The 44,443-nt window shown below is 39.0% G+C and carries 42 protein-coding genes; 17 read left to right on the top strand and 25 right to left on the bottom strand.

Annotated elements, in window-relative coordinates; translation table 11 throughout:
* Window positions 1–71: 71 nt before the first annotated feature.
* The 10 genes from U1E44_RS12245 to U1E44_RS12200 form a co-directional block, all read right to left on the bottom strand.
* Entirely contained in the window at window positions 72–608 is a 537-nt protein-coding gene (locus U1E44_RS12245; RefSeq protein ID WP_322931379.1) for a hypothetical protein, read from the bottom strand.
* Window positions 609–646: 38 nt separating this feature from the next.
* Window positions 647–1,657 carry a type I glyceraldehyde-3-phosphate dehydrogenase gene (gene gap, locus U1E44_RS12240; protein ID WP_322931378.1) on the bottom strand — a complete coding sequence of 337 codons (1,011 nt, stop codon included), beginning with the start codon at window positions 1,655–1,657 and terminating at the stop codon, window positions 647–649.
* A gap of 43 nt (window positions 1,658–1,700) precedes the next feature.
* Window positions 1,701–2,579: a lipoyl synthase gene (gene lipA / locus U1E44_RS12235; protein WP_322931377.1), complete on the bottom strand. Its 879-nt coding sequence runs from the start codon at window positions 2,577–2,579 to the stop codon at window positions 1,701–1,703.
* Between the two features lie 70 nt (window positions 2,580–2,649).
* Window positions 2,650–3,222 (bottom strand): RNA polymerase sigma factor, encoded by a 573-nt coding sequence (locus U1E44_RS12230; protein WP_322931376.1) that lies wholly within the window; start codon window positions 3,220–3,222, stop codon window positions 2,650–2,652.
* A 43-nt stretch (window positions 3,223–3,265) separates the two neighbouring features.
* Window positions 3,266–3,466 carry a hypothetical protein gene (locus U1E44_RS12225; RefSeq protein ID WP_322931375.1) on the bottom strand — a complete coding sequence of 67 codons (201 nt, stop codon included), beginning with the start codon at window positions 3,464–3,466 and terminating at the stop codon, window positions 3,266–3,268.
* An 83-nt stretch (window positions 3,467–3,549) separates the two neighbouring features.
* Window positions 3,550–4,308, bottom strand: coding sequence for an anti-sigma factor (locus tag U1E44_RS12220; protein ID WP_322931374.1), 759 nt, complete (start codon window positions 4,306–4,308; stop codon window positions 3,550–3,552).
* Window positions 4,309–4,547: 239 nt separating this feature from the next.
* Window positions 4,548–5,114, bottom strand: coding sequence for an RNA polymerase sigma factor (locus U1E44_RS12215; protein ID WP_322931373.1), 567 nt, complete (start codon window positions 5,112–5,114; stop codon window positions 4,548–4,550).
* 205 nt (window positions 5,115–5,319) lie between these two features.
* A complete protein-coding gene (murB, locus tag U1E44_RS12210) occupies window positions 5,320–6,336 on the bottom strand; it encodes a UDP-N-acetylmuramate dehydrogenase (protein ID WP_322931372.1) in 1,017 nt (338 codons plus the stop codon).
* A complete protein-coding gene (locus U1E44_RS12205) occupies window positions 6,336–7,526 on the bottom strand; it encodes a pyridoxal phosphate-dependent aminotransferase (protein ID WP_322931371.1) in 1,191 nt (396 codons plus the stop codon). Before U1E44_RS12205 ends, murB begins: the two co-directional genes overlap by 1 nt.
* Before the next feature lie 527 nt (window positions 7,527–8,053).
* On the bottom strand, window positions 8,054–8,440 hold the full coding sequence (locus tag U1E44_RS12200; RefSeq protein WP_322931370.1) for a DUF1573 domain-containing protein: 387 nt from the start codon (window positions 8,438–8,440) through the stop codon (window positions 8,054–8,056).
* Window positions 8,441–8,640: 200 nt separating this feature from the next.
* Here U1E44_RS12200 and U1E44_RS12195 point away from each other — a divergent pair, with 200 nt between their 5' ends.
* The 7 genes from U1E44_RS12195 (at window position 8,641) to U1E44_RS12165 (ending at window position 18,912) form a co-directional block, all read left to right on the top strand.
* Window positions 8,641–11,289 carry a valine--tRNA ligase gene (locus U1E44_RS12195; protein WP_322931369.1) on the top strand — a complete coding sequence of 883 codons (2,649 nt, stop codon included), beginning with the start codon at window positions 8,641–8,643 and terminating at the stop codon, window positions 11,287–11,289.
* A 33-nt stretch (window positions 11,290–11,322) separates the two neighbouring features.
* On the top strand, window positions 11,323–12,906 hold the full coding sequence (locus U1E44_RS12190; RefSeq protein ID WP_322931368.1) for an SDR family oxidoreductase: 1,584 nt from the start codon (window positions 11,323–11,325) through the stop codon (window positions 12,904–12,906).
* A 211-nt stretch (window positions 12,907–13,117) separates the two neighbouring features.
* Complete coding sequence (locus tag U1E44_RS12185; protein WP_322931367.1) at window positions 13,118–14,389, top strand: sensor histidine kinase; 1,272 nt, start codon at window positions 13,118–13,120, stop codon at window positions 14,387–14,389.
* Complete coding sequence (locus tag U1E44_RS12180; protein ID WP_322931366.1) at window positions 14,386–15,087, top strand: response regulator transcription factor; 702 nt, start codon at window positions 14,386–14,388, stop codon at window positions 15,085–15,087. The genes U1E44_RS12185 and U1E44_RS12180 overlap by 4 nt, the downstream gene beginning before the upstream one ends.
* A gap of 119 nt (window positions 15,088–15,206) precedes the next feature.
* Window positions 15,207–16,475 carry a sterol desaturase family protein gene (locus tag U1E44_RS12175; protein ID WP_322931365.1) on the top strand — a complete coding sequence of 423 codons (1,269 nt, stop codon included), beginning with the start codon at window positions 15,207–15,209 and terminating at the stop codon, window positions 16,473–16,475.
* A 285-nt stretch (window positions 16,476–16,760) separates the two neighbouring features.
* Window positions 16,761–17,837, top strand: a complete 1,077-nt coding sequence (locus U1E44_RS12170) for a PDDEXK nuclease domain-containing protein (protein ID WP_322931364.1) — start codon at window positions 16,761–16,763, stop codon at window positions 17,835–17,837.
* A 313-nt stretch (window positions 17,838–18,150) separates the two neighbouring features.
* Window positions 18,151–18,912: a creatininase family protein gene (locus tag U1E44_RS12165; RefSeq protein WP_322931363.1), complete on the top strand. Its 762-nt coding sequence runs from the start codon at window positions 18,151–18,153 to the stop codon at window positions 18,910–18,912.
* A 12-nt stretch (window positions 18,913–18,924) separates the two neighbouring features.
* Here the strand turns inward: U1E44_RS12165 and U1E44_RS12160 are convergent, their stop codons facing one another.
* From U1E44_RS12160 to rsfS, 6 genes are read right to left on the bottom strand one after another with little or no spacing between them, the layout of a single operon-like run.
* Window positions 18,925–19,197 carry an acyl-CoA-binding protein gene (locus U1E44_RS12160; RefSeq protein WP_322931362.1) on the bottom strand — a complete coding sequence of 91 codons (273 nt, stop codon included), beginning with the start codon at window positions 19,195–19,197 and terminating at the stop codon, window positions 18,925–18,927.
* The gene (locus U1E44_RS12155; RefSeq protein ID WP_322931361.1) at window positions 19,184–19,855 is read right to left on the bottom strand and encodes a phosphatidylserine decarboxylase family protein; all 672 of its coding nucleotides are present in this window, start codon (window positions 19,853–19,855) and stop codon (window positions 19,184–19,186) included. The genes U1E44_RS12160 and U1E44_RS12155 overlap by 14 nt, the downstream gene beginning before the upstream one ends.
* Window positions 19,845–20,648, bottom strand: a complete 804-nt coding sequence (locus U1E44_RS12150) for a phosphatidate cytidylyltransferase (protein WP_322931360.1) — start codon at window positions 20,646–20,648, stop codon at window positions 19,845–19,847. Before U1E44_RS12150 ends, U1E44_RS12155 begins: the two co-directional genes overlap by 11 nt.
* Before the next feature lies 1 nt (window position 20,649).
* Window positions 20,650–21,261 (bottom strand): LUD domain-containing protein, encoded by a 612-nt coding sequence (locus tag U1E44_RS12145; RefSeq protein WP_322931359.1) that lies wholly within the window; start codon window positions 21,259–21,261, stop codon window positions 20,650–20,652.
* 60 nt (window positions 21,262–21,321) lie between these two features.
* The gene (gene ftsH, locus U1E44_RS12140; RefSeq protein ID WP_322931358.1) at window positions 21,322–23,364 is read right to left on the bottom strand and encodes an ATP-dependent zinc metalloprotease FtsH; all 2,043 of its coding nucleotides are present in this window, start codon (window positions 23,362–23,364) and stop codon (window positions 21,322–21,324) included.
* Between the two features lie 8 nt (window positions 23,365–23,372).
* The gene (rsfS, locus tag U1E44_RS12135; RefSeq protein ID WP_322931357.1) at window positions 23,373–23,750 is read right to left on the bottom strand and encodes a ribosome silencing factor; all 378 of its coding nucleotides are present in this window, start codon (window positions 23,748–23,750) and stop codon (window positions 23,373–23,375) included.
* A 93-nt stretch (window positions 23,751–23,843) separates the two neighbouring features.
* Here rsfS and U1E44_RS12130 point away from each other — a divergent pair, with 93 nt between their 5' ends.
* Window positions 23,844–24,575, top strand: coding sequence for a biotin--[acetyl-CoA-carboxylase] ligase (locus U1E44_RS12130; protein ID WP_322931356.1), 732 nt, complete (start codon window positions 23,844–23,846; stop codon window positions 24,573–24,575).
* Window positions 24,576–24,657: 82 nt separating this feature from the next.
* Here the strand turns inward: U1E44_RS12130 and U1E44_RS12125 are convergent, their stop codons facing one another.
* Window positions 24,658–25,050, bottom strand: coding sequence for an SRPBCC family protein (locus tag U1E44_RS12125; protein ID WP_323673896.1), 393 nt, complete (start codon window positions 25,048–25,050; stop codon window positions 24,658–24,660).
* Window positions 25,051–25,054: 4 nt separating this feature from the next.
* A complete protein-coding gene (gene pyrE / locus U1E44_RS12120) occupies window positions 25,055–25,696 on the bottom strand; it encodes an orotate phosphoribosyltransferase (protein WP_322931354.1) in 642 nt (213 codons plus the stop codon).
* A 7-nt stretch (window positions 25,697–25,703) separates the two neighbouring features.
* Between pyrE and U1E44_RS12115 the strand changes: the two genes are divergently transcribed.
* On the top strand, window positions 25,704–26,288 hold the full coding sequence (locus tag U1E44_RS12115) for an NUDIX hydrolase (protein ID WP_322931353.1): 585 nt from the start codon (window positions 25,704–25,706) through the stop codon (window positions 26,286–26,288).
* A gap of 1 nt (window position 26,289) precedes the next feature.
* Here the strand turns inward: U1E44_RS12115 and U1E44_RS12110 are convergent, their stop codons facing one another.
* The 5 genes from U1E44_RS12110 to U1E44_RS12090 all read right to left on the bottom strand — a co-directional run bounded on the left by U1E44_RS12110 (window position 26,290) and on the right by U1E44_RS12090 (window position 32,325).
* Window positions 26,290–28,053 carry a M14 family metallopeptidase gene (locus tag U1E44_RS12110; protein WP_322931352.1) on the bottom strand — a complete coding sequence of 588 codons (1,764 nt, stop codon included), beginning with the start codon at window positions 28,051–28,053 and terminating at the stop codon, window positions 26,290–26,292.
* A 289-nt stretch (window positions 28,054–28,342) separates the two neighbouring features.
* On the bottom strand, window positions 28,343–28,747 hold the full coding sequence (locus tag U1E44_RS12105) for a response regulator (protein ID WP_322931351.1): 405 nt from the start codon (window positions 28,745–28,747) through the stop codon (window positions 28,343–28,345).
* Entirely contained in the window at window positions 28,734–30,584 is a 1,851-nt protein-coding gene (locus U1E44_RS12100) for a PAS domain-containing protein (RefSeq protein ID WP_322931350.1), read from the bottom strand. Before U1E44_RS12100 ends, U1E44_RS12105 begins: the two co-directional genes overlap by 14 nt.
* Before the next feature lie 258 nt (window positions 30,585–30,842).
* Window positions 30,843–31,301, bottom strand: a complete 459-nt coding sequence (gene coaD / locus U1E44_RS12095; RefSeq protein WP_322931349.1) for a pantetheine-phosphate adenylyltransferase — start codon at window positions 31,299–31,301, stop codon at window positions 30,843–30,845.
* A 28-nt stretch (window positions 31,302–31,329) separates the two neighbouring features.
* Entirely contained in the window at window positions 31,330–32,325 is a 996-nt protein-coding gene (locus U1E44_RS12090; protein WP_322931348.1) for a D-alanine--D-alanine ligase, read from the bottom strand.
* A gap of 86 nt (window positions 32,326–32,411) precedes the next feature.
* Here U1E44_RS12090 and U1E44_RS12085 point away from each other — a divergent pair, with 86 nt between their 5' ends.
* The 4 genes from U1E44_RS12085 (at window position 32,412) to U1E44_RS12070 (ending at window position 35,464) form a co-directional block, all read left to right on the top strand.
* A complete protein-coding gene (locus U1E44_RS12085; protein ID WP_322931347.1) occupies window positions 32,412–32,999 on the top strand; it encodes a PASTA domain-containing protein in 588 nt (195 codons plus the stop codon).
* 3 nt (window positions 33,000–33,002) lie between these two features.
* Entirely contained in the window at window positions 33,003–34,034 is a 1,032-nt protein-coding gene (locus tag U1E44_RS12080; RefSeq protein ID WP_322931346.1) for an RluA family pseudouridine synthase, read from the top strand.
* A 169-nt stretch (window positions 34,035–34,203) separates the two neighbouring features.
* Complete coding sequence (gene yaaA, locus U1E44_RS12075) at window positions 34,204–34,965, top strand: peroxide stress protein YaaA (protein ID WP_322931345.1); 762 nt, start codon at window positions 34,204–34,206, stop codon at window positions 34,963–34,965.
* Window positions 34,966–35,098: 133 nt separating this feature from the next.
* The gene (locus U1E44_RS12070; RefSeq protein WP_322931344.1) at window positions 35,099–35,464 is read left to right on the top strand and encodes a hypothetical protein; all 366 of its coding nucleotides are present in this window, start codon (window positions 35,099–35,101) and stop codon (window positions 35,462–35,464) included.
* 1 nt (window position 35,465) lies between these two features.
* Here the strand turns inward: U1E44_RS12070 and U1E44_RS16805 are convergent, their stop codons facing one another.
* Window positions 35,466–35,594 carry a 30S ribosomal protein THX gene (locus U1E44_RS16805; RefSeq protein WP_323673893.1) on the bottom strand — a complete coding sequence of 43 codons (129 nt, stop codon included), beginning with the start codon at window positions 35,592–35,594 and terminating at the stop codon, window positions 35,466–35,468.
* Between the two features lie 178 nt (window positions 35,595–35,772).
* On the opposite strand from U1E44_RS16805, the gene U1E44_RS12065 reads away from it, so the two are divergent.
* Together U1E44_RS12065 and U1E44_RS12060 are read left to right on the top strand one after the other, a co-directional pair.
* On the top strand, window positions 35,773–36,438 hold the full coding sequence (locus U1E44_RS12065) for a hypothetical protein (protein WP_322931343.1): 666 nt from the start codon (window positions 35,773–35,775) through the stop codon (window positions 36,436–36,438).
* A 309-nt stretch (window positions 36,439–36,747) separates the two neighbouring features.
* Window positions 36,748–39,294, top strand: a complete 2,547-nt coding sequence (locus U1E44_RS12060) for a phosphoenolpyruvate carboxylase (protein WP_322931342.1) — start codon at window positions 36,748–36,750, stop codon at window positions 39,292–39,294.
* A gap of 90 nt (window positions 39,295–39,384) precedes the next feature.
* Here the strand turns inward: U1E44_RS12060 and U1E44_RS12055 are convergent, their stop codons facing one another.
* A complete protein-coding gene (locus U1E44_RS12055) occupies window positions 39,385–39,525 on the bottom strand; it encodes a hypothetical protein (RefSeq protein ID WP_322931341.1) in 141 nt (46 codons plus the stop codon).
* Window positions 39,526–40,699: 1,174 nt separating this feature from the next.
* On the opposite strand from U1E44_RS12055, the gene U1E44_RS12050 reads away from it, so the two are divergent.
* Together U1E44_RS12050 and U1E44_RS12045 are read left to right on the top strand one after the other, a co-directional pair.
* Window positions 40,700–42,253 (top strand): IS1182 family transposase, encoded by a 1,554-nt coding sequence (locus U1E44_RS12050; protein WP_322931340.1) that lies wholly within the window; start codon window positions 40,700–40,702, stop codon window positions 42,251–42,253.
* A gap of 198 nt (window positions 42,254–42,451) precedes the next feature.
* Window positions 42,452–43,900 carry an ATP-binding protein gene (locus U1E44_RS12045; RefSeq protein WP_322931339.1) on the top strand — a complete coding sequence of 483 codons (1,449 nt, stop codon included), beginning with the start codon at window positions 42,452–42,454 and terminating at the stop codon, window positions 43,898–43,900.
* Window positions 43,901–44,443: the final 543 nt, after the last annotated feature.

The raw sequence follows: 44,443 nt of genomic DNA, 5'->3' as shown, positions 1-44,443 counted from the left end.
CTATGCTCCATAGTATAAGATATTATTTGCTCTAATTTAATGACTTTATATCTAATAACAAAGTGCCTAAGTCAATAGTTTTTTTCTAAAAGATCACTGTTTACGGCAAGGGCATTATAATTTTTGGTGGCATTGTCGTATTTTTCTATTTGGAGATAGATATTGCCCTCCAGTAGCGTAATGTGGTTGAGTAGGTTTCTGTCATTGCTAAGTTGTTTAGCTTCATTAAGCATATAAATAGCCTGAAAGTACTTACTGTCTCTATAGAGCAGGGTGGCTTCTATAAATTTGTGAATGGCATTGCCGTAGGGATACGCAATGTCGGTTAAGAGTGTTGTGCCTCTATCCCAATAAAAGAGTGCGCTATCTTCTTTATTTAAATCTAGGTAGAGCAGTGAGAATTTATGATAACAGTCAATTAAGGCCTTAATATCTTCTCGTTTTTCTGCTTCTTCAGTAGCTTTTTGCAAAAAATCTAGCGCAAGTTCCAGATTGTTTTTGTTTTTAAAAATGGTAGCTTGTTCAAACAAATAATGAATATCGTTTTCTGCGGTTATATTCGTTTGAGACCAACCGGATACACCCACAAAAGTGAGCCATAAGCCCATTAGGAGTAGTCGTGTTATTGTATGTAAGGCGTGCGATTTCAAATATATTTTTTGTTCACTAAAAGCGTAATAAGATCTATAATTCTGCTGGAATACCCCATTTCGTTGTCATACCACCCAATAATTTTCACCATGGTACCGATTACGCTAGTCATCTGAGAATCAAACGTACACGAATACAAACTATTGTTTACATCCACAGAAACTATTGGATCTTTGGTGTAGCACAGAATATTTTTCATAGAACTTTGTGCCTTTTTTTCAAAAGTATCATTTATTTCCTCAATTGTCGTTTCTCGTTTAACGTTAAAAGTTATGTCGGTTAAGGATCCATTGGGTACAGGAACTCGAATACCGCACCCTCCTATGACTCCACTAAGTTCGGGAAAAATTTTTGTTATGGCTTTGGCCGCTCCTGTAGTTGTGGGTATTATGGAGAGGGCTCCGGCTCTTGCGCGTCTCAGGTCATGGTGCGGTTGGTCGTGTAGGCTTTGGTCGGTGGTATAAGAATGTATGGTGGTAATATAGGCTTGTGCTATCCCGCAAAGTTCATGGACAATTTTTATCATTGGTGCGGCGTTGTTGGTTGTACACGAGGCATTAGAAATAATATGGTCTTCTGCCGTAATCGTGTTTTCATTTACGCCTAAAACAATCATTTTTATAAGATCGTCTGCAAGTGGTGCGGATAGAATTACTTTTTTAGCACCATTTTTAAGGTGATACAATAACTCCTTTCTCGATTTAAAAATTCCGGTGGCCTCTATTACTACATCTACACGGTAATTGCTCCAAGGAATAGATTGTGGTGAAGCATGGTTTAGAAGGTTTATTTTTTCGAAATTGACTAAAATACCGTCTTTATCCCAGCTTACATCTTCTGCAAAAATACCGTGAATACTATCGTATTTTAATAAGTGCGATAGGGTTCGGCTATCGGCTAAATCATTAATGACAACCACCTTAAATTCGGGATGGTTATGAAGTAATCTAAAAAGGGTTCTGCCGATACGACCAAAACCATTGATCCCTATATGAATATGACTCATCCTATTTTTCGCTGTTACACGAAATTGACTGTGGGGTATGCTGTTATGTGATATGTTTATGTGCTTTGTACGAAGAGCGCACCAAAGCGCCACTTTCTACATGCCGAAATCCCATTTTTAAACCTATTTCTCGATATTTTTGAAATTGGTCCGGTACAATAAATTCCTTAACTGGCAGATGCCTTTTTGAAGGTTGTAAGTACTGGCCAATGGTAACCACATCTACCTGAGCCTTTCTTAAGTCGTCCATGGTTTCTATAACCTCTTCTTCTTTTTCTCCCAACCCAAGCATAATACCCGATTTGGTTCGGGATGCTCCTTTTTCTTTTAAATAGTGTAGCACACCAAGGCTTCGCTCGTATTTTGCTTGAATGCGCACCTCTCTGGTTAATCGTTTTACCGTTTCCATGTTATGCGAAATCACCTCCGGCGCTACCGCAATGATACGATCTAAATGGGCTGTAATGCCCTGAAAATCTGGAATAAGTGTTTCTAAGGTGGTTTGCGGATTCATGCGCCGTATGGCCTTTACCGTTTCAGCCCAAATAATAGAACCCATATCTTTTAAATCATCGCGATCTACGGAAGTAATTACGGCGTGCTTTATTTCCATTATTTTTATCGATCGGGCTACTTTTTCGGGTTCGCTCCAGTCGATGTCTTCGGGTCGGCCGGTTTTAACCCCGCAAAAACCACAGGATCGCGTACAAATATTTCCTAAAATCATGAAAGTTGCCGTGCCTTCACCCCAACATTCACCCATATTAGGGCAACTACCGGAGGTACATATGGTATGAAGCTTATAGGTATCTACCAAGCCTCGTAATTGAGTGTACTTTTTACCGGTGGGGAGTTTTACCCTAAGCCATTTCGGTTTTCCTTTTTGTGGTGGGATTACATTTGATTCTATTTCAACACCCATGCGTAAATTTTTTATCAAAGATACAAAAGTATTTGCGCTTAGAAGCAGGTAAAAGGTATATGAAAAAGAATTACTGTTGCTCCTTGGATTTAATTATTTCGGCTAAAAGTTTTTTGGCTCTGAGTAGTTTTACCTTTACACTGTTAATGGGTTCATTAAGAGTTAGCGCAATGTCTACATAACTTAACTCATTAAAATAGCGAAGATTGATGATGCGCTGGTAGTGCGGTTTAAGTCGCTTTATGCATTGTAATAAAGAGGCCAAATTCTGTTCGGTAATCAGTTGATCTTCTACGGAAGGCGTTTCGTCTAAAACTTTTTTTAAAGCAGCTTCACTATCATTTTCGGAATGTTCCGTAATGGTTCTTTTTCGTTTTCGAAGAAGATCCAGGTGAATATTTTTTGAAATTGTAATGAGCCAGGTTTTAAATTCATACGAGGGGTCGTAGGTGTCAATTTTATCAAATGCTTTGGAAAAGGTTTCAATGGCGATGTCTTCCGCATCGTTTTCATTTTTAGTTCGCTTTAATAGAAATCCGTACACGTCGTTCCAAAAGGTGTCCAATAGCGAACTAAAAGCAACCTGATTGCCCGTTTTGGCCTTTGTTATAGTGTCTCTAAGGGATTGTTCTATTTTTCCCAAGTATAGGGGGTTTGCTGTATGATACTATTGCTTGATAAAACCGCTATGCATTTAAATCTCTTTTGCAATCTTGCTCTTCGGGTAGTTTTCCACAAAATCCGCAAGCCTCACCATTGCGATTAAGAAATGGACTCTGGCTGGCACAAGTCCCTGCAAACTTTCCGTTTTTTTGAGACCAAATTTTAATGGCAATACCACCGAAAGCCAAAGCTAGAAGAACTATGGTAATAAAAACTAATAACATGCTGTACTTTTGGTACAAAGATACGAAATAACCTCGGTTCAAAAGGAGGTTTTAGGAACACTTTAAGAGGGAAATTTTGGCCGTTAATAGGCTATATTGGCCACAATGTTTTCTACGGTTGGCGTAATGTTACCGCCCTTAGGTTCAATAGTGATATAACTCATGGCATTTTCAGCATAGGGTAGGGCAAACATGGCATTTTTATCATGAACTTCCCCGATGACCCCTAAATTGATCATTTCACCGTTAACTTCTGCCCACATCTGAAAGCACTGATTATCGGGTAATTCTGGCAATTTACTTACGTTGATGTACGACAGTTTTTTTATGGGGTTTACATAGGCTACCGCCTTGAGTTCTTTTGCCTTTTTATTCCCACTGACGTTGTATTTTTTGGTTTGTGGATTGTTAAGAATGATGAATTGGTTACGTACATCTTCCAATTGTTCTCGCATAACTACCTCTAAATCTTTAATTTTATTGGTAACCAAGGCGTTTTCTTGTTGTAAACTTTTATTTTGATCGTAGAAAAAATAAGAAGATCCGGCAAAAATCACGGCGGCAATACTTGCTGCGACGGCGTATCGATAGAACTTAGAACGTCCTTTGCGCTCTGTTTTTATTCTGTGTAAAATAATTTCTTTTAGACCCACAGGCGTTTTAACGGCATGCATTCTGGCGAAGGTTTCTAAGTTTTCCTGCAGTTCGTTGTACGTTTCGCGCACTTCGGGGTACATCGCAATATACCGTTCTACCTGCAAGGATTCTTCTTGGTTGGCAGTGCCCAACAAATATTTTTCCAGTACGTCCGAATCTAGAAATATTTTTATTTTTTCTTTCATGTGTTTATTTTTTATTACTGTTAAGTGGTCACATGGAACGCCATACGCTGATCATTCCTCTTTGCGTCACTATTTGTACACGGGCGTTTCATGCGATTATATCATTTTAATAAATCGGTCATGCTTCAACTGCGCTCAGTACAAGAATGTAACTCCTCAATAATCATTCTCCCCTGTGTTATACTTTTCCTCTTGTATCGTTTTAAGACCTTTCTATGGTCTTGAAAATAAAAATTTTATTAAAAAAACAGCGTTGCGATAAGGCCCCATATCATAGACGATCCGTATATTTTTTTTAATTCTCTTAGGCCAATTTTTAATCTAGATTTTATGGTACCCAAGGGTATGTTCAGTTCTTCGCTGGCTTCTTGTTGTGTCATCCCTTGAAAAAAAAGGGCGTCCAAAACAATTTGATACTTGGGTTCTATTTTTTCCAGATGCTCTTGGACATCCATTAATTCCGATCGTGTGCTTTCAATTCCTAAAGTAAATACGTTGGAAACGTCAATTTGGATTTCTCTGTCAGACTTTGTGTTGGCGCTTCTTAATTTGTCGATGGCTGTATTTCGCGTTATTCTAAAAAGCCATGTAAATAGTTTTGCTTTTGAAGCATCGTACGAATCTGAATTTTTCCAAATTTTTATGAAGGTTTCCTGAAGTACATCTTGAGCCAATTCTTCATCCCGAACCACCTTTTTCGCCACACCGTACAAGGTATCCCCATAATGCTCGTACAACAGGGAAATGGCTTTTTCGTTTCGTTCCTTAAGGAGTTCAACAATGTGGTTTTCAAGCAGGATACTCATTGGTTATTTGTGCTTCAAAAAATTAGGGGCGTTCAGAATCCAAAATAGGATTTATTCCGTATATACTTTAAACGCTAAGGTATAAAATTGATTGTTATACAAAGCGCTATCATAAAGTTTTATAGCATAAATATGCATCTGGTAAATGCATATTTAGTTTTGGTTAGTTTGGTTTGGTATAACCCCTGCACATTATGTGTGGGGGTTATTTTATAATATTAACCTCGGGTTCTATGGTAATTTGGAACCGGCTCTGCACATCCGAGATTATCCGTTGTGCCAAATGGAGAATGTCTTGTCCGGATGCATTTCCGTAATTTACCAAAACAAGAGCCTGATGCGCATGCACACCGGCATCACCAAAGCGCTTCCCTTTATACCCACAACGTTCTATTAACCATCCGGCGGGAATTTTATAAGTGCTATCCGATATTTTGTAATACGGAATGTCCGGATAGGTCGCTTTTAAGTGATGAAAGGATGTAGCATTAATTACGGGATTTTTAAAAAAACTGCCACTATTGCCAATTTCGGAAGGATCTGGAAGCTTGCTTTGGCGTATGGCAATAACGGCATTAGAAATAGCCTTTGGTGTGGCACGGCGTATGTTTTGTTGAGCAAGGTGCGACTCAATGGCGCCGTAAGTGGTGTTTATAGCGTGATTTTTTTTGGTCAGTTTTAGCCTTACAGAAACAATGACGTATTTTCCCTTTCCTTCATTTTTGAAATAGGAGTCCCGATAGTCAAACTTACATGCTTCTTTCGAAAATTGGTGTATCACTTGTGTGTTCTGTTCCATGGCTTCGCAACGTTCAAAAACATCCTTTAATTCTACGCCGTAGGCGCCTATGTTCTGAATGGGTGCCGTTCCGGTGTTTCCAGGAATTAGTGATAAATTTTCGAGTCCGCCATACCCTTGGTCTAAAGTCCACACTACCATCTGATGCCAATTTTCACCGGCCATGACTTCTACGATGACAGTGTCATCGTCTTCATGTAGTACCCGAATACCTTTTAAATTTACATAAATAACCAAGGCTTCAAGGTCTTGGGTAAGAAGCATATTGCTGCCGCCTCCAAGGATAAGAATTTCGGGGAAGTCTGTGCGCTGTAGGACGTTTTTTAGTTCTGCGATGGTGGTAACTTCACAAAAATACCTTGCTTTTACAGCTATGCCAAAGGTATTGTATGTCTTTAAGGATATATTTTCAAGAATTTCCATTAAGCATTATAGGTTTCCAAGGCAACCGAAAGAATTTTAATGGCTCGGGTAAGTACGTCTTTTTCCAACACATAGGCGATGCGAATTTGGTTGCGTCCTAAGTTCGGCGTTGCATAAAAGCCCGCTGCGGGTGCTACCATTACGGTTTCATTATTGTGACTAAAATCTTTTAACAGCCATTTCGCAAAATCGTCCGCATCAGTTACGGGAAGCTCCACAATACAATAAAATGCCCCTTGAGGTCGTGCTACTTTAACTCCTTTTATTTCATTCAATGCTTTGATGAGTATATTTCTTCGTTCTTCATACGCGTGCCGCACTTCATCAAAATAGCTTTGCGGGGTGTCTAAGGCGGCTTCACTGGCCAACAAGGCATAGGTAGGCGGCGACAACCGAGCCTGTGCAAATTTTATAGCCGTTTGTATTACGTCTTTGTTCCTAGAAATAAAATATCCAATGCGGGCACCGCACATACTGTATCTTTTAGAAACAGAGTCTACTACTATGGCGTGTTCGTTTAATCCCTTTTCCTGTAAAATGGAATAATGTGCTTTGTTATCATATACAAATTCTCTGTACACTTCATCTGCAATTAAAAACAGATTGTGTTTTTTAACCAAAGAAGCCAACTGCTGTATTTCATCTTTGGTATACAAATACCCTGTAGGGTTGCCCGGATTGCAAATGAGTATGGCTTTGGTTTTTTTGGTAATATGTTTTTCAAAATCGGCTATGGGTGGGAGCGCAAAATTGGTATTGAAGTCTGATGAGATAGGCACAATATGCACTCCGGCGGCTACTGAAAAACCGGAATAGTTGGCATAAAAGGGTTCAGGGACAATAATCTCATCCTCCGGATCGGCAATACTTGCCATGGCAAAGGATAAGGCTTCCGATCCGCCCGTAGTTACAATGATTTCATCTTTGGTTATGGCAACATCTTGTTTTTTATAATAGGCGGCAATTTTCTCTCTGTAGATTTCAGACCCCTCTGTTCTGCTGTATTCCAGTACTTCAAAGGTGTTATTTTTTACCGCCTCTAAGGCAATTTGAGGTGTTTTAATATCGGGCTGCCCAATGTTTAGGTGTATCACATGTATTCCATTTTTTTTTGCCTGTTCGGCAAAGGGCACCAATTTTCGGATTGGAGATTCGGGCATTAATTGCCCTTTTCGGGAAATGGAAGGCATAAATCGTTATTTTTCACAAAATTGGGAAATCGTAATGGACAAAACAATAATTAATCGGTTTATTTAATGTCTATTCGTGACAACTTCATCTCGTACAATCCTATTTTAGGAATACGTTAATAACGCTATTGTTTGAAGTTTCTGAGGGGGTCTTCTAAATTTTTAGAAAAGAGGATCTGAATAAAAAAGGAAATTAGTGTGTTTTTGATAGCGTTTATTTTGTTACATAACGTACACATGTACCCGTAATGTGGGGTAGTGATAAGCGCATAGGATTATATTTTCAATATAAAGATTCGCCGACCCTCGGGTCGGGGTTTCCTATTTACCTCTCCTTTGGAGAGGTTGGAACTGCCTTTTTGCAGTTCCGGGTGAGGTAAAATACAAAATTTCGGTTTTTGGTCTAAAGGCCAAAATGAAACTGGCGAAACACCCCTATGGCTTGCCTCGGGGATAGTCAGTTTCAAGAAATTTTTTATTAAAAAAAGCCCGCAACGTAATGGCGGGCTTACACATTTTAGAATAAATTAAGGTAAGGCATTTCCTTTAACCTCTCCTTTAATTTTCAATACTTTTGTGGGGGTGTCTGCATTAGAAATAACGGTAATGGCTTTGCGGATGGGACCCACTCTTTCGGTATCGTATTTTACCTGAATTTCCCCAGTTTTACCCGGTAAAATTGGATCTTCGGGTTTTTTAGGAATAGTGCAACCGCAACTAGATGTAACATTGCTGATGATTAAGGGCGCCGAACCGGTATTGGTAAATTGAAATACCCGAACTCCATCGCTTCCTTTGGCAATTTCACCGTAATCTACAGTTTCCGTTTTAAATTGAATTTTAGCCACCTTATCTTGAGCTGAAAGCTGCATTCCGAGTAGGCCAACAAATAAAACCAGTATTACTTTTTTCATCGTTTTTAGTTTTGGGTTAATCTCAAATGTAAATGTTTTTAAAGGAACATCAAAATCCTTGTTTGTTATATACTAACGTTCGTTATTTTTGTTTCGTATTTCAAAATGGGCTAGTTCGCAAGAATTAGGTTATTTTCGCATGCTTAAAACACATAGTATTAAAAAGCCCGTTGAGGTTTTTCAAAAATCATACCGAAAATATGAAAATTCCATTAAAATATGAACCTCAAGCTTTGGAAGAGCGATGGTATGCCTACTGGATGAAACATAATTATTTTCATTCCACACCAGATCAACGAGAACCTTACACCATTGTTATTCCGCCACCTAATGTAACCGGGGTGCTTCATATGGGTCATATGTTGAATAATACGATACAAGATGTACTAATTCGCAAGGCGCGCCTCATGGGTAAAAATGCCTGCTGGGTACCCGGTACAGATCATGCTTCAATAGCTACAGAAGCCAAAGTAGTGGCGAAGCTAAAGGAACAAGGCATTCGAAAAGCCGATATAAGTCGCAATGAATTCTTGAAACATGCTTGGGATTGGACGCATGAATATGGCGGGGTTATTTTAGAACAACTTAAAAAATTGGGTTGCTCATGCGATTGGGATCGCACGGCCTTTACCATGGATGACAATATGTCAGCCTCTGTAATTAAAGTGTTTGTAGATTTGTATAATAAAGGATTGATATACAGGGGTTACCGAATGGTGCACTGGGATCCGGAAGCCAAAACCACCCTTTCTGATGAGGAGGTCATTTATGAGGAAAAACAAGGATTACTCTATTACCTTTCCTATGCCATTGAAGATTCTGATGAAAAGGTGACTATTGCTACTACGCGACCGGAGACTATTTTGGGCGATACGGCCATTTGCATTCATCCTGATGACGAAAGATATGCTCATTTAAAGGGGAAAAGAGCTATTGTGCCTATATGTAACAGAACCATACCAATCATCACCGATACGTATGTAGATATGGAATTTGGTACGGGGTGTTTAAAGGTTACTCCGGCACACGACACTAACGATTGGGCATTAGGTCAGAAACATGCGTTAGAAACCATCGATATTTTTAATGCAGACGGAACCCTAAACCATTATGGTCTTCATTATACAGGGAAAGATCGTTTTGAGGTTCGTAAAGAAATTGCAAAGGAGTTAGAGGATGGCGAATTTTTGTTGCGGACAGAAAATTATATCAACAAGGTGGGTACTTCGGAACGTACCAAGGCAGTCATAGAACCTCGTCTCTCCGATCAATGGTTCTTGAAGATGGAAGATTTGGTAAAACCGGCCATAAAAGCGGTGTTAGAAGATGAGACTGTAAAGCTTTTTCCTAAGAAATTTGAAAATACCTATCGGCATTGGATGGAAAATATTCGCGATTGGAACATTTCTAGACAATTATGGTGGGGCCAACAAATACCTGCGTACTATTATGGGGATGGCAAGGACGATTTTGTTGTAGCCGAAACCCGTGAAGAAGCACTACAAAAAGCTAAGGAAAAACTAGCAACGACAGGAAATCCATTGTCAAATTCACTAACCTTAAACCAGCTAAAGCAAGATGACGATGCCTTAGATACCTGGTTTTCTTCGTGGCTATGGCCTATAAGTGTGTTCAATGGGATTTTGGAACCTGACAATAAAGAAATAAATTATTACTATCCCACCAATGATTTGGTTACCGGTCCGGATATTCTCTTCTTTTGGGTAGCGCGGATGATTATTGCAGGATATGAGTTTAGAGGCAACAAACCCTTTGAAAACGTATATCTTACAGGATTGGTTCGTGATGGGCAACGGCGTAAAATGTCCAAATCTTTGGGCAATTCCCCCGATGCACTTAAATTGATTGAAAATTATGGTGCCGATGGTGTTCGTGTGGGCTTATTGTTAAGTGCTGCTGCGGGAAATGATTTATTATTTGATGAAGCACTTTGCCAACAAGGAAAAAACTTTGCCAATAAAATTTGGAATGCCTTTCGACTTGTTAAAGGGTGGGAGGTACGTGCACTTCCCCAACCGGAGGCTTCAAAACTGGGTATAGTATGGTATCAATCTAAATTTAACCAAACGCTGTTAGAGATTGAAGATCATTTTTCCAAATACCGCATTTCCGATGCCTTAATGGCCATATATAAATTGGTTTGGGATGATTTCTGCTCATGGCTTTTAGAAATTGTAAAACCGGCCTATCAGCAACCCATAGATACAGCTACTTTTAATGCCATAATTGCTTTGTTTGAAGATAATTTAAAACTGCTACATCCATTTATGCCGTTTTTATCCGAAGATATTTGGCAACAAATTGCAGAAAGAACACCGCAACAGGCACTTATAATTGCTAAATGGCCCGAATCTAAGGAAATACAACTGGAGGTAATTAAAGGTTTTGACTTTGCGGCAGAGGTAATTTCCGGAATACGCACCGTTCGCAAAGAAAAAAATATTCCCATGAAAGAGTCCCTAGAACTTTCACTTTTGAATGAAGAAGGAATTGCGGCTACGTGGGATGTGGTTATTGCCAAACTCACCAATGTTTCAAAAATCAGTTATGTTGACGTTACTGTAGAGGGTGCCTTAACGTTTCGGGTAAAAAGTAATGAGTATTTTATTCCGATACACGGTGCAATTGATATGGAGGCCGAAATTAAGAAGATAGAAGAAGAACTAACCTACACCAAAGGCTTCTTGCAATCGGTTCAGAAAAAGCTGGGTAACGAACGTTTTGTAAACAATGCTCCGGAGCAAGTTATTGCCATGGAACGAAAAAAGCAAGCCGACGCCGAAGCTAAAATTGAAACTTTAGAAAAGAGTTTGGCGAGTTTACGCTAAAACAATTTATTTTCATGAAACAGAGCTGTTTTTATGATAGAGACGTTTAAAAATAGAGATACGAACCTTTCAGAATCCGAGGCGGCTGTAAGCATTTCTCCAGAGGCTTTAGATCAATGCCTCGGGGTACTGCAGTTTTTAGCTCAAAATCCTCATGAAGTACTAGGTCTTGCAACCGATAAGCGGATTGCTATTTTAAAAGCAGCCGGAATACTTTCCAGACCTAATAGGGACGAGTTTAAACAATGGAAAAAAGATTCGGAAAAGGCTGCAAAACGTAAAGTACAAGAACGAGATAAGCATGCGCGAAAGAAAACCGGAATACGAAGTGCAAGAGAAGCCGCGGTTTTCGTAGCACCCAAATTGCTTGCAGCGCCCAATTTGGAAAATTTGAAAGAACGGGAGCTAAAATCACCCCGAAACTGCTATGTCTGCAAGAGCAGCTATACCAAGTTGCATCATTTTTATGATGCCATGTGCACAGAATGCGGCGATTTTAACTATGCCAAAAGATTTCAGACGGCAGATCTCAGCGGTCAGGTGGCCATTGTTACCGGAGCGCGACTTAAAATAGGGTACCATATTACGCTTTGTTTGCTTCGGTCCGGTGCCACGGTCATTGCTACTACACGCTTTCCTGTAGATGCGGCTCTTAGGTTTTCGCACGAAGCAGATTTTCAGGATTGGGGACATCGACTTAACGTGCATGGTTTGGATTTGAGACATATTCCGAGTGTTGAAATCTTTTGCAATTTTGTAGCGCAACAATACGATCGTTTGGATATTCTTATCAACAATGCAGCGCAAACGGTAAGACGGCCTTCCGGATTTTATCAGCATTTAATAAAAAATGAGGAAATACCTATAGCGGCACTACCCCCAAACGCTCAGGAAATATTAGCAGGACATCAGTATTGTTTAACGGAGTTAAAGGCACTTTCAAAGGATAGTTCCAAAGATCAAAATAATACATTACCGGTATCCTGGCAGGCCCCGGAACCGGGCATTGGTATTCGCGCTTCGGCAAAATTATCGCAAATACCCTATAGTTTTGACACTTCGCTCTCTATAAAGGAAGTATTTCCAGAGGGGCAGTTGGATGCCGATTTGCAGCAGGTTGATCTGCGCAAGACGAATAGCTGGCGATTAAAATTAGGGGAAATTGAAACGGCTGAAATGGTAGAAGTGCAATTGGTAAACGCTGTGGCACCTTTTGTACTTTGCAATAGGCTTTCATCATTAATGCGAAGGGACAACACAGGTAAAAAACAAATAATTAATGTTTCTGCAATGGAGGGTAAATTTCACCGGTTTCGCAAAGAAGACCGTCACCCACATACCAATATGGCCAAGGCCGCTCTAAATATGATGACCCATACGGCGGCTTCAGATTTTGCCAAAGATGGTATTTTTATGAATGCTGTAGACACGGGCTGGGTAACCGATGAAGATCCTATCGAACTTTCAAAACGAAAAGAAGAACAACATGATTTTCAGCCACCTTTAGATATTGTAGACGGCGCCGCAAGAGTTCTAGATCCATTAATTGACGGTATGCATACAGGAACATTTTGGTGCGGTAAATTCCTAAAGGACTACAAGCCCATCGATTGGTAACCTAATTGCGTGGGATTTGTACCTTTGTATTCATGATACTTACGGGGATTTAAGTAGCGCACAAATCATCAAATATAACAGCTTAAGAGATCGAAAATTTTTCGCCAATTTTGGTGTAGTAACGTCAATGGGTGCGTAAGGGCAAAAGAAATTATTAAAGGTCTACTAAGGCGCTGTAGTTTCGTAACGAATAAAAGACAATCGGATTGCTTTGAAAAAGAGAAACCTCATTATCGTCATTTTTGTCGTTTCTGTGCTAGGACTGGCCTACATACAGTACAAGTATTTGGAGATAGGCCTTAATTTAGCCAAGGTACAATTCAATAAAAAAATTGCGCAAACCGGTCAGATTATAAAATCGGAATTAACCCAAAAGGACGGACTCACCTTTTTATTGGGCGAGGCTTTATTGGAAAATAACGCCTATTTTAAGATGAGCGTAGACAGCATAAAGGATGCCTCTAACTATTTTCTAAACGATTATATTACATCCCGACTTGTAGATAGCGGTATTGAAGCAGATTTTACCTATTCCCTTTATGCCAAGGATAGTACGTACTTTCTAAAGTCGCCCAAAGTGTTTACGCCTACTGAAAGAAGGAACGCTTACCCTATAGAACTCGAGGGTTACCTTCCTTCCCTTGTAGAAAAAAGATTAATTTTGGAATTACAGTTTAGGGATATTCATAATTATTTTCTTTTTCAGCTCAATGGGCTTACTATTCCCAGCCTCCTTTTTATGCTTGCTATTGTGGCGGTTGTGGTTTGGGTATTGCGGTCCTTTTATTGGCAGCGAAATATAATCATGACGACCAACGAATTTGTCAACAATTTAACTCATGAGCTACGAACGCCTGTTTTTGCCATAGGGTTGGCTACAAAAATTTTAGAAGAAGATCTTCAACCCAAAAAGAAGCCGATCCTAAAAATTATAAAACATGAGTTAGACAGGCTAAATGCACATATCGATAAAGTTTTAGAGATGGGGAGTTTGGAAAGTGGTAAAACCATTTTTAAACTAACACCCCTAGATATGCGATCGTTACTCCAAAATATCTGTGAAGATTTTAAGCAATTGACCATTCTAGAGGACGTTCAATTTTCTTATGAACTTGAATCCGGAGAATATATAATTAAGGGCGAAGCGTCGCATTTAGAAAATGCAGTGAATAATGTATTAGATAATGCCAAGAAGTACGCCGAAAAACCGCAGATTTTGCTACAGGCTTTTGTCAGAGACAAAAAAGTACATATTGCCATTTCAGACAATGGACGAGGTATAAGTAAAGCAGATAAATCTCGTATTTTTCAGAAATACTACAGGGTACCCAATGGTAATTTGTATCAAGTAAAAGGGTATGGCCTTGGTCTTAATTACGTAAAAAAAGTAATGGAAGGTCATCGGGCTAAAATTAAGGTTGAAAGTGCCGAAGGAGTGGGGACTACCATTACCCTTATCATACCATTAATAAGCGCGCAATGACATATAAACTACTCCTAGTTGAAGATGATCCTTCTTTGGGTTATGTGCTTTCAGAATATCTTTTGATGAAGGGATTTCGGGTACAATGGGTTAAAAACGCAGAAGAATGCCTATTGAAATTAAATTCCAACAGATATGACTTAGCCATTTTGGATGTAATGCTTCCGGATACTGACGGATTTGAGTTGGCTAAAAAAATTCAAGAACACTTTGCAGAATTGCCTTTTCTCTTTCTTACGGCACGGGGCATGAAAATCGACGTTTTAAAAGGCTTTGCTATGGGTGCCGTAGATTATCTTAAAAAGCCCATAGACGAGGAAGAGTTGGTGGTGCGCATTAGAACGTTGCTTCAAAGACTATCTCCTGTGGGTAGAGAAAATAAGGATGTTGATGGGTCTCTGCTACAAATTGGAAAATATACCTTGAACCGTAAGAACCAAGAACTCCTTTTCGAAAACAAAGTGCATAAATTAACGCAACGCGAAAACGAGTTACTTACCTATTTGGCGTTGCATAAAAACCAATTGTGTAGTCATCGTGATATTTTAATCCAAATTTGGGGAGAAAATGACTATTTTAACCGAAAAAGCCTCAATGTATTTGTAACCCATTTGCGCAAGTATCTTCGCCAAGATCCTTCAGTTAGGATAGAAAATGTACACGGGGGCGGATTTATTCTTAAAACAGACACGTTGTAAATTAAAATAATTTAAAGTAGTTGGTGTCCTGCAGCGTCGTATTTTGATGGATACTACGGTATGATAGAAAAGGGAAGACTAAAGTAAAATGAGTATCTTTAACCGAGGCTCTATACCTTATGGAAACATACGCCACAGCACTTTTATACGCCATTCCCTTCTTCATAGCCCTGTTGTTGCTAGAGATTTTATATGGGCATTTCGTAAAAAGGCAAACGCATACGGTTTTGGATACGGTAGCCAGTATCAGCTCCGGACTTACCAACGTTATAAAAGATTCCTTAGGCTTGGCTGTAATTTTAGTAAGCTATCCTTTCTTAGTATCTCATGTAGCTATTTTTAATATTGAAACAACGTGGTTGGTATGGGTGTTAGGCTTTGTTATACTAGATTTTGCCGGGTATTGGAACCATCGGTTGAGTCACCAAATCAATATTTTTTGGAATCAGCATGTCATACACCACAGCAGCGAAGAATTTAATTTGGCTTGTGCATTACGACAACCTATTTCAAATCTGCTAGGGTATTTTTCTATTTTGTTACTGCCAGCAGCCGTATTAGGGGTTCCCAATTCGGTTGTGGCTATTTTGGCGCCTGTGCATCTGTTTGCCCAATTCTGGTACCATACCCAGCACATCGGAAAATTGGGATGGTTAGAGTACTTTATAGTAACGCCATCGCAGCACCGTGTACATCATGCCATAAACCCGGAATATATTGATAAAAATCTTGGACAGATCTTTTGTGTGTGGGACCGTATTTTTGGTACATTTCAAGAAGAGTTAGATGCCGTGAAACCGCAGTTTGGTGTGTTAAAGCCCGCCGGAACTTGGAATCCGGTGGTCATCAATTTTCAGCACTTATGGCGGTTGCTAAAGGACGCGTGGCACACCAAAAATTTTTGGGATAAATGGCGCATTTGGTTTATGCCTACAGGATGGCGCCCCGCCGATATACAAGATAAATTCCCAATATCCGTAATAACTGATGTCTATCATTTTAAAAAATATGCCACCCCTTGGTCTTCCTTTTTTAAGGTGTATATTGTAGGTCAACTACTGGCTAATTTGTGCTTTATGTTATTTTTGTTTTATAATTTTGAGCATATTGGATCTAGCAATTCACTCATTTATGGTATTTTTATACTCCTTAGTGTTTTTAGCTACACCGCCCTGATGGATCAGCATAGGTATGCCATTTGGTCAGAGCTTTTTAGGGCGTTAGCAGGGGTGTTTTTTATTATAGTATCGGGAAATTGGTTTGGCATTAATGTGCTTTTTGTTTCCGGAGATCGTTGGGTTCTACTCTATTTTGTTACTACTATTTTAGGTAGCGTTTACTTCGGATTTTGGGAGTTGACCAAACGAAAAGAGGTCGTATCCGTATAATCTTAGATATTTTTTGGACACGTACTGTGATGGTGTAGTTCTCTGCAAGCTGAAAAGCCAACCGAATAGATAAAAAATAGTACTTGGATAGATGTTGTAAAAGCGAACAAGCAATTAAATGATAGCGAAAGCATCAGAAGATTAGTTGGTTCGACTATGGTAAAAAGAAACATAGCAATAAAACATTCTGATGACAAATATTCATTTACGAAGGCTTATAAACTATTCATTGACTTTGTCAGAGAGTTGATAAAAACTGGAATGAATGATACAAACACATAGATTGTGACAAACAAACCTTCAAATACAAAATTCTTCACGCAAATTGTTGATTTGCTACAATCAGCAAGAAGTAAAATAGTACGTACTGTTAACCAAACAATGGTACTCACCTATTTTGAAATTGGGAGAATGATTGTAGAGGAAGAACAAGGTGGAAAAGAAAGAGCTGACTATGGAAAGAAAGTTATAAAAGAACTTTCAAAAGTTTTGACTAATGAATTTGGTAAAGGGTTTTCAGATAGAAACATAGAGCAAATGAGGCAATTTTACCTTGTTTACTCAAAACCGCAAACACCGTCTGCGGATTTTAAAGGAATATCGCAAACATCGTCTGCGGAATCTGAAAATGCCATTTCCATAACATCGTCTCGGAATTTTAATTTGAGTTGGTCGCACTACCTGAAACTAATGCGGATTGATGATGAAAATGAGCGAAAATTCTATGAGATTGAATCGTCTAAAAACAATTGGAGCGTAAGGGAATTGCAACGTCAGTTTGATGCTGCTTTATATACAAGATTGGTGCTAAGTAGAGACAAAGAAAAAGTAAAAGAACTTTCTGAAAAAGGATTGGTATTTGAAAAACCAAAAGATGCTATTAAAGACCCTTATATTCTTGAATTTATTGGACTTCCTGAACATTCGTCTTTTTCAGAAAGCGACCTTGAACAAGAGTTAATAGACAAACTTGAACACTTTTTATTAGAACTTGGCAACGGATTTACATTTGTTGCCCGACAAAAACGAATTTCCTTTGATGATAAGCATTTTAGAATTGACTTGGTTTTTTATAACCGAATTTTGAAATGCTTTGTATTGATTGACCTAAAAATCGGAGAAATCAAACATCAAGACCTCGGACAAATGCAAATGTATGCGAATTACTATGACAAAGAAGTTAGACTTGAAGATGAAAATAAAACAATTGGAATAGTACTGTGCAAAGACAAAAACGAATCGGTAGTGGAATACACTTTGCCTGAAAACAATGAACAGATTTTTGCAAGTAAATATCAAACCGTTTTACCAAGTAAAGAAGAATTGAAACTATTAATAAACGAACGGGAAAGCCAACGCTAAAAGCCATACACATTTGCAATTACTCGCGCATTTTAAATTAGTTTTTGGAGTTCGTGAACTTCGTTTCGCACCAGCCAACACTCAAGCCAAAAATTGCAAAAGAGTATGTCTTTGCCCATGCTGAAAACCTAGCAGAACGGAAGAAAGCTTGCCGAGAACAATGTCTATAAAAAACGGGCGAAATAGTAGTAAAATTAGGAATTTTGGCTTGTGTCAAGCTTTGTATTTAACCGAAAGTTTCGTGCCTTAAAATCGCCTACTTTATATATACTAACCGATAATAAAAAGAATAATTTTTTTAAACTTCATAAATATGCGACCTTATATTTTAGCAGAGACCAACTGGAATGAACTTAAAGACACTAGGTTTAATGTAGCCGTTTTACCTTGGGGCGCTACCGAGGCACATAATTATCATTTGCCTTATGCTACCGATAATTTTGAAGCCGATGCAATCGCTGCCGCCTCGGCCAAAATATGCTGGGAAAGGGGCGGGAAATTAATCGTGTTGCCTACAATACCTTTTGGGGTAAATACGGGGCAGTCAGATATTTATTTAGACATTAACATAAATCCTAGTACGCAAATGGCCATATTGAGTGACATAGTGGCCACGCTGAACCGACAAGGGATTTATAAATTGCTTATTTTTAATAGCCATGGAGGCAATGATTTTAAGCCCCTTGTGCGCGAATTGGGTCTTAAATTCCCAAAAATGTTTATCTGTTTTTCCAATTGGTTTCAGGCCTTGGAAAAGACACACTATTTTGACGAAAAAGGAGACCATGCCGACGAAATGGAAACCAGCTTAATGCTTTATCTGAGACCCGATTTAGTATTGGCCAAGGAAAATTGGGGTAGCGGTAGGGCTAAAGGATATAGAATAAAAGCATTCTCAGAAGGGTGGTTGTGGGCAGAACGGAAATGGTCGCAAATCTCACAAGATACCGGAGTTGGAAATCCTATGTTCGCTACTGAAGAAAAGGGGGAACTCTATTTTACGGCAGTTACGGAAAAAATCGGGAAATTTTTATGGGAACTTTGTGAGGCCGATATTTCGGATTTATACGAATAATAAGATGAGATTTTAGTTTTCCTTTGATAAGATTTCTTGTTGTACCAAAACAATATATTTCTGCATGGCCTCCTCTTTACCCACATGTTGGGCCTGAAAAAGGGCATTGGCCTTAAAGGCATTTACCAAAGGAGTTTTGCTTCCTGGATGCGCAAAGTTTTCGTTGGCTATTTTGTAGTAGGCGTATAATTTTAATAATAAATCCGGGGGTAGCGGATGTGTTAAATTGTTAACCAAATCTACGGCCGCTAAAAAATCTGCATGTAATTTTTCATTCTTTGTCATCTTTGGCTGGTAGTGTTGCAATACAAGTCTTTGCGCCAACAACCTTTTGATTTAGTTTAACGGTTATGGCAGCATCTAAAGGTAAGAATAAATCTACCCTAGAACCAAATTTTATAAAACCGGAATCATCACCTTGTTGCACACTTTCTCCTTCAGCGGCATAATTTACGATTCTTCGAGCCAGTGCACCCGCGATTTGTCTGTACAGAATATCTCCAAATTTTGGCGTTCTTATAACCACAGTAGTGCGCTCATTTTCCTCACTCGATTTAGGATGCCACGCCACCAAATATTTCCCGGGATGATATTTTGCGTATTTTACAAGGCCACTAGCAGGATACCGGGTAACATGCACATTAATAGGCGACATAAAAATGGAAACCTGTTTGCGTTTATCTTTAAAAAATTCGTTTTCTACCACTTCTTCTATGACCACTACCTTCCCGTCTACAGGAGCTAAAATATCATTGAAATTTCGTACCACTTTTCTTGAGGGATTGCGAAAAAATTGAAGAATTGAGATCAAAAAAACCAGCGAAAGCCCTTGTACGGCAATACGCAAAACGCTATTTGAAATATAAAATTCCCCTAAAATAATGGCTGCCGCAGCACCAAAAAAAGTGAATAAAATGATTGTCTGACCTTCTTTATGAAACATAAGAAAAGATATTAAGCGTTAAGTAGGCAAAGGGTGCTGCAAAAACCATGCTGTCTAGCCTGTCGAACATACCCCCATGTCCTGGTAAAATAGCACCGCTATCCTTTACCCCGGCCACTCGTTTAAGTTTAGATTGCAGTAAATCGCCCAAATTGCCCATTATTACAATTACGGTCGATAAAATAAGCCATTGCGCCATACTGATATTGGTTTCGTATTTTGCTAAGAAAAACGCTGTAAGCAACGCAAAGCAGTACCCACCAATACTGCCTTCAATGGTCTTTTTAGGAGAAACAGCAGGGTATAACTTGGTGCGCCCTATAAGCTTACCTACCACATAGGCAAAAGAATCATTTACCCATATGAGCAAGAAAATACCCATAATTAGAAATTTTGCAAATTCATCATCCTTATAGGGAATCATTGTTAAGAAAATGCATCCTCCGCCAATATAAAAAAGACCGATAAGAAATTTTTGAAGCCAGCTAAATACACGTTCTTTTATTGAAAACAGATAATACAATAACACAAAATTAATGGTTATTGTAACACACATCAATAAATTAATTAAGTCTTTGTCGTGTATTAAGTAAATATAAGCCCACCACAAAGCCAGATAAGCCGCAAAAACATGATAGCCCTTGAGTGCCACTAAACGTTTGTATTCATAAAGGCAGGCAAGACCAAAAACCATAAAAAGAAAATCGAAAGCATCCGAATTTAGAAATACAGCCGCAAGCAAAAGCGTAACATAAACGCCTCCTGTAGTTATTCTCCTTAAAACTTCTCTCATGCTAAAGATCTTCCAATAGTAGCAAATATAAGTTTTTACTACTACTTCCGTATGTTAGGAAATCTTCTTTATTTGTGGAAGTTGGCATAAAGTGCTTAATGGTGGTAATATTGGCAGGAATACTATTTTTATATTTCTTTTTAATTTGTTTAAGCCCTTCTCCTATAGAATCTACAAGTTGACTAGTGGTAGCAAATACAATTAGGTTGTCTGGTAGTTCATGCAATTTATATTCCTTTAGCTGATTGGAGCACACTAAAATAGAGCCATTAAGTCCAATTAAATGCTCACATGTGGTAAAGAAAACCTTACTTTGTTGCGCCTTATCTGAAAATACAATGCGTTGCTTTGAAAATTTTTTTTCTAAGTCCGCATTCGGTGTAAAGAAGGGTTCTTCCTCCCAATGATTTTCTTTAATAATATTTTTTAAGGTGCTTAGGACTTCATCATACGAATCACAATACAAAAATTTACCGCCGTTTTTTTTAAAATTAATGGTGAATTTTTCATCAACGGGAAGATCAATATCGGGCATATGCTGCCCTCTGGTTTCTGCTGTTTCTTTAAAAACCTTTTTTTTACCTCCGCCAAACAGTTTGTCAAATAATCCCATTAATTTTTGAATACCAATCTTTTTTTACTTTGTGCAATTCTGATTGCAACACTGTGTAATCTATTTTTTGGTTTTTACTTTTTTGGTTGTTTCCTTGTCTATTGGCTCCGTACTTTCCTCCGGATCAGTGACAATGTTTACTACTTTTTCTTTTGTTTCTTGATCTTTTTCCTCTTGTTCTAGTAGGTCTTTCTCAAATGCCCTTTTTCCAAATATTTTTTCTAAATCGTCTTTAAAAATAACTTCTTTTTCCAAGAGACGTTCGGCCAATTCCACAAGTTTATCCTTGTTAACGGTGAGTAGTTCTATAGCACGTTGATATTGTTCTTCAATCATCTTGGAAATTTCCTGATCTATTTTTTGTGCGGTTTCCTCGCTATAAGGTTTGTTAAAGCCATACTCGTTCTGTGCGGACGAATCGTAATAGGTAAGGTTTCCGATTTTGTCATTTAAACCATAAATAGTTACCATGGCACGTGCCTGTTTGGTTACTTTTTCCAAATCGCTTAAGGCACCGGTAGAAATCTTATTAAAAATGACTTTTTCGGCAGCCCTACCCCCCAAGGTAGCACACATTTCGTCTAGCATTTGTTCCGGTCGTACAATGAGGCGTTCTTCCGGAAGATACCACGCTGCGCCAAGAGACTGTCCTCGCGGTACAATAGTAACTTTCACCAAAGGTGCCGCATGTTCTAATACCCAACTTGTAGTAGCATGTCCTGCTTCATGATAGGCAATGGTCTTTTTTTCGCCCGGTGTAATTATTTTATTTTTCTTTTCAAGTCCGCCCACAATACGATCTACGGCATCTAGGAAATCTTGTTTTGTTACGGCCTTCTTTTCCTTTCTAGCCGCTATTAACGCCGCTTCATTACATACATTGGCGATATCTGCTCCCGAAAAGCCCGGTGTTTGTCTGGCTAAAAAGTCCAAGTCTAAGGTTTCGGCGGTTTTTATGGGTCTAAGGTGTACTTCAAATATTTCTTTTCGTTCGCGGATGTCCGGAAGGTCTACATAAATCTGCCTATCGAACCTGCCGGCACGCATAAGCGCCTTATCCAATACATCGGCACGGTTGGTTGCGGCCAATACAATGACATTGGTATTGGTGCCAAATCCATCCATTTCTGTTAGCAGTTGGTTTAGCGTGTTTTCTCTTTCGTCATTGGATCCCGTAAAATTGTTCTTCCCTCTTGCTCGGCCTATGGCGTCTATTTCATCGATAAAAATAATGGAAGGCGATTTGTCTTTAGCTTGTTTAAACAAATCTCGTACTCTGGAGGCGCCTACACCTACAAACATTTCCACAAAATCGGAACCAGACAAAGAAAAGAAAGGAACTTTGGCCTCTCCCGCAACGGCTTTTGCCAAAAGGGTTTTTCCCGTACCCGGAGGGCCGACTAAAAGTGCTCCTTTTGGTATTTTTCCACCTAGAGACGTATATTTTTCGGGATGTTTAAGAAATTCTACTATTTCCTCTATTTCCTCTTTAGCCCCTTCTAAGCCTGCCACATCCTTAAAGGAGGTTCTAGTGTCGGTTTTCTCATCAAAAAGCTTTGCTTTAGATTTTCCGATATTGAAAATTTGACCGCCACCGCCGCCACCTGCACCGCCAGACATACGTCGCATAAGGTAAATCCAAATTCCTATAATGAGGATAAAAGGAAGAAGGCCCAGTAGTAGGTCGCCTAAAATATTAGATTCCGTGTCGTAATCTACGATGGTATCCAGATTATTTTCCTTCTTTAGATTTTTAATCTCGTTTTCAAAATTTTGCAAATCCCCATAATCCAACACATACTGAGGCATCAAACCGGTGGCAGGAAACATGGGTTTTTCGGACACATCTTTATGTACATCTTTTTGCAAGGCTTCATCGGTAAGGAAGACTTTAGCTTGGCGGGTATTAGTAATAATCAAAATTTTTGAAATATCACCATTGCGCAGGTACTCCTGAAGCTCAGATGTTGTCGTTTTTTTTGTGCTGTTAAAATTTCCGGATCCAAAAAATTGGAATCCGATCAACAGAACTGCAATTACACCATAAATCCACCAAGAACTAAAACGGGGTTTATTCGGAGTTGTATTATTGTCTTTTGCCATTATTTCTTTTACTGATTAAAACTGCTTTCTATTGCGGTAACTTTGGCATCGCCCCAGAGGCCTTCAATATCATAAAATGCTCTGGTTTGCCTTTGAAAAACATGTACTACTACATCTACATAATCCATTAATACCCATTCCGAATTATCGGAACCTTCTACGTGCCAAGGTTTGTCGCTGATGGCCTTACTAACGGTTTTTTGAATGGAGTTTACAATAGCGTTTACATGGGTGTTGGAAGTGCCATTGCAGATGATAAAGTAGTCACAAACCGTATTTTCAATTTCCCTTAAGTCAAGTAAATTTGTGTGCTGTCCTTTAACTTCTTCAATTCCGTGTAAAATTAAGGTAATTAATTCATCCGAATTTGTTTTGCTTTTCTGCATTCAATAGATTTAGTTTTTACAAAGTTATCGTTTTTTTGTTTTTTTTACTATAGTTTTTTCTATTAGATTGCCCTTACTATATTTGGGATACGCATGCAGATAATCAAACTTAGTGCCATAGACTCTACCAATGAGTACCTTAAAAACTTGGTTGCCGAAATACATCCGGCAGATTACACGGTGGTTGTAGCCCGTAATCAAGTAAAGGGTAAGGGGCAAATGGGCACTTCTTGGCACACAGAAGCCGGTAAAAATCTCACATTTAGTGTATTGCGTAATTTTTCGAATTTTGATATGTCCAATGTGTTTCTTCTTAATTGTGGTGTATCTATGGCCATTTTTAAAGCACTTCAGGAGCTAAAAGTACCGCACTTAAGCGTGAAATGGCCGAACGACATTCTGTCAGGCCGTTTAAAAATTTGCGGTATCTTGGTGGAAAACATTGTGAAAGGATCAAAACTGAGCCATAGTGTTATCGGTATTGGTGTAAATGTAAATCAATTGTCTTTTCCAAATTTGCCTAACGCTTCTTCTTTGCAGGTAATATTGGGACACAAAGTAAATAAAGAAAAGCTACTACTAGCTATTTTGAATAGTTTAAAACACGTCTTTATGCAGTTAGAAAATGGGCAAGGACAGCACATAAGGGATGCTTATGAACAGCATTTATTTATGAAGGACAAACGAATACCCTTTAGTCGTGCCGATGGCAGTTTGTGTGCCGGGTATATTCGAGGCGTTTCGGAGGATGGGAGACTACGTATGACGCTAGATGATGAAACTACTGTACAATTTAATCTAAAAGAGGTGAAACTGTTGTATTGAAAAGCATTCCACTTTTTTTCGTATACCCTTTTTAATTTTGATTCTTTTTGAAGGCAAATGCATTTTTTCGCTACACGGATGCCTAGACCTTGCTTAAATTATCGGAAAGTGTAGTCATAAAATTGGTAATTGGTGTTTTTATCATCATGGCCATCATGGCATTAAATTCGCCCTCAAAATGTAACACTACTTCACTTTCATTTGTAGTTATGGCTTTAATGTCTACGGTTAAGGTAAAAGGTAGTTTGTCGCTCGCCGCAGCTAAAACTATTTTCTCATACGGGGTTTGCTCTTGTTTTTGAAGTACTATTTCGGGCATCCCTTTAAGGGCAAAAAGAAATCTATTTTCATTAAGCACCTCAAATTTGCTTATGGTTTCCGGCATTAACACCTCGAAATTATGCAGTTCTAATAAAAATTCAAAAAGTTCCTTTTGGCTTTTGGTAATCGTTTTTTTTGGTGTTTCTATATGCATCATTTTAAGGTTTCCAGTTGGCCGGATCTTGTCGCCAAGCCAATAATGTTTGTAATTGATTTTCTTTAATATATTGGGTATCCGATGCTTGCGCTATAAGATGGTCATACGTGCTCAGCGTGTGGAGTTCAATATTTTTTTTCTCGAAATTTTTAACCGCCACATCAAAACCATAGGTAAATACGGCGATCATTCCCTTAATGCGCAGGCCGGCTTCCAGAAGGGCATCTACGGCATTTAGGCTGCTTTTCCCGGTGCTTATAAGATCCTCTATGACGACCACATTTTGATTTTCTTCTACATAGCCTTCAATTTGATTTTTACCCCCATGGCCTTTAGGTTCGGGCCGCACATAGATAAAAGGAAGATCCAAATATTCTGCCACCAACATGCCAATGCCAATGGCGCCCGTAGCCACCCCGGCAATAACATCGGGTTTGCCATATAACTGGGTTAGTTGTTTGGCCATCTGCTCTCTTACGTAATTGCGAATACGCGGATACGATAAGATGATTCTATTGTCGCAATAAATAGGGGAAGTCCAACCGGAAGCCCATATAAATGGATTTTCTGGTTTCAACTTTATTGCATTAATTTGCAGGAGAAGCTCAGCTGTTTTTTTAGCGGTGTCTTTGTCTAAAACCATAACACAAATGTATAAAGTTTTTGTGAATGAGAATCCGCTAATTTTAACAAATAGATTGTCGGATACGATAAATGGCAAATATTTTTTATTAAACGGAATTGCCATTAATGAAGCCATTGAGGCATTGAGCAAGGGAAAAATGGAGGAAGCCTTTATTTACCACCCTAATCACGAAGAAATTCTTAAGAAATTTGCAAAAAAAATACCCTTGGTAGTCGCTGCTGGTGGCGTGGTTACCAATAAGTCCGGAAAAGTACTGTTTATCTATAGAAATGATAAATGGGATTTACCAAAAGGAAAGGTAGAAAAGGGGGAATCTATAGAAGAAGCTGCGCTTAGGGAGGTAATTGAAGAAACAGGCGTACAGGATTTGAAAATTGAAAATTTTCTACAAGCTACCTACCATATTTTTAAAAGAAATGGCAAATACAAATTAAAAGAAGTGCATTGGTTTTCCATGTCTACAAATTACAAAGGAGATTTGACGGGGAATCTGGAGGAAGGTATAGAAAAGGTAAAATGGAAAGGGCCAAAGAAAATAAAAAGAGCACTTCAAAATTCATATACCAATATCAAAATTCTTTTTGAATAGGTTACGGGGTTGGTGTGGTATCGTTAGGTACCCGAAACACAGGATACTGTAAATGGGCAGCTTCGTAATAAGGTGATCTTTCGTAGATCCATTGTAACTGGGACATAGGATTTTGTGCAAAAGCAGTATCAATTTCCTTATTTGTTACAAAGGCGGTGTTTAAAAGGGTATCGTTGCGTAATAATGCCACCGCAAGATCTTCAAAAACATACGGAGAAAAATGTTCTTTTTGTTGTAATATGGCGTCGAAAAAATTCCAGTTAAAAAAAGAATCCGTGGCTTCGGGCTCCAAGGTTTCAAGGAGATAACGAATTCCGCTTTGCCGAGTGGGTACTACAATATCGCCCTGTTGAAATGCTACGTTTTTTATAGATTTGGCTACTTCGGTGTCATAATGAGGGTAGTGGCCTTCGTAAGGATTTTTCATAGTTTTATAATTTAAAATCCGATACGATTCTACCGTTAGCGTGGTGTCTTTGGGTAAGGTATGATATGAAATATGGTTTAGTTGCAACAAGCGCAAGACGTTACGCCATCCTTTTTTTATGATATAACTTTGTGGTACACGTACCGTATGTGTTGGTGAGAAGAAATTAGAATAGGTAATTTCTTTACAAAAGGGTTGCGTGGTGTCATAGCGTATTCTCGGAAATCCTGTGATTTCGCTGGGCCGGATATCTGCTTTGTATCCCTTGAAGGGCAGCGAGGTCGTTTGGGTAGTATCTAATGACCACCGCAACGGGTATTTTTCCGCATCACTGTACGCTTCATGAGCTTCAGCTCTTAGAGACTTAATGTTCTCAAAATCATTTTCCGTAATGTGCATAAGAGCCACCATAAGTTGATAGGTGCCTCGCACCCGATTGGCATAGGGCTTTAGCATATGTGTTTCTGCCATAAGCCCTATCGTATTCCACAGAGTGGTGTATCCTGTGGAGTAACGCGGATAGTCCATAAATTGAGAAAACCCCTGTTCCGGTACCGTATTGTGTACATTCACATAAGGGGTTATATCCCAATTGTTTTCTGCGAGTGTACGTTCTAAGGCCGGGGTAAAATGTTGGTAGAGATACGCCCCTAGTGAACCACCTAACTTGTTGTGTTGGGTAAACAAGTGGCTTAGGGTGTATTGATAATTAGCACCATTGCTGACATGGTTGTCTAAAAAAATGTCTGGCTTTACCAAATGAAAAATAGCGGCAAAAGTTTCGGTGTTTTTGGTGTCTGTTTTTATAAAATCTCGATTGAGGTCGTAGTTCTGAGCATTGCCTCTAAATCCATAGGATTCGGGGCCGTTTTGATTTACGCGGGTAGTACTGTTTCTATGTAATGCCCCCCCGATATTATAGACAGGAATGGTTACTAGAACCGTGTGCTCCGGAGCGGTTATTTTTTTTAGTGCCAAATCCCTAAAGAACAACATGGTCGCGTCTATGCCATCACTTTCTCCGGGATGAATCCCATTATTGATTAATATAATGGCTTTTTTTTTGCTTATTTTTTGAAAATTAAAATCCCCGTCCGGATTGTAGGATACCAAGTGTAAAGGATACCCGCTATCCGTTTCACCTAAGGTTTGTACATTAATTTCTGGGAATTTCTTGGCTAGTTGAATGTAAAAGGCAATGATGTCCTCATAGGTAGCTGTTTCGAGCTCGGAAGAATTTTCGTAAGGGGTCTGAAAATCCAATATCTTGTGTTTTTCAGGCTGTTGACAAGAAATCAGAATAAAGCCTAAAAAAAATAGATATCGCAACGTTTTCATGCGAATTAAAAAATTAGATTAAACAAATCATTGTAAGCGTTTGGCATTACTATGTATCAAAGAGCGCTTTCGCCGATCTAGGATGCTCTATTGGAGGTAAAAAGTATATGGACAGTAATAAACCACTTATTCCTCAACGATTAAATGTAAATGGTACCATTTCCCGCCGCTGCTAACTAAGAACTATTAGTAGCTATAACCGCTGACGATACATCTATAAAGATAAATACAGTACACAGCGTCTAAGCGGAATGCTTTATTCAAATGTAGAAAAAAAATGGGCAACAAATTAATAGATGCTCGTTATTTGTTGGATATCTTCCTTGCGGATGGGTTTGTTTTTAAAATCGATACTATGTGTAGTCATGTGTTTAAACATTTCCGATTTTTGCAAGTCTGCCGGATCAATGGATGAGGTTATGATGTGAATGTTTATTTTTTGACGAATAGGCAATGTAATAAATTCTTCTAAAAATTGCCATCCATCCATAATGGGCATATTAATGTCTAACAAAATGATTTGAGGGAGTTCTTTATTTTCATGAAGCAAGGTTTTTAGGCTGTCTATGGCCAATTTCCCATTTTGATAGGTACTTATTTCGCTTTGGACAATATGTCCTTTTAACATTCTGGTAATGCCAAAAACGGTAATTGGATCGTCGTCGATGATGAAAATGGTTTTATTTTTTATCATTAAAGTAGATTTTAAAAGTGGTGCCAACGCCCACTTCACTTTCGGTTTCAATTTTGCCGTTCATGGCTTCTATTTGGTTCTTGGTAATGTACAAGCCAATTCCACGACCTTCGGTATCTTTATGGAACGTTTTGTACATCCCAAAAAGCTTATCTCCGTACTTTTTTAAGTCGATGCCCCGCCCGTTGTCTTTAATATGCAATACGGTAAATTCTCCCTCGGTACTGGTAGAAAGTTGTAGTAAGGGCAAGGCATCCGGTCTGCGGTACCTAATGGCATTCGTAATAAAATTAGTGAGGATGCTTTCTAGATATTCTGGGATGGCCAATACCTGACTGTCTGCGGCTATTTTATTGACAATTGCGACATTGTTTTGCCGAATTAATTCATCTAGATTTTGTGTTACTCTATTTATTTTCTCGTTAAGATTTACCGGTTTCTTCTCTAATTTAATATTTCTACTTATGGCTACTACTTCGTTTAGGTTGTCTAGGGTTTCCATAAGATTGTCCGAAGCATTCACGAGCATTTCGGTGATTTTGCAACGTTCTTTTACATCCTTTTCTTCTTGCATAAATTGGAGCAACATAGAAAAATTAGCGGCATGCGATCTAAGATTGTGAGACACAATGTGGGCAAAATTGATGAGTTTTTTGTTTTGTTGCGAGGTTACATGGATAAGATTTCTAAGGGTTTCTTCTTTTTGTTTAAGATTGGAAATATCCATGCTAATACCCACTAGTCCGTAGGCGTTACCGTCTTCGCCGATCAAAGGAATTTTGGAGGTTAAAAACGAGGTTACCTGGCCGTCTTTTTTAACACAAATCGTTTCCTGACCTAGAATAGGATTTAGAGTATTTAACACTCTGAGGTCTTCTTCTCTTGAATTTTGAGCCGATTTTTCATCAAATACATCAAAATCATTTTTTCCAAGGAGTTCTTCGGCCCTACTGACGCCAATATAGCGGCATTCCGATTTATTAACCATAACTTTTCTAGAATCCAAATCCTTTATGTACACATTAAGCGGCAAGTTGTCGATCAGTGTTTTCAGCAGTTTTTCGTTCTCTCTAGTTTTAATGTCATTAATGATTTGCTCATTAATATCCTGAAAAGTCCCTATGATACTTACTATTTTACCCTCTTTATAAATAGGCTTCCCTGCCGCGATGACCCAAATTTCTTCTCCTTTAGCGTTTCGGATTTGTAATTTTTCGCTCCATGCAGTACCGTGGTTTAGGGCATTAAACATAGCCATAGAGATTGTATTTCTGCTATAACCTTCTTTGTAAAAGTCCATGGCCTTTACTATAGTAGGCTTAAAATTAAAGGGAACCTTATGAATTTTTTTGGTCATTTTGCACCAATACAGTTTTTGGGTATCTATTATATATTCCCAACTCCCAATTTTTGAAATTTCGGACTGTGTATCTAGAAGCAATTGCAGTTTATCTCGCTCTAATTCTGATCGTTGTGTTGTGGAAATGGGTGTGGTATGCATAATGACTCCCATGATATTTTCACTGGTATCGTACCACGGCATGGTCACATAGTCAAAAAATCGGGTAGTGCCATCTTCATCAGTGTATTCATACTTGTTTTTTATACCACAAAGGCCGTTCAAACAATTTTCCAAGCTTTGCTGCCAACTGCTGCTTATGGCTCCAAATAAAGCGTGTAAACTTTTTCCAATAACCTCGGTTTGTACAAAGTTAAAATCGGAAATCCATTTGTCGGATACGTGTACTACTTGTAAATGCATATCTAAAAATACGGTAGCGCTAGGCAGTTGTTTTATGAGATAATTACGTGACTTTGTTTCCGCTTCCTTAATCATTATGTTGTATTTTCTTACCAAAATAAAACACTTTTTATAGTTGTGCTCTATTTTGTTGTGAATACCCTAAAACCCGATGTGTGTCGCCCACTTTTAGATAAGTACGCATTTTTTTTGTAAGAAAAGAATAAGAATAGCGCTATGGAGTACAAAATTAATATTTTCTGTAAGATTAAGCGTATACTATGAGAAGAATGTACGGTCAATGATGATTGTATTCTTCGAGTAGCCTCAAAAGATAAGCATGTCGCAAACCACTTATTTAACTCTAACGGTTTCGGGCACAAGACCCGAATAATCGCCTCCATTGCGTATTACATCCCGAACGATAGAGGAACTAATGTACGATTTGCCCGAAGAGGTAAGTAAAAAAACAGTTTCTATTTCCGAAAGTTTGCGGTTGGTGTGGGCAATGGCCTTTTCAAACTCAAAATCGCCCGGATTTCGCAATCCTCTTAAAATAAATTGGGCATTTTCTTTCTTACAGAAATCGACCGTAAGCCCTTGATAAGAACGTACTTTTATGCGGGGTTCATTTTTAAATGCCTCACTGATGAACGATTTTCGCTCGTCCATCGAAAACATATATTTTTTTTCTGTGTTGATACCAATGGCAATAATAAGCTCATCAAAAAGTGTTATCCCTCTAAGAATAATATCATAATGCCCCAAGGTTAGGGGATCAAAAGAACCAGGAAATACGGCACGTCTTTTCACAAACGGAAGCTTTTAGAATAGGTTAAAGTTACGATTTTTCTTTTAGTGCCTCTTCCACTGCGTTTCCGAAAAGCTCGGTAAGCGATATTCCTGCGATTTGCGCCTGCTGTGGTAAGATACTTTCCGTAGTTAGTCCGGGTGTGGTATTCATCTCTAGCATATAGGGTTCATCGCCAATAAAAATGAACTCGCTTCGCGAAAACCCCTTCATTTTAAGAACTTCATAGGCGCGCTTGGCGGCTAGAGTTACATTTTTCGCCTGAACTTCGGTAATTCTAGCCGGCGTAATTTCGGTCGATTTTCCTTCGTATTTGGCTTGGTAATCAAAAAAGTCATTTTCAGATACAATTTCGGTAATGGGCAACACTTTCGTTTCACCTTGGTACCGTATGACACCTACCGATACCTCAATACCGTCTAAAAAGGCCTCAATAATAATTTCATCATCTTCCTTAAACGCAATTTCTATAGCCGATTTTAAATCTTTTGTTTCATATACCTTAGACACCCCAAAACTGCTACCCGCTTTATTGGCCTTTACAAAACAGGGCAAGCCCACTTTTTGTACAATTTCTTCTTCATGTATTGCATCACCACGATTAAGGTAGTACGATGGGGCAGCTTTAATGCCATAAGGCTTTAATACACTTAGAAGGTCTCTTTTGTTAAAGGTAAGAGCAGCCTGATAATGCCCGCAAGAAGTCTGCGGTACTCCTAATAGTGCAAAATAGGCTTGCATATAACCATCTTCGCCCGGTGAGCCGTGTATGGCATTAAAAACACAGTCGAAATGCAGCGTGTAATCTGAAAAGGTCACGGAAAAATCATGCTTATTAATAAGGTGCTCCTTATCGTTTTCGTCCAAATAGACCCATTTGTCTTTTAAAATAAGCACTCGGTAGGCATTATAGCGCAATTTGTCTAAATAAGAATACACCACAGTACCGCTTTTAACGGATATTTTATACTCGCTGGAGTAGCCTCCCATAATGACGGCTATATTTTTTTTTGACTCTGGCTTCATAGGTATTGCGATAAATCATTTTAGGAAAATCAAAGTAAATAAAAAATGCGGTGGGTTTCCTATCTTTGTATCATAATAAATGAATTATGCGAAATTTTTTCAACTTTATAAAAAGTAAGGTTTTTTTAATTCAGTTAGTGTTGGCCTTGGTGGTTTCCATAATTTTAGTGGTACTCTTGTTGCAGTGGTTAAAAACATCGACCAATCATGGTGAATTTGTGGTTGTACCGGATTTGTCCAAGCAGTCGGTTACGGAAATGCGTACAACAATTGAAAATGCCGGACTTCGGTACGAAGTGCTCGATTCAGCCAATTACAACCCCAGTTATCCTCGTTTTTCCATCATCGACCAAAATCCTTCGGCAGGTAGCAAGGTTAAATTAAACCGGAAAATATACATTACGGTGAATCCTTCCGGGTACAAAAAAGTGACTATACCCAACATTATACAGGTAACCCAGCGCAACGCTAGTTCCATGTTAAAAGCAGTAGGCTTAGACGTAGAACGAGTAACCTATATCGATGAACTCGGAAAGGATATGGTGTACTACATAAAACACCAAGGAAAGAACATTGCACCCGGAGACAAACTACCCAAGACGTCTAAAATTGAATTAATTTGTGGCAATGGCAGCATAACAGAAAGAGCACGCATTAAAGAGGATTCCGAATAGCCTATGGAAGCGCATGAGGAATTGGGTATGGGAGAGGAAGCCCTTTTTGAGCATCACAAGTTTGTAGCTTCTAAAGGTCAGGAGCCACTTCGGGTAGATAAGTACTTAATGAATTTTATTGAAAATGCAACCCGAAATAAAGTACAACAGGCCGCTAAGGACGGTCATATTTGGGTAAACAACACTATTGTAAAACAAAACTACAGGGTAAAAGCAGGCGATGAAGTAAAAGTGCTTTTTGCGCATCCGCCCTATGAATTTTTATTATTGCCCGAGGCTATTCCTTTGGATATTGTGTATGAAGACGAAGTGCTTCTTGTGGTAAACAAACCGCCCGGCATGGTGGTGCACCCGGGGCATGGTAATTATTCGGGGACTTTAATTAATGCCTTGCTGTACCATCAGAAAGAGTTGCCTGTAAATGCAAATGAACGGCCTGGTTTAGTACATCGTATAGATAAGGATACTTCCGGACTTTTAGTGGTGGCCAAAACAGAGGCTGCCATGACCCATTTAGCGCAACAGTTTTTTGAAAAAAGCAGCGAAAGGGAATATGTGGCATTGGTTTGGGGCAATGTGGAGCAGGATCAAGGCACGGTAGAAGGTCATGTAGGGCGCCACCCCAAGAATCGGTTGCAGATGACCGTTTTTCCGGAGGGCGAACAGGGAAAGGAGGCTGTAACGCATTACAAGGTTATAGAACGGTTGGGTTATGTAACACTCGTATCTTGCAAACTGGAAACAGGTAGGACCCATCAAATACGGGTGCACATGAAGCACATTGGGCACACCTTGTTTAATGATGAACGATACGGGGGTGATAAAATTTTAAAAGGAACCACGTTTACGAAATACAAACAGTTTGTAGACAATGCATTCAAGATTTTGCCAAGGCAGGCACTACATGCCAAAACCTTAGGATTTGTGCATCCGGTGTCTGGTAGCTACATGCAATTTAATTCTGATATTCCCGAAGATATGTCAGAATGTATTGAAAAATGGCGAAACTATGCGCGGCATAGTCAGAACGAATAATATCATAAACAAAATCTTTTCACCCAACACAGGCTTTCCCAAAAAAGGATAGTATTTTTAGCCGTGTTATTGTTTATCCACGGGTTTTGGCAGATAATTAAAAACCAAAACTGGTTGTATAATACAGATTTTAAAAAATAACTAGGCAAAAAATAAAACTGTTACGACAATGAAAATTTTAATTTCACCAGCGAAATCATTAGATTTTGAGCGCCAATTACCCACATCCCAATATACCGAAAGTATTTTTTTGTCCGAAGCAGAACGAATAAACAAGCTGTTGCGCAAAAAAACGGTCAACAGCCTTAGTAAATTAATGGATATTTCTAGCAGTTTGGCGCAGCTAAATTACGAACGCAATCAGCAATGGAATTTGCCTTTTACGCTGGAAAATGCCAGACCTGCCATTTATGCGTTTAGTGGAGATGTGTTTAGAGGACTAGATGCGTATTCGCTTCCCGAGCATAAAATTGATCATCTTCAAAATTCAGTACGCATCCTTTCAGGACAATATGGACTGCTAAAACCATTGGATTTGATGCAGCCGTACCGCTTGGAAATGGGAACCAAATTCCCAATCGGAAAAAACAAGGACTTGTATTCTTTTTGGAAACCGAAAATAACCAAAGCGCTCAACGACGAACTGCAAAAAGACGAATTGTGTATTAACTTGGCCAGTATAGAGTATTTTAAGGCGATTGATACAAAAAAATTGAAAGTTCCGGTGATCAATATTGGTTTTAAGGAGTTGAAAAACGGGGAATATAAAACGATTATGACCTATGCGAAATTGGCTCGGGGCTATATGACCCGTTACATCATTGAGAATGACGTAAAAACGGTGGAAGATGTAAAGGGGTTTACTATGGAGGGCTACGGATTTAGCGATGCTCTTTCTCAAAAAGAAAATGAGTTGGTTTTTGTACGATAGGCTTTCTTTTACGTGCAATTCTGAGTTGCTGTTGTCTTTTTCTGGGGTTGTATAGAATATTTTGAATAGATTTTCGTTAACAGCTAGAAAGTATTAGCCCATGCAATCGTTTAAAAACAATAAAGACAACTACATGAAAACCAAGTTTTTTACGCTCTGTATGTGTATGCTTTTCTTTGTGGCCTGCGATGACCGTGATGATGATGTTTCTTTGGCTAATATTCGAATCAAAAACAGTAGTAATCTTACCTTTGATAGGGTACAGGTAGGGGTAGAAGGCAATGAGTACGTGAACATATCTTCTGATGACTATTCCGATTATCAGGAATTTGAGGTAGCCTATACCTTTAATTTTATAGAAATAGAGGCTAACGGAGAAACGTTTGTGCTACAGCCCATAGATTTTGATGGCGAAACCCCATTGCCCATCGGTTTTTATACCTATGACCTTTCCATTTCCGAGGCAGGTGATATCGATTTGGTTTTTGTATTGGACTAAATTATTTCTTTTTCTTTATGTCGATTTTTTCTTCTACCGTGGGGCGAATTTTAATTTTTCGCTTTCTTCTGCTACCGTACGTTCCATTCACAATTTTACCCCTTCTGGTTTTTTTATCACCTTTTCCCATAACACAATGCTATTTTAGTTGATTCTATTAGTAGAATCGATGTTTATCTGCTTGCCTAAAAATAGTGTTTTTCTTGCAGTTTTGCAATGATAAAAAGGCTTTAAAGCAAGACACTATGGCGTAATCTCATAATCTGCCTAAAATGTATCTTTGAGCCTAGCTTGAAGCACGATTCGTTATGAGCGAAATTTTCATACATACACATCCATATACACCTTTTCTTTTTTCGGAGACCACAAAACTCATTGTTGGTACCTTGCCGCCACCTCGCTTTACATCGAAAGAATTAAAAGAAGGCGATGTAGATTTTTGTTACGGTAGCAGAGATGGCCAATTATGGCCTATTTTAGATCGTATTTTTGGGTTGGGACTTTTATACGAAAATACAACTGAGGCCATAGCACAGCGTCAGCGATTTCTAAAAGATCGAAAAATTGGGATTTGTGATATTATTGCACAAGCCGAACGAAGCAAAATGGATGCTTCGGACATTGGAATGAGCCGTATTGTTCTCAGAGATTTGATGTTGTATTTGCAAAAGTATCCAAAAATAGACACCCTACTTTTTACAGGAGGTAATAGTAAAAACGGACCAGAATACCTTTTTCGAAAGTTGCTAAAGGAACACCAAATAAGATTAAAAGTGACACAGGAACGCGTGCCCCGAATTCATGAATTTCAACTTAAAGGCAACAGAATAATAAAGACGGTTTCTTTAATCGCACCTTCCGGCGCAGCAAACAGGGCTGTAGGAAGTTTACAGGACTACAAAAAATTAAAAATGCGATATCCGAAAATGACCACCCTAGATTACAGGGTATTGCAGTACAAAGAATTTTTCTAATTGTGTTGTTACAAAGGCATTAAAACTAAAAAGAGTCCTCTCAGTTACGAAAGAACTCTTTTACGAGAACACTATATGAAAATGAAAAAAAATTAGTCTTTATGAGATAACACAGTAAAAGTATTTTCTTTTTAGTGCCTGACGTAATTATTGTTGTGAACCCTGTTATTTTTGTGGTAAGTAAGCGCTATTTTGTTATTTGGGGTTAACGCTGCCTCGGTTTGTGTATTATTCCCGATATTTGTGCAAAGGAAAAATGCAAGGACAAAAACGTAGGTTTTAAAATACTATCTTAGAAATAAATACAATATGCATCAATCAGAAAGATTAGAAGTTTTTAAAAAATCGGTCAATAATAAATTCAATATTTACAATAGTTTATTCTTAAGTCTTCCCTATAAAGACATTGAAAATGTGGGGATGTTAATTCCGTTGTTATTAGATCAATGCGAAAAGGGGCTTAAATCGGGACAAAATCCGCAGCAAATACTGGATGCTTTCTTTCAGAATTACGCCAACATTGCTTCAGAGGAAGATCGTATCGATTTTATGTTTCGCATCGTACAATACGTAGAACGGCAAGTGGTACTTTACGACAGTGTAGAGGACGCTGCTTTTCCAAAATTGCATGCCCACAGCAGTTCCCTGTCTATTAAAGATTACTTTCAATTTCTTGAGAAGAATAAAAATTGGGATGATGTGGCAGAAAAGTTAGCCACCTTTAGTGCGCGTATTGTGCTAACCGCGCATCCTACTCAATTCTATACCCCCGCAGTACTAGACATTATGGGGAATTTAAGAACCCTTATTGAGGAAAACAAAGTAAACGAAATAGATGTAGCACTGCAGCAATTGGGACTAACCTCGCTGATTAATGCGCAAAAACCAACCCCTTTAGATGAGGCCAAGAACATAATCCATATCCTTAGAAATGTGTATTATGACGCCGTTGGGGAGTTGTACGCCTATGTAAAAAGCAGCAGTAGGGATGGCGTGTTTGAAAATCACAATATTATAAAACTTGGATTTTGGCCTGGTGGAGACCGCGATGGAAATCCTTTTGTTACGGCATCGATTACCAAAGACGTGGCAGACGAGCTTCGGATTACGTTAATGAAGTGCTATTATAACGACTTAAAAAAGTTACAACAAAAACTTACCTTTAAGAACCTACAGGTATACATCAATCAATTGCGTAAGAATTTGTATGTGGCCATGTTCGATCCGTCTAAGCATGTAGATTACAGTGCCATTATTGATCCGCTGCTAACCATCAGAAACATATTAATCGATGAATACCACGCCCTTTATCTTCGCGATTTGGATCATTTAATAGATAAAGTAAAAATTTTTAAAACGCATTTTGCCACGCTGGATATACGACAAGATCACAGTATGCATTTTAAGACCGTAGAAGCTATTTTGCTTCACAACGGATATATCAAAAATGAACTCAGTGAATTGGATGATAAGGCCTTGGTAACGCTTTTGCTTCATGAGAATATAAAAGCCCTTCCGCAGGACTACGACGATGAAATTGTAAGGGATACTCTGGAGAATATTCAACAACTAAAAGCCATACAGGATAAAAATGGAGAAGATGGGTGCAATCGATATATAATAAGCAATTCGGAAGATGTGTTTTCGGTACTATTCGTGTACGGTTTGTTCCGATGGTGTGGTTGGTATGCAAAAGACATCACCTTTGATATTGTACCATTGTTTGAAACCATGAAAGGTATGGATACCGCTAGGGATACCATGCAAAAACTGTTTTCCTTACCGGAATACAATGCCCATTTGGCTAAAAGAAACAAAAAGCAAACCATTATGCTTGGTTTCTCAGACGGGACCAAAGACGGGGGTTATGTAAAGGCCAATTGGGAAATCTTAAAAACGAAAGAAAAGCTGTCTGAGGTTTGTGAGCAACATAATATTACCGCTATATTTTTTGATGGTCGCGGCGGACCACCGGCACGAGGTGGTGGAAAAACACACCGATTTTATGCATCCCAGACCAAAGATATAGCCAACAATGAAATACAGCTTACGATACAGGGACAGACGATAACCAGTACCTACGGCACAAAAGAACAATTTGCCTACAACTGCGAACAATTGCTCACTGCCGGACTCTCTAATAATCTCTTTGGCAAAGAAAATGTAATCACTTCCGCGCAACGGAATGTTATAGAAGAGTTATCCCATTTAAGTTTTCAGACCTATGATGCGTTAAAGCATCACGAAAAATTTATGCCGTATTTAGAGAACATGAGTACGCTAAAATATTACAATAAGGCCAATATAGGTAGCCGACCGGGTAAGAGAGGTAAAAAGGCCAAATTAGAATTAAGCGACCTTAGGGCCATATCTTTTGTAGGTTCCTGGAGTCAGTTGAAACAGAACGTGCCGGGGTATTTTGGTATAGGGTCTGCATTAAAAATTATGGAAGAAAACGGCAAATTTGCCGAGGTGAAAACTCTGTATAACGAGGTGCCTTTTTTCCGGGCATTAATGGACAATAGCATGATGTCCTTGTCTAAATGCTATTTTGAACTGACCAGCTATATGAAAGAAGATGCAGAATACGGCGATTTTTGGAAGCTTTTACTTGCAGAATATGAACTGTCTAAAGAAATGCTGTTGCGGCTTTCGGGCATGAGCATTCTTATGGAAAAAGAAGTAGTATCGCGCGAATCCATAAAAATTAGGGAAAGCATTGTATTGCCCTTATTGGTAATACAGCAATATGCCTTACAGAAAATAGGGCAGGGCACCTCGTATAAGGAATTATATGAAAAAATAGTGACCCGTTCACTTTACGGAAATATCAACGCCAGTAGAAACTCGGCCTAAAAACTTTTTCCTAGCCTTAAAATTAAAAACCCACTACGTATATGTTAGTGGGTTTTTTTAGAAGAGTATTATTACAAGTTGTGCTAAAACTTACTTTTTGTTTTGCTGTTCCTTAATCGTTTTCTTTTCAATATCGAATGTATTGGTTTCAACATTTGTATTTCCTGTAGGGTTGGTTGGGTTTGTTTGTCGTTTTTTGCGTTTTAATCTATTCTCATCAATAATTCCCATAATCCTTTGTTTTTATGATTAGATACAAAGATAAAGGTTGTGCTACCCTATAGTGGTTAAGGGCGTATTAAACCTTTGTTATAAGCTGTTAAAGTATAGTTTTTATTAATAAAGTGTTCTTGCCTGCCAGCCAAAATGTAGGCAGGAAATAAAAGAGCCTCAGGGGTGCGTATGGGTTGCTTTGGGCTATGGTTGCTACCGAAATGGAATGGTATGCCATTAAACAATTAAAATTTGGTAGCTTAGTGGTGCAAACCATGTAAGAGGACAGGTGTTTATAGCCAAATGTTAGCAAACATTTTCGGGGTGCTTATAAAAGTTATGCCGTGCTGTTTTGGGATATCACATTCGTGGAAAAAGTTGGACGGTGTACTCGGACGCAAGCAAGCTGATTTTTCCGTACTCAATCCCTAAAAAACGATCTCTTTTAAATTAGATCCGGCGGTTTTGGGTGTTTAATACCTTGGAAAAGGTTGATGGCTTACTCATGCGCAAATGGATTTTAGCTTCTTTCGGAGGGATGCGCAAGCAGTTCGCAGGACTTTCTTACTCAGACGCACGCAATACGCAAGCAGTGCGCTGACTTTTCCGTACTCAGTCTCAAAAAAAGGAAAAACGATTTGCTAACAAAACCTATGCGTAATGCGGCGAATGGTGCTTTATTAAATGGTTTGTGTATCTTTATAAGATCGCAAAATCAGTTTGATTTTGCTTTGAGATAAAAAAGGAAAAACAAAACAAACCGCTTTTGCGATGTGCTTGACAGGAAATTCTGAGAATATCTGCTTCCGCACTACGCATAGCTAGACCGTTGTGCTTCATGCAGAAAAAGCCAGCCGCACAAACAGCACATTTGGTTTTTGCCTACACGAAAGCTAACGCTGAAAAAACCAAAAGAGCTGTTTTTTTGCCAACGCTCAATCCGAACTAAATAACAAACATCGGAAAACCAAGCTGAATGAAAAAAGCACTATGCACAACAATGTATAAGCGTAATGCGGGCTAAAGTGCTAAATTAAACGAATTGAACATTAATAAACATATGGTTAAACCGAAAGTGAAGTACTTCTAATCCCGCACTACGCTTATACTAGACCGTCAGACTGTCTCAAAACCCACTCAACTTTCACCTCAATTTGCTTTGGTATTTCGTTGATATTCCGTATCTTAAAGGATGGAATATCAACAAGGACAAGACCGCCATCAACTTACCCTTTACACTGGCTGTTTGGATGATATGGTCGGTCAAGAAAACACCGTCAGGGCCATTGATGCCTTTGTCAATTCATTGGATTTGTGCGCCCTAGGGTTTAAAACCTTGGCCTCCCAAGGCAGACCGCCCTACGACCCCGCCGATTTGCTCAAGCTCTACCTCTATGGCTATATGAACCGTATGCGTTCCTCCAGGGTGTTGGAACTGGAGTGCACCCGTAATATCGAACTCATCTGGCTCATGTGCAACCTTAAGCCCGACCACAATACCATAGCCCGTTTTAGAAAGGACAATCCCAAGGCCATCAAGCGGGTCTTTAGAGCCACCGTTTCCCTCGCCAGGAACCATGACCTTATCGGGGCCGCCCTGCTCGCAGGGGACAGCACCAAGCTACGGGCCCAGAACTCCAAGAAGAACAACTACAACAAAAAGAAGGTAGAACGCCATATAGCGTACATAGACAAGAAACTGGCCGAGCACGAGAAAGAGCTTGCTAAGGCAGATGGGGATTCGGACAGGCAAGAGGAGGTCAAAAAGGAAATCAAACACCGAAAGGCCCAACGCAAAAAATATGAGGTTTTGGCCCAGCAGCTCCAGAAGGACAACAGTTCCGAAAACCCCCAAATCTCTACCTCCGACCCTGACAGCAGGCACCAGATCGTTAGGGGCGCCATCACCGAAGTATCCTATACCGCCCAGACCATGGTCGATGACAGACACAAACTGTTGGTCGATGGAAAGTTGACCAATGAAAACGACAAAAAAGCCATGGGCATGATGCTCAGGCGTTCCAAGAGTATTTTGGGAAGCAATGATTTTACGGCCCTCTTTGACAAAGGCTATCATACGGGCAGCGAGTTCAAAACGGCCCATGACCTTGGGGTAGCTACCCTAGTGGCCATTCCTGAAATAGGAAGGGCATCCCAAGCCCCCGACCCCAATTACAACGCAGAAAATTTTAGGTACGATGCCAACTTGGATCGCTATACCTGTCCACAGGGACATGCCCTGGCCTCCAACGGCAGCTGGTACACCGCCAGGAACTACCACTTTAAACAATACAAGACCACGGCCTGCAAAGGGTGTCCCGTGCGCCATCTATGTACCACCGCAAAACAGAACGGAAAAATCATCCAACGCTCTGAGTTTGCCCCTTACATAGAAGGCAATAAAAAAAGAGTGGCCATGGCCCCCGAGACCTACAAGAAACGACAGGCATTGGTGGAGCATCCTTTCGGCACTATTAAACGACAATGGGGCTTTGACCATATATTGACCAAAAGGGGCATTGAGGCCGCCTCGGCGGATTTTGGGCTTATCCTCACTGCCTACAACCTCAAACGCATCTTTAACATCTTCAAAGGCCAAGGCAAAGGCCTTGTAGGGGCATTTTTAGGTTGTTTTGGGTGTATTTGGACATTAATAAAACCTAAGAGAAGGGATTTCAATCCATTTGGGGCATTTGGAGGCAAAACAAAATTTTACCTTCCTTTTTTCCACGCTTCGGTAGTTTGAACTCAATTAGCTATTTTTAAACAGAATCAAAAGGTGGTTTTGGGACAGACTGCCTTTGTGCTTCTTTATGACAAGCCGATCGATTGTCAAATTAACTACCCCTAAACCCTATATTCATTCTAAAGATTCATTATTTGTAAAAATAGATAGTTTTAAATCTATTTATTTTTAATATATTTGTTACATTAAGATGAAAATATGGCAATGCTTAACCTTATTCCGACAGAAAAGATTATTGAACGTCTTCGTTATGAAAATCCATGGTGGATTACCAAAGAGATACCGAACACATATAGCTCAATGTCCAAGAGATTATACTTTGATCTCTTTTATCCATTCGTCCTTGAGAGGAGCATTAAAAGGGCTTTAGTTCTAATGGGCCCTAGAAGGGTTGGTAAAACTGTAATGTTATTTCATTGCATTGAAAATTTACTGAAAGAAGGAACAAATCCTCATAAACTATTCTTTATTGGGATTGACAACCCAATTTATGTCAATTTAAGCTTGGAGGATATTTTAACTTTATGCAAAGATTCTTTAAACCTTGAAAACCTTAATGGTTGTTATGTCTTCTTTGATGAAATACAATACTTGAAAGATTGGGAGAGACATTTAAAAGTATTGGTTGACTCATATCCTGAAACTAAATTCATCGTTTCTGGCTCAGCAGCCGCAGCTTTAAAATGGCACAGTACGGAAAGTGGAGCGGGTAGATTCACTGATTTCTTGTTACCACCATTAACATTTCAGGAATATATCCATTTGAAAAAATTAGACCACTTAATATTTGAAGGTGATATTCAATATGGAGACAAGGATATAAAGTATTGCTTAACTCATGATCCCAAAGCATTAAATAAAGAATTTGTCCATTATTTAAACTTTGGAGGATACCCAGAGGTTGTGTTATCTGAAAAGATACAAGGCGATATGGGTAGATATGTAAAAAACGACATTGTTGACAAAGTTCTGCATAGAGATTTGCCAAGCTTGTATGGAATCAAAGATGTTCAGGAGTTAAACAGATTTTTTACATACATAGCCTATAATACTGGTAATGAATTCTCATATGAGACAATGTCTAGGGAAAGTGGGATTCAAAAGGATACATTAAAAAAATATCTAGAATATTTAGAAGCAGCATTCTTAATTAAGGTACTAAATAAGGTTGGGGTCAATGCAAAAAGATTAAAAAGAATAACAAGCTTCAAAGTATATCTTACCAACCCATCACTTCGCACTGCTTTATTTTCCCCGATAAGTGAAACAGACCAAGAAATGGGAAATATGGTTGAAACAGCAATTCTTTCACAATGGATGCATCGAGAGCAACTAGATTTAACATATGCTAGATGGAAAGACGGCAGAAATGAAGGGGAAGTAGATCTTGTTTTGGTAGATGATAAAAATTATAAACCTGTTTGGGGAGTAGAAATTAAATGGAGTAACCGGTATTTTGCAAAGCCCCAAGAATTGAAAAGCTTAATTAACTTTTGTGAAGCAAATAACCTTAAATCTGCCGTTGTCACTTCAATTGATCAAATAGGAATGAAAGAAATACAAGGTTTGAGATTTACTTTTCTTCCCGCTTCGATATATGCATACAATATAGGAGAGATCACACTAAAAATGAAAACTAATAATTAAAAAAACGAAAGCACAATGTGTATAATTCATTGCTAGTGCAAGCCAACTTACGAAAATCCTCGCGGATTTTCTATTCGGTTTGTATTTACTAAATTAGGTGCTTAAACAACGCAACTAATCTTACGTGTGCCGAGAGTAACGACCGGCTGAAAGTCGTTACGCAACTGTTTACAAGATGGTGGAACCGACCCACCGGTGTTGTCCTGCAGGTGCGAGCATCAAACCACCATAAGGTGTCCGCCTGTGGCGGAAGCCAAGGTATTGAGCGTTATGGAAAAGGCTATGCCAAGAGCTAGTCAGGTAGGGATAATGGAGATGAATGCAAATGAACCTCTGATGAAGTGTCGAGAAAGTGCAACCTTCTGTCAAACCTGCCTGCCTGCTGGCAGGAGTGTTTGAAGTATGACAAACATTATAAGTCCATCGGTCACCTGTTTATTGGCTGGGCGACAGGCGTCATTTAGGAGGCATGACCATTATTCGGGCTTGTTTATGGAACTCGGGAACCTGTGCCAAGATGCAAAGTGAAATGTACAATAGCAC

Origin of the sequence: Aurantibrevibacter litoralis (assembly GCF_034651555.1) — a bacterium.
GTDB lineage: Bacteria > Bacteroidota > Bacteroidia > Flavobacteriales > Flavobacteriaceae > Aurantibrevibacter > Aurantibrevibacter litoralis.
Note: the sequence above shows the minus strand (reverse complement) of the source record. Positions and strands in the feature narration are given on the sequence as shown.

What these genes read in the sequence shown, in the direction of transcription:
- U1E44_RS12245 (WP_322931379.1), bottom strand. Translation starts at nt 608, where the DNA reads ATGGGCTTATGGCTCACTTTTGTGGGTGTATCCGGTTGGTCTCAAACG.
- gap (WP_322931378.1), bottom strand. Translation starts at nt 1,657, where the DNA reads ATGAGTCATATTCATATAGGGATCAATGGTTTTGGTCGTATCGGCAGA.
- lipA (WP_322931377.1), bottom strand. Translation starts at nt 2,579, where the DNA reads ATGGGTGTTGAAATAGAATCAAATGTAATCCCACCACAAAAAGGAAAA.
- U1E44_RS12225 (WP_322931375.1), bottom strand. Translation starts at nt 3,466, where the DNA reads ATGTTATTAGTTTTTATTACCATAGTTCTTCTAGCTTTGGCTTTCGGT.
- U1E44_RS12220 (WP_322931374.1), bottom strand. Translation starts at nt 4,308, where the DNA reads ATGAAAGAAAAAATAAAAATATTTCTAGATTCGGACGTACTGGAAAAA.
- U1E44_RS12215 (WP_322931373.1), bottom strand. Translation starts at nt 5,114, where the DNA reads ATGAGTATCCTGCTTGAAAACCACATTGTTGAACTCCTTAAGGAACGA.
- murB (WP_322931372.1), bottom strand. Translation starts at nt 6,336, where the DNA reads ATGGAAATTCTTGAAAATATATCCTTAAAGACATACAATACCTTTGGC.
- U1E44_RS12205 (WP_322931371.1), bottom strand. Translation starts at nt 7,526, where the DNA reads ATGCCTTCCATTTCCCGAAAAGGGCAATTAATGCCCGAATCTCCAATC.
- U1E44_RS12200 (WP_322931370.1), bottom strand. Translation starts at nt 8,440, where the DNA reads ATGAAAAAAGTAATACTGGTTTTATTTGTTGGCCTACTCGGAATGCAG.
- U1E44_RS12195 (WP_322931369.1), top strand. Translation starts at nt 8,641, where the DNA reads ATGAAAATTCCATTAAAATATGAACCTCAAGCTTTGGAAGAGCGATGG.
- U1E44_RS12190 (WP_322931368.1), top strand. Translation starts at nt 11,323, where the DNA reads ATGATAGAGACGTTTAAAAATAGAGATACGAACCTTTCAGAATCCGAG.
- U1E44_RS12180 (WP_322931366.1), top strand. Translation starts at nt 14,386, where the DNA reads ATGACATATAAACTACTCCTAGTTGAAGATGATCCTTCTTTGGGTTAT.
- U1E44_RS12175 (WP_322931365.1), top strand. Translation starts at nt 15,207, where the DNA reads ATGGAAACATACGCCACAGCACTTTTATACGCCATTCCCTTCTTCATA.
- U1E44_RS12165 (WP_322931363.1), top strand. Translation starts at nt 18,151, where the DNA reads ATGCGACCTTATATTTTAGCAGAGACCAACTGGAATGAACTTAAAGAC.
- U1E44_RS12160 (WP_322931362.1), bottom strand. Translation starts at nt 19,197, where the DNA reads ATGACAAAGAATGAAAAATTACATGCAGATTTTTTAGCGGCCGTAGAT.
- U1E44_RS12155 (WP_322931361.1), bottom strand. Translation starts at nt 19,855, where the DNA reads ATGTTTCATAAAGAAGGTCAGACAATCATTTTATTCACTTTTTTTGGT.
- U1E44_RS12150 (WP_322931360.1), bottom strand. Translation starts at nt 20,648, where the DNA reads ATGAGAGAAGTTTTAAGGAGAATAACTACAGGAGGCGTTTATGTTACG.
- U1E44_RS12145 (WP_322931359.1), bottom strand. Translation starts at nt 21,261, where the DNA reads ATGGGATTATTTGACAAACTGTTTGGCGGAGGTAAAAAAAAGGTTTTT.
- ftsH (WP_322931358.1), bottom strand. Translation starts at nt 23,364, where the DNA reads ATGGCAAAAGACAATAATACAACTCCGAATAAACCCCGTTTTAGTTCT.
- rsfS (WP_322931357.1), bottom strand. Translation starts at nt 23,750, where the DNA reads ATGCAGAAAAGCAAAACAAATTCGGATGAATTAATTACCTTAATTTTA.
- U1E44_RS12130 (WP_322931356.1), top strand. Translation starts at nt 23,844, where the DNA reads ATGCAGATAATCAAACTTAGTGCCATAGACTCTACCAATGAGTACCTT.
- U1E44_RS12125 (WP_323673896.1), bottom strand. Translation starts at nt 25,050, where the DNA reads ATGCATATAGAAACACCAAAAAAAACGATTACCAAAAGCCAAAAGGAA.
- pyrE (WP_322931354.1), bottom strand. Translation starts at nt 25,696, where the DNA reads ATGGTTTTAGACAAAGACACCGCTAAAAAAACAGCTGAGCTTCTCCTG.
- U1E44_RS12115 (WP_322931353.1), top strand. Translation starts at nt 25,704, where the DNA reads ATGTATAAAGTTTTTGTGAATGAGAATCCGCTAATTTTAACAAATAGA.
- U1E44_RS12110 (WP_322931352.1), bottom strand. Translation starts at nt 28,053, where the DNA reads ATGAAAACGTTGCGATATCTATTTTTTTTAGGCTTTATTCTGATTTCT.
- U1E44_RS12105 (WP_322931351.1), bottom strand. Translation starts at nt 28,747, where the DNA reads ATGATAAAAAATAAAACCATTTTCATCATCGACGACGATCCAATTACC.
- U1E44_RS12100 (WP_322931350.1), bottom strand. Translation starts at nt 30,584, where the DNA reads ATGATTAAGGAAGCGGAAACAAAGTCACGTAATTATCTCATAAAACAA.
- U1E44_RS12090 (WP_322931348.1), bottom strand. Translation starts at nt 32,325, where the DNA reads ATGAAGCCAGAGTCAAAAAAAAATATAGCCGTCATTATGGGAGGCTAC.
- U1E44_RS12085 (WP_322931347.1), top strand. Translation starts at nt 32,412, where the DNA reads ATGCGAAATTTTTTCAACTTTATAAAAAGTAAGGTTTTTTTAATTCAG.
- U1E44_RS12080 (WP_322931346.1), top strand. Translation starts at nt 33,003, where the DNA reads ATGGAAGCGCATGAGGAATTGGGTATGGGAGAGGAAGCCCTTTTTGAG.
- yaaA (WP_322931345.1), top strand. Translation starts at nt 34,204, where the DNA reads ATGAAAATTTTAATTTCACCAGCGAAATCATTAGATTTTGAGCGCCAA.
- U1E44_RS12070 (WP_322931344.1), top strand. Translation starts at nt 35,099, where the DNA reads ATGAAAACCAAGTTTTTTACGCTCTGTATGTGTATGCTTTTCTTTGTG.
- U1E44_RS16805 (WP_323673893.1), bottom strand. Translation starts at nt 35,594, where the DNA reads ATGGGAAAAGGTGATAAAAAAACCAGAAGGGGTAAAATTGTGAATGGA.
- U1E44_RS12065 (WP_322931343.1), top strand. Translation starts at nt 35,773, where the DNA reads ATGAGCGAAATTTTCATACATACACATCCATATACACCTTTTCTTTTT.
- U1E44_RS12060 (WP_322931342.1), top strand. Translation starts at nt 36,748, where the DNA reads ATGCATCAATCAGAAAGATTAGAAGTTTTTAAAAAATCGGTCAATAAT.
- U1E44_RS12055 (WP_322931341.1), bottom strand. Translation starts at nt 39,525, where the DNA reads ATGGGAATTATTGATGAGAATAGATTAAAACGCAAAAAACGACAAACA.
- U1E44_RS12050 (WP_322931340.1), top strand. Translation starts at nt 40,700, where the DNA reads ATGGAATATCAACAAGGACAAGACCGCCATCAACTTACCCTTTACACT.
- U1E44_RS12045 (WP_322931339.1), top strand. Translation starts at nt 42,452, where the DNA reads ATGGCAATGCTTAACCTTATTCCGACAGAAAAGATTATTGAACGTCTT.